The sequence below is a fragment of the Natrarchaeobius halalkaliphilus genome, from assembly GCF_003841485.1.
Classification (GTDB): domain Archaea; phylum Halobacteriota; class Halobacteria; order Halobacteriales; family Natrialbaceae; genus Natrarchaeobius; species Natrarchaeobius halalkaliphilus.
The window spans coordinates 1-56,598 of the sequence record NZ_REFY01000006.1 but is presented as its reverse complement, the minus strand read 5'-3'; the positions used below and the strand labels follow the sequence as shown (position 1 = coordinate 56,598).

53 protein-coding genes, 1 tRNA gene and 1 pseudogene (1 of these 55 only partly in view) are annotated in these 56,598 nt (G+C 62.9%); 25 read left to right on the top strand and 30 right to left on the bottom strand.

The genetic code is table 11. The features are described 5' to 3' along the window. The 6 genes from EA462_RS14730 to EA462_RS14705 all read right to left on the bottom strand — a co-directional run. Positions 1–940 carry the 5' portion of an ABC transporter ATP-binding protein gene (locus EA462_RS14730; RefSeq protein WP_124179349.1) on the bottom strand. It extends 68 nt beyond the left edge of the window, so 940 of the gene's 1,008 nt are visible here — the first part of the coding sequence; the start codon lies at positions 938–940; its stop codon lies beyond the left edge, outside the window. Next, positions 937–1,587 (bottom strand): ABC transporter permease, encoded by a 651-nt coding sequence (locus EA462_RS14725; protein WP_124179348.1) that lies wholly within the window; start codon positions 1,585–1,587, stop codon positions 937–939. Before EA462_RS14725 ends, EA462_RS14730 begins: the two co-directional genes overlap by 4 nt. 2 nt (positions 1,588–1,589) lie before the next feature. Next, positions 1,590–2,513, bottom strand: coding sequence for an ABC transporter substrate-binding protein (locus EA462_RS14720; protein WP_124179347.1), 924 nt, complete (start codon positions 2,511–2,513; stop codon positions 1,590–1,592). A 172-nt stretch (positions 2,514–2,685) separates the two neighbouring features. Continuing rightward, complete coding sequence (locus tag EA462_RS14715) at positions 2,686–4,182, bottom strand: HAL/PAL/TAL family ammonia-lyase (RefSeq protein ID WP_124179346.1); 1,497 nt, start codon at positions 4,180–4,182, stop codon at positions 2,686–2,688. A gap of 331 nt (positions 4,183–4,513) precedes the next feature. Then, positions 4,514–5,242, bottom strand: a complete 729-nt coding sequence (locus tag EA462_RS14710) for a helix-turn-helix domain-containing protein (protein ID WP_124179345.1) — start codon at positions 5,240–5,242, stop codon at positions 4,514–4,516. 241 nt (positions 5,243–5,483) lie between these two features. Continuing rightward, entirely contained in the window at positions 5,484–6,200 is a 717-nt protein-coding gene (locus EA462_RS14705) for a metal-dependent hydrolase (protein WP_124179344.1), read from the bottom strand. Positions 6,201–6,323: 123 nt separating this feature from the next. Here EA462_RS14705 and EA462_RS14700 point away from each other — a divergent pair, with 123 nt between their 5' ends. The 4 genes from EA462_RS14700 (at position 6,324) to EA462_RS14685 (ending at position 11,220) form a co-directional block, all read left to right on the top strand. Continuing rightward, positions 6,324–6,587, top strand: coding sequence for a hypothetical protein (locus EA462_RS14700; protein ID WP_124179343.1), 264 nt, complete (start codon positions 6,324–6,326; stop codon positions 6,585–6,587). Positions 6,588–6,677: 90 nt separating this feature from the next. Further along, the gene (locus tag EA462_RS14695; RefSeq protein WP_124179342.1) at positions 6,678–8,831 is read left to right on the top strand and encodes a DHH family phosphoesterase; all 2,154 of its coding nucleotides are present in this window, start codon (positions 6,678–6,680) and stop codon (positions 8,829–8,831) included. Between the two features lie 147 nt (positions 8,832–8,978). Next, positions 8,979–9,485, top strand: a complete 507-nt coding sequence (locus EA462_RS14690; RefSeq protein ID WP_124179341.1) for an SHOCT domain-containing protein — start codon at positions 8,979–8,981, stop codon at positions 9,483–9,485. 73 nt (positions 9,486–9,558) lie between these two features. Then, positions 9,559–11,220 (top strand): tRNA uridine(34) 5-carboxymethylaminomethyl modification radical SAM/GNAT enzyme Elp3, encoded by a 1,662-nt coding sequence (locus tag EA462_RS14685; RefSeq protein ID WP_124179340.1) that lies wholly within the window; start codon positions 9,559–9,561, stop codon positions 11,218–11,220. 131 nt (positions 11,221–11,351) lie between these two features. On the opposite strand, the gene EA462_RS14680 is transcribed toward EA462_RS14685, so the two are convergent. Both EA462_RS14680 and EA462_RS14675 read right to left on the bottom strand, forming a co-directional pair. After that, positions 11,352–12,200 carry a ZIP family metal transporter gene (locus EA462_RS14680; RefSeq protein ID WP_124179339.1) on the bottom strand — a complete coding sequence of 283 codons (849 nt, stop codon included), beginning with the start codon at positions 12,198–12,200 and terminating at the stop codon, positions 11,352–11,354. Between the two features lie 255 nt (positions 12,201–12,455). Continuing rightward, positions 12,456–13,106, bottom strand: a complete 651-nt coding sequence (locus tag EA462_RS14675) for a hypothetical protein (RefSeq protein ID WP_124179338.1) — start codon at positions 13,104–13,106, stop codon at positions 12,456–12,458. A gap of 152 nt (positions 13,107–13,258) precedes the next feature. On the opposite strand from EA462_RS14675, the gene rqcH reads away from it, so the two are divergent. Next, on the top strand, positions 13,259–15,445 hold the full coding sequence (gene rqcH, locus EA462_RS14670) for a ribosome rescue protein RqcH (protein WP_124179337.1): 2,187 nt from the start codon (positions 13,259–13,261) through the stop codon (positions 15,443–15,445). A gap of 1 nt (position 15,446) precedes the next feature. Here the strand turns inward: rqcH and EA462_RS14665 are convergent, their stop codons facing one another. The 3 genes from EA462_RS14665 to EA462_RS14655 all read right to left on the bottom strand — a co-directional run bounded on the left by EA462_RS14665 (position 15,447) and on the right by EA462_RS14655 (position 17,869). Then, positions 15,447–16,727 (bottom strand): RNB domain-containing ribonuclease, encoded by a 1,281-nt coding sequence (locus tag EA462_RS14665; protein WP_124179336.1) that lies wholly within the window; start codon positions 16,725–16,727, stop codon positions 15,447–15,449. Positions 16,728–16,806: 79 nt separating this feature from the next. Then, positions 16,807–17,097: a DUF7562 family protein gene (locus EA462_RS14660; protein WP_124179335.1), complete on the bottom strand. Its 291-nt coding sequence runs from the start codon at positions 17,095–17,097 to the stop codon at positions 16,807–16,809. A gap of 142 nt (positions 17,098–17,239) precedes the next feature. Beyond that, positions 17,240–17,869, bottom strand: a complete 630-nt coding sequence (locus EA462_RS14655; RefSeq protein WP_124179334.1) for a TMEM175 family protein — start codon at positions 17,867–17,869, stop codon at positions 17,240–17,242. Positions 17,870–18,010: 141 nt separating this feature from the next. Between EA462_RS14655 and EA462_RS14650 the strand changes: the two genes are divergently transcribed. Together EA462_RS14650 and EA462_RS14645 are read left to right on the top strand one after the other, a co-directional pair. Beyond that, positions 18,011–18,490: an RNA-binding protein gene (locus EA462_RS14650; RefSeq protein WP_124179333.1), complete on the top strand. Its 480-nt coding sequence runs from the start codon at positions 18,011–18,013 to the stop codon at positions 18,488–18,490. Positions 18,491–18,604: 114 nt separating this feature from the next. Next, the gene (locus EA462_RS14645; protein ID WP_124179332.1) at positions 18,605–18,967 is read left to right on the top strand and encodes a cell division protein SepF; all 363 of its coding nucleotides are present in this window, start codon (positions 18,605–18,607) and stop codon (positions 18,965–18,967) included. 236 nt (positions 18,968–19,203) lie between these two features. On the opposite strand, the gene EA462_RS14640 is transcribed toward EA462_RS14645, so the two are convergent. From EA462_RS14640 to EA462_RS14625, 4 genes are all read right to left on the bottom strand, one after another. Continuing rightward, positions 19,204–19,839, bottom strand: a complete 636-nt coding sequence (locus EA462_RS14640; RefSeq protein ID WP_124179331.1) for an RPA family protein — start codon at positions 19,837–19,839, stop codon at positions 19,204–19,206. A 1-nt stretch (position 19,840) separates the two neighbouring features. Continuing rightward, positions 19,841–20,770, bottom strand: a complete 930-nt coding sequence (locus EA462_RS14635) for a replication factor A (RefSeq protein ID WP_124179330.1) — start codon at positions 20,768–20,770, stop codon at positions 19,841–19,843. A gap of 135 nt (positions 20,771–20,905) precedes the next feature. Further along, positions 20,906–21,526: a hypothetical protein gene (locus tag EA462_RS14630; protein WP_124179329.1), complete on the bottom strand. Its 621-nt coding sequence runs from the start codon at positions 21,524–21,526 to the stop codon at positions 20,906–20,908. Between the two features lie 90 nt (positions 21,527–21,616). Further along, positions 21,617–22,204, bottom strand: coding sequence for a MogA/MoaB family molybdenum cofactor biosynthesis protein (locus tag EA462_RS14625; protein WP_124179328.1), 588 nt, complete (start codon positions 22,202–22,204; stop codon positions 21,617–21,619). Positions 22,205–22,308: 104 nt separating this feature from the next. Here EA462_RS14625 and EA462_RS17770 point away from each other — a divergent pair, with 104 nt between their 5' ends. Beyond that, positions 22,309–22,761, top strand: a complete 453-nt coding sequence (locus tag EA462_RS17770) for a DUF6498-containing protein (RefSeq protein ID WP_279387017.1) — start codon at positions 22,309–22,311, stop codon at positions 22,759–22,761. Next, complete coding sequence (locus tag EA462_RS17765; RefSeq protein ID WP_341538907.1) at positions 22,665–23,012, top strand: DUF6498-containing protein; 348 nt, start codon at positions 22,665–22,667, stop codon at positions 23,010–23,012. Before EA462_RS17770 ends, EA462_RS17765 begins: the two co-directional genes overlap by 97 nt. Before the next feature lie 189 nt (positions 23,013–23,201). Here EA462_RS17765 and EA462_RS14615 read toward each other — a convergent pair whose 3' ends face one another. The 3 genes from EA462_RS14615 to EA462_RS14605 form a co-directional block, all read right to left on the bottom strand. Beyond that, a complete protein-coding gene (locus EA462_RS14615) occupies positions 23,202–24,488 on the bottom strand; it encodes a CobW family GTP-binding protein (RefSeq protein WP_124179327.1) in 1,287 nt (428 codons plus the stop codon). An 8-nt stretch (positions 24,489–24,496) separates the two neighbouring features. Continuing rightward, positions 24,497–25,702 carry a GTP-binding protein gene (locus tag EA462_RS14610; protein WP_124179326.1) on the bottom strand — a complete coding sequence of 402 codons (1,206 nt, stop codon included), beginning with the start codon at positions 25,700–25,702 and terminating at the stop codon, positions 24,497–24,499. A gap of 148 nt (positions 25,703–25,850) precedes the next feature. Then, positions 25,851–25,923: transfer RNA gene (locus tag EA462_RS14605), tRNA-Asn, on the bottom strand. Between the two features lie 95 nt (positions 25,924–26,018). Here EA462_RS14605 and cca point away from each other — a divergent pair. Continuing rightward, the gene (cca, locus tag EA462_RS14600) at positions 26,019–27,434 is read left to right on the top strand and encodes a CCA tRNA nucleotidyltransferase (protein WP_124179325.1); all 1,416 of its coding nucleotides are present in this window, start codon (positions 26,019–26,021) and stop codon (positions 27,432–27,434) included. A 59-nt stretch (positions 27,435–27,493) separates the two neighbouring features. On the opposite strand, the gene EA462_RS14595 is transcribed toward cca, so the two are convergent. From EA462_RS14595 to EA462_RS14565, 7 genes are all read right to left on the bottom strand, one after another. After that, positions 27,494–28,525: a histone deacetylase family protein gene (locus tag EA462_RS14595; RefSeq protein ID WP_124179324.1), complete on the bottom strand. Its 1,032-nt coding sequence runs from the start codon at positions 28,523–28,525 to the stop codon at positions 27,494–27,496. 1 nt (position 28,526) lies between these two features. After that, the gene (locus EA462_RS14590; RefSeq protein ID WP_124179323.1) at positions 28,527–28,958 is read right to left on the bottom strand and encodes a histone family protein; all 432 of its coding nucleotides are present in this window, start codon (positions 28,956–28,958) and stop codon (positions 28,527–28,529) included. 66 nt (positions 28,959–29,024) lie between these two features. Beyond that, on the bottom strand, positions 29,025–30,509 hold the full coding sequence (locus EA462_RS14585) for a single-stranded DNA binding protein (RefSeq protein WP_124179322.1): 1,485 nt from the start codon (positions 30,507–30,509) through the stop codon (positions 29,025–29,027). 284 nt (positions 30,510–30,793) lie between these two features. Beyond that, on the bottom strand, positions 30,794–31,150 hold the full coding sequence (locus tag EA462_RS14580; protein ID WP_124179321.1) for a hypothetical protein: 357 nt from the start codon (positions 31,148–31,150) through the stop codon (positions 30,794–30,796). Positions 31,151–31,168: 18 nt separating this feature from the next. After that, positions 31,169–32,056 carry a homoserine kinase gene (locus tag EA462_RS14575; protein WP_124179320.1) on the bottom strand — a complete coding sequence of 296 codons (888 nt, stop codon included), beginning with the start codon at positions 32,054–32,056 and terminating at the stop codon, positions 31,169–31,171. 114 nt (positions 32,057–32,170) lie between these two features. Beyond that, the gene (locus tag EA462_RS14570) at positions 32,171–34,678 is read right to left on the bottom strand and encodes a methyl-accepting chemotaxis protein (protein WP_243641436.1); all 2,508 of its coding nucleotides are present in this window, start codon (positions 34,676–34,678) and stop codon (positions 32,171–32,173) included. 315 nt (positions 34,679–34,993) lie between these two features. Further along, positions 34,994–35,593 (bottom strand): DUF6149 family protein, encoded by a 600-nt coding sequence (locus EA462_RS14565; protein WP_124179318.1) that lies wholly within the window; start codon positions 35,591–35,593, stop codon positions 34,994–34,996. Between the two features lie 255 nt (positions 35,594–35,848). Here EA462_RS14565 and EA462_RS14560 point away from each other — a divergent pair, with 255 nt between their 5' ends. Continuing rightward, positions 35,849–37,081, top strand: coding sequence for an NAD(P)/FAD-dependent oxidoreductase (locus EA462_RS14560; protein ID WP_124179317.1), 1,233 nt, complete (start codon positions 35,849–35,851; stop codon positions 37,079–37,081). A 263-nt stretch (positions 37,082–37,344) separates the two neighbouring features. Next, positions 37,345–38,682: an NrfD/PsrC family molybdoenzyme membrane anchor subunit gene (gene nrfD, locus EA462_RS14555; RefSeq protein ID WP_124179316.1), complete on the top strand. Its 1,338-nt coding sequence runs from the start codon at positions 37,345–37,347 to the stop codon at positions 38,680–38,682. Positions 38,683–38,730: 48 nt separating this feature from the next. Here the strand turns inward: nrfD and EA462_RS17380 are convergent, their stop codons facing one another. Continuing rightward, on the bottom strand, positions 38,731–38,880 hold the full coding sequence (locus tag EA462_RS17380) for a DUF7557 family protein (protein ID WP_165872099.1): 150 nt from the start codon (positions 38,878–38,880) through the stop codon (positions 38,731–38,733). Positions 38,881–39,068: 188 nt separating this feature from the next. On the opposite strand from EA462_RS17380, the gene EA462_RS14550 reads away from it, so the two are divergent. Together EA462_RS14550 and EA462_RS14545 are read left to right on the top strand one after the other, a co-directional pair. Continuing rightward, on the top strand, positions 39,069–40,265 hold the full coding sequence (locus tag EA462_RS14550; RefSeq protein WP_124179315.1) for a chemotaxis protein CheC: 1,197 nt from the start codon (positions 39,069–39,071) through the stop codon (positions 40,263–40,265). 64 nt (positions 40,266–40,329) lie between these two features. After that, positions 40,330–41,448: an aminotransferase class V-fold PLP-dependent enzyme gene (locus EA462_RS14545; RefSeq protein WP_124179314.1), complete on the top strand. Its 1,119-nt coding sequence runs from the start codon at positions 40,330–40,332 to the stop codon at positions 41,446–41,448. 137 nt (positions 41,449–41,585) lie between these two features. Here the strand turns inward: EA462_RS14545 and EA462_RS14540 are convergent, their stop codons facing one another. Further along, complete coding sequence (locus tag EA462_RS14540; RefSeq protein ID WP_124179313.1) at positions 41,586–42,092, bottom strand: hypothetical protein; 507 nt, start codon at positions 42,090–42,092, stop codon at positions 41,586–41,588. Between the two features lie 317 nt (positions 42,093–42,409). Here EA462_RS14540 and uvrA point away from each other — a divergent pair, with 317 nt between their 5' ends. From uvrA to EA462_RS14525, 3 genes are all read left to right on the top strand, one after another. Further along, positions 42,410–45,373, top strand: a complete 2,964-nt coding sequence (gene uvrA / locus EA462_RS14535) for an excinuclease ABC subunit UvrA (RefSeq protein WP_124179312.1) — start codon at positions 42,410–42,412, stop codon at positions 45,371–45,373. Positions 45,374–45,376: 3 nt separating this feature from the next. Then, positions 45,377–45,790, top strand: a complete 414-nt coding sequence (locus EA462_RS14530) for a hypothetical protein (RefSeq protein ID WP_124179311.1) — start codon at positions 45,377–45,379, stop codon at positions 45,788–45,790. 350 nt (positions 45,791–46,140) lie between these two features. After that, a complete protein-coding gene (locus EA462_RS14525; protein WP_124179310.1) occupies positions 46,141–47,148 on the top strand; it encodes a WD40/YVTN/BNR-like repeat-containing protein in 1,008 nt (335 codons plus the stop codon). A 94-nt stretch (positions 47,149–47,242) separates the two neighbouring features. On the opposite strand, the gene EA462_RS14520 is transcribed toward EA462_RS14525, so the two are convergent. Continuing rightward, entirely contained in the window at positions 47,243–48,010 is a 768-nt protein-coding gene (locus EA462_RS14520) for a TrmB family transcriptional regulator sugar-binding domain-containing protein (protein WP_124179309.1), read from the bottom strand. Positions 48,011–48,312: 302 nt separating this feature from the next. Between EA462_RS14520 and EA462_RS14515 the strand changes: the two genes are divergently transcribed. From EA462_RS14515 to EA462_RS14495, 5 genes are all read left to right on the top strand, one after another. Then, complete coding sequence (locus EA462_RS14515; protein WP_124179308.1) at positions 48,313–49,845, top strand: hybrid sensor histidine kinase/response regulator; 1,533 nt, start codon at positions 48,313–48,315, stop codon at positions 49,843–49,845. 122 nt (positions 49,846–49,967) lie between these two features. Then, a complete protein-coding gene (locus tag EA462_RS14510) occupies positions 49,968–50,285 on the top strand; it encodes a 30S ribosomal protein S24e (protein WP_124179307.1) in 318 nt (105 codons plus the stop codon). After that, on the top strand, positions 50,286–50,420 hold the full coding sequence (locus tag EA462_RS14505) for a 30S ribosomal protein S27ae (protein ID WP_124179306.1): 135 nt from the start codon (positions 50,286–50,288) through the stop codon (positions 50,418–50,420). An 18-nt stretch (positions 50,421–50,438) separates the two neighbouring features. Beyond that, positions 50,439–52,130: a bifunctional N(6)-L-threonylcarbamoyladenine synthase/serine/threonine protein kinase gene (locus EA462_RS14500; RefSeq protein WP_124179305.1), complete on the top strand. Its 1,692-nt coding sequence runs from the start codon at positions 50,439–50,441 to the stop codon at positions 52,128–52,130. 79 nt (positions 52,131–52,209) lie between these two features. Then, positions 52,210–52,494, top strand: a complete 285-nt coding sequence (locus tag EA462_RS14495; RefSeq protein WP_124179304.1) for a DUF5808 domain-containing protein — start codon at positions 52,210–52,212, stop codon at positions 52,492–52,494. A gap of 52 nt (positions 52,495–52,546) precedes the next feature. Here EA462_RS14495 and EA462_RS14490 read toward each other — a convergent pair whose 3' ends face one another. After that, a complete protein-coding gene (locus EA462_RS14490; protein WP_124179303.1) occupies positions 52,547–54,214 on the bottom strand; it encodes an NADH-quinone oxidoreductase subunit D in 1,668 nt (555 codons plus the stop codon). 85 nt (positions 54,215–54,299) lie between these two features. Between EA462_RS14490 and EA462_RS14485 the strand changes: the two genes are divergently transcribed. Genes EA462_RS14485 through rdgB form a run of 3 tightly spaced genes read left to right on the top strand, consistent with a single transcriptional unit; the run spans position 54,300 to position 56,461 of the window. Continuing rightward, on the top strand, positions 54,300–54,992 hold the full coding sequence (locus tag EA462_RS14485; RefSeq protein WP_124179302.1) for a helix-turn-helix domain-containing protein: 693 nt from the start codon (positions 54,300–54,302) through the stop codon (positions 54,990–54,992). 45 nt (positions 54,993–55,037) lie between these two features. Further along, complete coding sequence (locus EA462_RS14480) at positions 55,038–55,874, top strand: hypothetical protein (RefSeq protein ID WP_124179301.1); 837 nt, start codon at positions 55,038–55,040, stop codon at positions 55,872–55,874. Positions 55,875–55,912: 38 nt separating this feature from the next. Continuing rightward, positions 55,913–56,461, top strand: coding sequence for an RdgB/HAM1 family non-canonical purine NTP pyrophosphatase (rdgB, locus tag EA462_RS14475; RefSeq protein ID WP_124179300.1), 549 nt, complete (start codon positions 55,913–55,915; stop codon positions 56,459–56,461). Between the two features lie 38 nt (positions 56,462–56,499). Here rdgB and EA462_RS14470 read toward each other — a convergent pair. Next, positions 56,500–56,598: pseudogene (locus tag EA462_RS14470) on the bottom strand (IS1595 family transposase); the annotation flags it as partial.

The following is a 56,598-nucleotide window of genomic DNA, read 5'->3' as shown; positions in this document are numbered from 1 at the left end:
TCGATCCGACGACGGCATCCGATTCGACGACCGGAACCGCGTCGGTGTCGCTACGAAGCCACGCCTGAACCGCCAGTCGGAGCGTATCGTCCGGCGAGAGCGTCGGGACGTGATCGGCGGTCGGTGCCTCGTCTGCAGGACCCATGACGTCCCGGACGAAGACGGTCTGTAGCTGTGCCAACTGTCTGTCTTCTCCGAGGAACGACTCGACGAAGGCGTCGTTCGGGTTCCGGAGCAGTTCCGCAGGTGGATCGTACTGGATCAGTTCGCCGTCTCGCATCACAGCGACCCTATCGCCCATCTTCAGTGCCTCATCGATATCGTGAGTGACGAAGACGATGGTCACGTCGAGTCCCTCCTGAATGCGACGGAACTCGTCCTGGAGCTGTTCGCGCGTGATCGGATCCAACGCACCGAACGGTTCGTCCATCAGCATCACGTCGGGTTCCGCGGCCAGTGCCCGCGCGACGCCAACTCGCTGTTGCTGGCCGCCCGACAGTTCCGGTGGGTATTTCGTCCGAACCTCGTCCCCCAGGCGCACGAGCTCGAGCAACTCGGTGACGCGGGTTTCGATGCGGTCGTCGTCCCAGCCGATGATGTCGGGGACGATACCGACGTTCTCCTCGATCGTCATGTGTTTGAACAGTCCGATATCCTGGATGACGTAGCCGACTTTCCGACGGAGCTCGATCGGATCGTACTCGGTAAGTGACGTCCCGGCGACGGAGACCTCCCCCGACGTCGGCTCGACGAGCGCGTTGACCATCTTCATCGTGGTCGTTTTTCCACAGCCGGATGGACCGACGAGCGTGGCGGTCTCCCCGTTCGGGACGGAAAACGAGACGTCGGATACCGCCTCCGTTCCGTCGTTGTATATTTTCGTTACGCCGTCGAAGGTAATCGAGTTGGACGTGGTCGGGTTCGGTGTGTCGTGGCTCATGTGTCGATAACCTCGCTATTGGGAAGGAGCTTGACCGTGGCCGCAAGACCGTAGTCGAGAACGATCGCTAGCGCGGAGAGGACGATCGTCGCACCGATGATCTGATCGGCATTGGCAAGCCTGATGCCCGCAAAGATAGAGCGGCCAAGGCCGCCAGCGCCGAAGTAGGCGGCCACCGTCGTAATGGCGATCAACAGAACGGTTGCCTGTCGGATACCGGCCATAATGACTGGGTACGCCATCGGCAGCTGTACCCGAACGAGCAGTTGGCGATCGGTTAGCCCGAGCCCGCGGCCAGCCTCGCGGATGGCGTCGTCGATTCCCGCGATTCCGACGACGGTGTTTCGCATGATCGGCAGCGCAGAGTACAACACCAGCGCGACGATCGCCGGCGCCTCGCCGATCCCGAAGAACGGAATAAGAAGCGGTAACAGCGCGAGGCTCGGGATCGTCAGAACGATGCCCGATGCGCCGAGGAGCACCTGCGAAACGCGCTCGTTGTTTCGGATGAGGATTCCGATCGGCACCCACAGGACGATCCCGATAACGAGCGCAGTCAGCGCGATCGACAGATGCTCGATCGATTGACGAATCAGAACGTCGCTGTTGGAGCTCATCCAGTCGATCGTTTCGACGAGAGTAACCATCGTCAGATGTGACCGTTCGTCTCGAGGAAATCGTGAGCAACGTTCCCTGGGTCATCTCCGTCGATCGAAACGCGACCGTTGAGCTCTCGAATCGTTTCCGCGTCGAGTTCGGGTGTGACCGAGTTGAACGACTCCCTGATGTCTTCGGTGAGGACGTCCTGACGAACGTTCGGTGCGGGATTGTAGATGACGAAGTGGTTTCGCGTATCGTCGATCACCTCGAGATCGTAGCGCTCGATCTCGGCGTCGGTTTCGAATGCGAACGCGACGTCGACCTCTCCTTCGTCGACTGCCTGTACCGCGAGACCGAGATCCATGTTGACCGTCTCGATGTCGTCCGCACTCTCTTCGAACTCGTAGGTGTCGGGAAGACCAGCCCAGCCGTCCTCGCGATCCTCGATCTCCGGGTTCATTCCGACGCTAAAGTCCGTATTGCCCGCCTGAGCGTGCTCCGAAAGCTCCTCTAGATCGGAGACGCCCGTCTCATCGACCCAGTCGTCGTTCGAAACGATGACGTACGTATTGTTGAACGGCGCCGGCTCGAGCCACTCGATTCCGAAATCGTCCTCGTACTCCGCTGCGACCTGCTGGTAGAGCTCCTCGGAGTCGTCGATCGGTTCCTCGTGTTCGAGGATGTTCAGCCAGGCCGTCCCCGTATACTCCCAGTACAGGCCGACCTCCTCGTTTCGCAGAGCCTCGAAGTTCGCCATCGTCCCACCGAGTCCGGTGCTGTCTTCGGTCTCGTGGCCGTCCGCCTCGAGAAGCTCCTGACTGATGTTCGCCAGGATGAACTGTTCGGAAAACTCCTTCGAGGAGACGCCGATCGAATCGTCGTCGAGCATCCCGAGACACCCTGAAAGGCTCGTCCCGATCGCACCGGCACCAGCTCCCGCGAGTACTCCCCTCCGCGTGATACTATCTCGCATATGCTATCTCATGCCAGTTGTCCACAGTAACCGTTGTCCCCTACATGGAGGGCAGTTAAAGTGATGGGGAGTGTTCCGGAAGCAATCACAGCCATAGAAACGGGGAATTAGACAGTGTACGAAAAGATATTAGACGTAAATATGTACGTTTGGTCGCCGGATGTCGAGGATATCAGTCGATGTCGACTCCGGTCGATTCGACCACGTCGACGATCGTACCCGAGAGCACCGCCTCCGTCAGTGAAGCGATGTGATCGAAAGCGGGTTCGTCCTCGATCGGGTCCTGGACGATCGCGTTCACGTACTCGAGTAGTTCCTCGAGCGCGGTAGTCGTCGAAATATCTCCCACGAGATTGTGATATCGATTCGCACACAGCAATTCGATTGCCAGGATTCGACCCACCGTCTCGACGGTGTCGGCCAGCGCTCGAACGCTGATCGTCCCCATCGAATGGATGTCTTCCTGCCCGCCGGAAACGGTAACAGAAGAGGTACTTACACCGTCCGTTGCGAGTGTTTCCGCCAGTAATCCGCTCGAAGTGTACTGGGTCATCATCAGTCCAGACTCGACGCCGGGATCGGCGGCGAGGAACGGATAATCCGTCTGTCTGTTCTGCAGGAGTCGTTCGTTCCGACTCTCGCTGATCGAGCCGAGTTTAATAACGACCGACCGGAGCGAATCGGCCGCACTCGAGATCGGCTGTCCGTTGAACGTACCACAGGAGTAGAGCTTGCCGTCCGGGAAGACGAGCGGGTTGTCCGAAGCGCTCCGAAGTTCGGTGTCGACGGTCTCTCGAGCGAACGAGAGGTGCGAGCGGACCGTCCCGTGAACCTGTGGGATGACCCGCAGCGAGAGCGGGTCCTGGACCATCTTCGGCGACGAGCCGTCGACGTTCCCGTCCAGAAGCGTCCGGACGTTGGTCGCGGTCGTGGCGTGACCGTCGTGTGGACGGACGTCGCTAACCCGGCTGGCGAACGTCTCCGGTGCGTCACCGATGAGTTCGAATGTGAGCGCACTGACGATGTCAGCAGTTCGAACGAGCCGATCGACATCGCGAACGCAAAGCGAAAGCATCCCCGTCATGACGGACGTGCCACTGACTATCGACATCGCTTCTTTGGGCGCTAGCTGTACGGGATCGATATCCGCTCGCTCGAGCGCTTCACCTCCCGAAACTACCTCTCCGTCGAGTTCGGCTGTTCCCTTCCCGAGGAGGACCAATCCGACGTGTGCGATCGCCGTGAGATCGTCGGTCGAACCGCCGAGATAGAGACGAGGATGGACGCCCTCGTTCAACATCGCACAGAGCTTCTGGACGAGTTCGGGTCTCGCCCCCGATCGTCCCGTTGCGAACGTATTCGCTTTCGTCGCCATCGCGGCACGAGTGATCTCCGTCGACGCGAGAGGTTCGACGCCGGTAATCGAACTCTCGATTATGTTCTCTTGCATCTCGAGAATCCGATCTCGTGAGATGGATTTCTCGTGGAGATCGCCAACGCCCGCATTGACGCCGTAGACGTGATAGTCGTCCCGTCGAACGACGTCATCGACGATCGCTCGCGTCCGTTCCATTCGCTCGACCGCTTCGGTCGGGAGTGAAACGGCGGCGTTCCCGCGAGCGATAGCGACGATATCCTGCGTCGAAAGCGTACCAGTTAGTTCGATCATGGGTTGAACGGGGTCGGGATCGGTCTGCTCGAGTCGACTCGAGAGTTACCGGCTGGCGAGGTACATTCGGTCGCGCCGGCGGCGGCAGTCGCAACTCGTGGGCGACAGGTCCGTTCGTCGTTCGGACACCCCTCGATCGACCGCCGTGATCTGCGTTTCGGAGTGGAGCACATCACGTCTCGAAGACATCGTAGACGGGGGCTGGCAACTCAGTCATCGACGGTTGCGCCGCGAGTGCCAACAACTCGCAGTGTGTGATCGGCGTACGACACCATTCGTGAGTACGAGTCCGCGCTGATCGAGTAAAGATTCTGCCCGATATATAGGGGTCTTAATCCGCCTTTCCGTAGGTCGCTGGATAATAGTTCTCGGTAATGAACGTCGCCAGCGTCTGCGTGGCTCGATTGAGGTGTTCTCCGACGGTCGATTTGTGCAGATCCAACTCGGTACCGAGTTCCTCGAGTGAAACCCGACTTGGCTGGTCATAGTACCCCCGCTCCAGTGCCAACGACAGCACTTCCATCTGGCGGTCGGTGAGTTCCGAAAGCAGTGTCGACCACGTCAATGGGTTCGGAAGCGTCGAAAACTCGGCCCCGGAGATGAGTTGTTCGATGGAGACCGTACAGATTTCGTCTAACCGGTCGATGAGAAAGGAAAGCTGGTCCCGATTCCAGATGAGCGTATCGATGTAGAACCACCCGTTTCGAAAGAACGACGGCTCGAAAAGGAGATATTCGTTTTCGGTGAGAATGCGAAAAGGGGTCATCCGATCGAACACGGCGGTGACGAACAAGACTGCGTATTCGTGTGTCGTGTCCAGTGACTGCTCGATAACGTCGACTCTCGTGTGGTAGGGCGCTTTCTCGATAATCTCGATACCCCTGGAAACGTCCTCGCCGTAAAGGCGAACCAGTGCCTTGTAGTGAGTGTCGAGCAAACTGGCTGTGAAAATATCACCCTGGATGTCGTACTGGCCGATTCGTTCCGTCCAGTCGTCGGTCATCCGAATTCGCAACCGAACAGATGCAATCCGGTCCTCGTTTAACTCGCTCGAATCCATTATCCAGCACGGTTCCTCTTTAGCGTAATAGGTATTTCCCCGATCGGAGCGTCGATTTCGACGCGCGCTGTGATCGACCGTTCCTGATCAGGAGGCGAACGTAATCGCAATACGTGACAGTCAACGGAAGTGTAACCGCTACTGTGTGTGGTAGTTCCCTCGCGTTCACGCGGGCAAGGTGGGCAATCGAGACGTCCGCAGACGGAACCGTGACACAGACCGAAAGTCCGCAGAGAATTACCTAGAGGTCGAACGGTTCGTCGGCCTCGAGAACGTGTACCTCGGCGTCGCTTCCGGTCGCCCCCACTTCGCTCACGAAGTCCTCCGGATCCTGCTCGATCGGTGGAAAGGTGTCGTAGTGCTGGGCGAACGCGTGGTCGACCTCGAGCCAGTCGACGGCGATCGCGGCCTGCTGAGGTCCCATGGTGAAGTGGTCACCGATCGGAACGATCGCCGCATCGGGCTCTAGGTACTGGCCGACGACGTCGCGCATCTCGCTCATCAGCGAGGTGTCGCCCGCATTATAGACCGTCGTTCCATCGTCGTCGGCCGTCGGATGGGTATCGGAGATGACGAAGCCGGCGGGCATACCGCCGCTAGTGTCGTTTTCGGTCATGATTCCGTTCGTGTGGTCAGCGCGGGTCATGGTGACGAAGGCGTCGCCACATTCGACGGTGCCGCCGAGATTCATCCCCATTCCGCCGACGGCGTCCTCGAAGCCGAACTCCTCCTGGCAGTAAGAGACGATTTCGGGCGTTGCCACGAGCGTCGCATCCGAGAACGCGCCTGCGTGAGCGATGTGATCGGCGTGGCCGTGTGTCAACAGCACGTAGTCGGGCTCGCCGACGTCCGACGGCTCGAGGTCCGTCTGTGGGTTATCGAAGAACGGATCGATCAACAGGTTCGTTTCGCCAACGGTAACGTACCACGTCGAGTGGCCGTGCCAGGTGAGCTCCATAGCACCCGAACAGTTACCGTGAACGGAACTTAAAACTGGGTGAGAGCGAAGAGACGTTCCGGGTTCGAGGAATCGTCGCGAGGATGTCAGTGTCGTTTTTTAGCCGGGGGTCCTACGGGAGGTATGCTCGCACTCACGCTCGAGGAGTTTATGGTCGAGTTAAACGAGGGATCGATCAAAAACGTCGGCCCGACGAACAAGTCCGCGACGGTCAAGCTATTCGACGTCGACTCGGCGTCGGCCCGCGAGTTCGGGGACAAGCGGGTCAAACTCGTCTTCGAGGACGACGAGGACAACGAGATTCAGGTTTCATTGTTCCCGGAAGAGGTTCGGTCGCTTGCCGACGATATCGACGAACTCGAGGAGGAATCCGCCGTCTTCGAGTGAGACGGCGGCGATCGGCCTGGATGCCGATCGAAATTTCCGCCGAGCGAATTTCGACAACCGTTTTAGGGCGAAACTGCTTGAACCGAATAGATGGGTAACTGCATCATCTGTGGCAAACCAGTTGACGGAGAAATCTGTGAGAGCCACGAGGAGGACGCTGTCTTCGAATTTCGAGGCACCGCTTCCTCACAGCTCACCCCCGGTCGGTACTACCGGGGTACCGTCGATGGCTATGCCGACTTCGGCGTCTTCATCGACATCGGAGACCACGTCACTGGCCTGTTGCATAGAAGCGAACTCGACCAACGACTCGAAAGTCTCGACTGGGAGCCGGGCGACGAAATGTTCGTCCAGGTTCTCGACGTCAGGGACAACGGCAACATCGACCTCGGCTGGTCGATCCGACAGCGCGAACGCGAGTTTCGCGGTCACCTGATCGAGACGGCTGACGACGAATACCGTCCCGAGGAGGCCGACGATTCGACGGACGCGTCGGAGACGGACTCCGACGAGGAGCCAACGGAGACGGGCATGAGCTCCTCGAACGACGGGTCTGCAGATTCCGATACCGACCGTCCGGCTCCGGAGTCACCGACCGGAACGGAACCCGTTGCGGCCACGGAGGGAACCGTCGCCACCGAGAGCGCCGCGGCCGTTTCACCGGGGACCGATGCCGACGACGCCGACGACGAAGAACCGGAGCCCGCGCTCAACCGAACGACGATCGACGCCATCGACAATCAGATCGGCAGCGTCGTCCGACTCGAGGGCGAGATCACGGGCGTTCGCCAGACCAGCGGCCCGACGGTCTTCGAACTGCGCGATGAGAGCGCGACCGTCGAGTGTGCCGCCTTCGAAGAGGCGGGCGTCCGGGCCTACCCCGACGTCGACATCGACGACATCGTCGCACTCGAAGGCGAGGTCGAACGTCACAACGGTGACCTCCAGATCGAGACGGAAACCCTCGAGATCCTCGAAAACGAAGAGCGCCAGACGATCGTCGACCGCCTCGAGAGCGCAATCGAGCGCGAGGCCCGTCCGGCGGAGATCGTCACGCTTGCAGCGCACGAACCAGTCGCGGCCGTCGAGGACGAGCTGGGTGACGCGACGACGACGATTCGGCGTGCCATCATAGAGGCCCGGCCGATCGTCGTACGCCACCGCGCAACCGCCGACGGCTACGTCGCAGGTGCGGCCATCGAACGCGCCGTGTTGCCGCTTGTTCGTGAGAAACACACCCGCGACGACGCCGAGTATCATTACTTCGAGCGCCGGCCACTCGACGACCGCGTCTACGGTATGGACGCCGCAACCGACGACGTCACCGCGATGCTCGAGGCGCGCGATCGTCACGGCGAGCAGCTTCCGCTCGTCGTTCTGGTCGATGCCGGTTCGACCGTCGAATCCGTCGACGGCTACGACTTGCTCTCGCTCTATGACGTCGACTCGGTCGTCATCGACGACAGCCGCGCGGACGAGGAAATCGCCGATGCCGTCTCGACGGCGGTAACGCCGTCGCTCGCCGGCGTCGACGTTTCCGGGCTGACGGCGACGGCTCTCGCCGCGAACGTCGCGGCCCACGTCAACGAAGACGTCAGAGAGGACGTCGAGCACCTTCCGGCCGTCAGCTACTGGGAGGACACGCCCGAGGCGTACCTCGAGCTCGCAACCGACGCTGGCTACGACGAGACGACGATCTCCGAGCGACGCGAAGCAGTCGCACTCGAGGCGTACTACCAGTCCTACAAGGACAAGCGGGAACTCGTCGCAGATCTCCTGTTCGATGACGGAGAGGAGCCCGGAACCGGGCGAGACGGCGACCTCGCGGCTCACGTCTCAGAACAGTTCCGTGCAAAACTCGAGACGGAACTCGAAACCGCACGCCAGAACCTCGAACTCGAAGACGTCGACGGACTCTCCGTCGCCGTTCTCGACACGGGAGCGTTCACCCACCGTTACAACTTCCCGACGACGACGCTCCTGCTCGACGCGTTACACCGCCGCCAGCGCGACGACGCCGACGGCGATCGGTTCGTCACGCTCGGAATCGGTGACGACGAACTCCACGTCCGCGCGACCGAGTCGCTCGACGTTCGCGAACTCGGTGACGCGATCGCACAGACGGTTCCGGACGGCGGCGTCCGGGTCGTCGGCGGTCAGGACGGCCACGTCGAGTACCTCCCCGGCGAGCGGGGCGCCGTTCGCGCGGCCGCACTCGACGCACTCCCGAAAACGCTCGAATAACTCGAACCGAACGCCGACGTCGCGCGACGACGGACGCGTCAGTCCTGTTCCTCGGGACGCTCGCTCCTCGAGTGACGACACCGACCGATCGCTCGGCTGCTCGTGTACGTGGAAACAATTTTCGGGAAGGACTGTGAATGGTTCGACATGAACGACGATCCCGCGACGCGCTTCCGTGAGAACATCACGGAGATCACGGCGATGATCGTCACCGGCCTCTGGCTCGTTGGTCTGTTTACTAACCAGTGGTGGTGGCTTCCCCTCTTACTCGTCGGCTACATCGTCGTCGTTCCGCTAGTCGCCCTGTTGTTTGGCGACGAGTCCGACCGCGAGGAGTGGTGGGACTGGTGGGACGACGACTCCGAGGACGAGTCGTGGGAGTCGGAAACGGACTCGGGCGAGGACGACGAGAGCGTCGACGCGAGTTCATCGACGAACCGAGTCGACAGCAACGCGGATGCCCTCGAGACGCTTCGAGACCGATACGCTGCGGGCGAACTGACCGACGCACAGTTCGAACAAAAGCTCGAGCGGTTGCTCGAAACCGAAACGCTCGAGGACGCCGACCGTTGGCGACGGGACGCACGCGAAGATCGAACTCATCGCCAGTTTCGCGATTCGAACGAGGACTCGAACCTCGAGTACGAGACGTAATCGTTTCTCCGAGCCGGACAACAGGGGTTCGAGTCCGACACGCTTATTCACGACGCACCCAGAAATCCCAGTAGTGAGTACCGAGACGCCCGATCCGACCGAGACGGAGGCCTTCGAGCAGGTCTGTGCGACGCTCGTCGAGCGGATTCTGGCGGGCGAGATCGAACGCGACGAGGTCGAAAAAGCCAAACTCGAGGCCTGTTCGGAGCACTCGGCTCCGAAGGTGCCGAAGAACTCCGAACTGCTGGATCACGCACCGAACGAACACCGTGAGGTTTTGGAGCCGGTGCTCCGGCGCAAACCCGTCCGGACGGCCTCGGGCGTCTCGCCGGTCGCGATCATGACGTCCCCCGAGCGCTGTCCTCACGGGAAGTGTCTCTACTGTCCGGGCGGTCCCGACTCCGAGTTTTCGTCCTCCCAGAGCTACACGGGCGAAGAACCCGCAGCGGCACGCGGCGTCCAGAACGACTACGATCCGTACGGGCAGGTCACGCTCCGTCTCGAGCAGCTCCGAGAGATCGGCCACCCGGTCGACAAGGTCGAACTCATCCTGATGGGCGGGACGATGACCGCACGGAGCCACGATTACCAGGAGTGGTTCGTCAAGCGCGCCTTAGAGGCGATGAACGACTACGACGTCGACAAGGAGCCCGAACCGGCCGAAGGCGAAAGCTTCGCGCAGGATCCGTCGGAGTACGAGTGGAACTACGTCGAGGACGTTATCGCGGAAAACGAGACCGCGGACGTCCGCAACATCGGAACGACCTTCGAGACCAAACCGGACTGGTGCGATCCCGAACAGATCGACCGGATGCTCGACCTCGGCGGGACGAAAGTCGAAGTCGGCGTCCAGACGACCTACGAGCGCATCAACAGGGACATGCACCGCGGCCACGGTACCGCGGATTCGATCGACGCCAACCGCCGGCTCCGAGATTCGGCGTTCAAAGTCGGCTTTCACATGATGCCCGGCCAGCCGGGGATGAGCACGGAGATGTGTCTCGAGGACTTCCGTCGGATCTTCGAAGGCGAACAGTGGAAACCCGACTACCTGAAGATCTACCCGACGTTGATCGTCCGGGGAACCGCCACCTACGACTGGTGGCACAACGGCGAGTACGATCCCCTCGACAACGACGAGGCCGCCGAACTGGTCGCAGAGATCAAGTCGATGATCCCCAGGTACACTCGTCTCCAGCGCGTCCAGCGGGACATCCCGGCGGACTTCATCGACGCCGGCGTCTGGAAGTCGAACCTCCGGCAGCTGGCCCGACAGCGCATGGACGACCACGGCTGGACGTGCGAGTGCATCCGCTGTCGCGAGGTCGGGATGAACGACGAGGAGCCCGAGTCCATCGAACTCGACGTCATGAGCTATGAGGCCTGTGGCGGCACCGAACGGTTCATCTCCTTCGAGGACTTCGAAAAGGATCTACTGATTGCGTTCTGTCGATTGCGCTTTCCGAACGAACCGGTTAGACCGGAACTCGAGAACGCCGCGCTGATCCGCGAACTTCACGTCTACGGCTCGGAAGTGGCAGTCGGGAACGACAGCGAGACGGACCAACACCAGCACCAGGGGTACGGCCGTCGCCTCATGGAACGAGCCGAAGAACTCGCGGCCGACGCGGGCTACGACAAACTCAGCGTGATCTCGGGTATCGGCGCTCGAGAGTACTATCGGAACAAACTCGGCTACCATCAGGACGGGCCGTACGTGAGCAAGCGACTGTGAGAGCGGCCGAGAGTTCGTTTGGTTCGCGCGTCGTGGTTCCTCCACCGTCACGAGTCATCGTCTTACATCGTAGCTGATCATCACCCCTTCACCGTAGCGGTTCACGATTCGTGCGTCGTGACGATCCAGGTTCACACTGCGAGTACCGTATCGACGAGCAACATCAACGCGAAGCCGAGGATGAACGTCGCCGTCGCCGTGTCGGCGTAGCCGTGTCCGTGGCTCGAGGGAACGAGCTCCCGAAAGACGACGGCGATCATCGCACCCGCGGCGAAGCCGGCGGCGATCGGGAAGAGACCGGAGACCACAATGACCAGCGAAAACCCGATTGCGGCGGCGATCGGCTCCGGAACGCCGCCCGAGAGGGTCGTATAGAGGACCGTTTTCGATCGTGAGACTCCGGCTCGAGCGGCGGGGACGGCCATCGCGAAGCCGTCTGGAACGTTCTGGACGGCGATGGCGGTCGCGATGGCGAACCCCAGCGCCGTTTCGCCGCTGGCGAATGCGATCCCGACCGCAAGTCCCTCCGGAACGTTGTGAATCGTGACGGTGCTGCCGACGAGCGCCGCTCGTCGCAGGTCCTCGGCGCTCGAGTGGTCGTCGACGGTCGGTTCGTCGCGTTCGCGCTCGCTCGTGCCGGGTCCGCCGTCATCCTGAAGCGGATCGTCGACGACGGCGGTTCCTTCGATTCGATCTCGTCGAAAGCGAAGGTGCATGTGCGGTAAGATGGCGTTGACCGAGAGCAAGAACGTCCCGCCCAGCAAAAGGCCGGCGACGACCTCGGACGGCGATCCGAGCTCGAGGCCGGGAACGATTAGGGCGAAGACGGCCGCACCGACCATGATTCCCGCGGCGAGTCCGAGCGCACCGTCGTAGACGCGATGGCTCACCCGATCGGTGACGAGAACCGGGAGCGCTCCGAGGCCGGTTACACAGCCCGCGATCGCGGCGACGACGACGACCTCCCCGAGCGACGTCATGTGTCTTGCTCACCGTGGCGACGGATATCGTTGACGCACCGTCACAGTAGTTGCTGTGTCACCTTCTCCGCCCTGAAGGGAGGCTCTCGTCGGTGGACTCCCGTTCTGGCCTGAATTAGGCAGACGAATACTCGCCGTTCACGTTCGGCGTCCCCGAGTTCAGGGCGAGGTGACGTGTCGCCCCTCCGTGTGGGGACTTTTGCCCCGCGCGGAGAATTACCTCGAGGCAGGGGAGCTGTAAGCGATCAAGCTCGATCAATCGATCGTGATCTCGAGTTCGAGCACGCCCAGGTAGGACGGTGCGTTTCCGCCGCTGGTTCGGAACTCGGTCGGCGTGGAGTCGACGTACTGGTAGAACTCAGACTGTGTCGAAGGGAGCATGGTCGAGCCGTCCTCGCGCTGCAAGAACGCGGGTGCGTTCGTCCGCTGAATTCGATCGATCTGTTCGTTCCAGTCCTCGCCGCTGTGGAGGAAGATCCCGAACGAAAACCGACCCGCCGACACCGCCTCGCGTGTGCTTTCGAAGTGATCGGACTCCTCAACCCGGTACTCCTCGTCGCTCAACCAGGCGATCGCGGCGAGTCCCTCCGTGCGAAGGAGATAGGCGTTCCAGGTGAGCGTATCGTCGAAGATCTCCCAGGCGTTTCGCGGACCGACGGTGTCGACCTGGACGCTGAACGCGGGTCGTCCCCGCGAACCGGTCGGTTCGTGGACGAACGTCGCGTCGTAGCCAGGCACCCGGATCCCCCGATCGTGGTAGACGATGCCGTCGGCGTCGATGTCGAGGTCGTGTTGTTCGTCGAGTTGCGCGACGAACTCGCGGACCGGAATCCCGCCGGAGTCCTCGAGCCGGTCGAAAAACGCCGGGAGTTCGTTGACCTCGGACCACCCCTGCGGAGAGCTCATGCTCGAGTCAAGTGTCCCGGTCCGGATTAGCTTTTCCGACCGACGTCGTCGACGGATCCGCGTTTCGATCGACCGCGTCTCGAGCCACGGCGGATCGACGGGTGTCGGTTCGGAGCGACACGTCTTTTTGACAGCGCCGGCCAGATACGGGTATGGATCCAAAGCGGGAGCTCACGAGCGTCGACCTCGCCGCCCTCGTCGGGGAACTCGGGACCTACGAGGGAGCGAAAGTCGACAAGGCCTACCTCTACGGCGACGATCTCGTCCGGCTGAAGATGCGCGACTTCGATCGCGGCCGGGTCGAATTGTTGCTCGAGGTCGGAGAGACCAAACGAGCGCACACGGTCGCTCCGGAGCGCGTTCCGGACGCACCGGGTCGCCCGCCACAGTTCGCGATGATGCTTCGCAACCGACTGTCGGGTGCGGACTTCGCTGGCGTCTCGCAGTACGAGTTCGACCGCATCCTCGAGTTCGTCTTCGAGCGCGAAGACGGGACCACCCGGATCATCGTCGAGCTGTTCGGCCAGGGGAACGTCGCCGTCACCGACGGCGAGTACGAGGTGATCGACTGTCTGGAGACCGTCCGCCTGAAGTCCCGAACGGTCGTCCCCGGCTCGCGATACGAGTTTCCCGACACTCGAACGAACCCGCTCACCGTCTCGCGCGAGGCGTTCGAACACGAGATGGAACACTCCGATACGGACGTCGTGCGAACGCTTGCGACCCAGCTGAACTTCGGCGGTCTCTACGGTGAGGAAATCTGTACCCGCGCGGGCGTCGAAAAGGAGATGGATATCGACGAGGCCGACGAAGACGTCTACGAGCGACTGTACAGCGCCATCGAACGGCTCGCACTCGACGTTCGCAACCGGAACTTCGACGCGCGGCTCTATCTCGAGCGCGCGGACGACGACGGCGGTGCGGACGAGGGTGACGGGACGTCCGGCGAGGATCCACAGCCGACGACCGACTCGAGTGCCGACCGCGTTCTCGACGCCACGCCGTTCCCGCTCGAAGAACACGGCGAGCTGGCCGCCGAGCCATACGACAACTTCCTGACGGCGCTCGACGATTACTTCTTCCGACTCGAGCGAGCGGACGAGCAAGCGCCGGATCCGACGGATCAACGCCCGGATTTCGAAGAAGAGATCGCGAAGTACGAGCGGATCATCGAACAACAACAGGGTGCGATCGACGGCTTCGAGCTGGAAGCGGAGGCCATGCGGGAGAACGCGGAGTTGCTGTACGCCGAGTACGGTCTGATCGACGAGATCCTGTCGACGGTCCAGAACGCTCGCGAGCAAGACCGCTCGTGGGACGAGATCGAAGAACGGTTCGAAGAGGGAAGGGATCGCGGAATCGAGGCCGCCGAAGCCGTCGTCGACATCGACGCCAGCGAGGGGCTCGTGACGGTCGAACTCGAGGGATCGCGAATCGACATCGACGCCAGCGAGGGGCTCGAGCAGAACGCAGACCGCCTCTACACCGAAGCGAAACGCATCGGGGAGAAAAAGGAGGGTGCGCTCGCGGCGATCGAAGACACGCGAGAGGATCTCGCTGCGGCCAAACGACGTCGTGAGGAGTGGGAGGCCGACGACGGCGACGGTGACGACGCCGGACGGAACGAAGACGACGACGTAGATCGGGACTGGCTCGCATCGCCCTCGATCCCGATCCGGGAAAACGAACCGTGGTTCGATCGGTTCCGCTGGTTTCATACCAGCGACGGCTACCTCGTGATCGGCGGCCGAAACGCAGACCAGAACGAGGAGCTGGTCAAAAAGTATCTCGAGCCGGGCGACACCGTGTTGCACACTCAGGCCCACGGCGGCCCCGTCACCGTCCTGAAGGCGACCGATCCGAGCGAGGCGTCCTCGTCCGATATCGATCTCCCGGACTCGAGCATCGAGGAGGCCGCACAGTTCGCGGTCACCTACTCGTCGGTCTGGAAGGACGGGCGCTACGCGGGTGACGTCTACGCCGTCGATTCGGGCCAGGTGACGAAGACGCCCGAAAGCGGCGAGTACCTCGAGAAAGGCGGATTCGCGATCCGAGGCGACCGGACGTACTACCGGGATACGCCGGTGGGGACGGCGGTCGGCATCCAGTGTGAGCCCTACACCCGCGTGATCGGCGGACCACCGTCAGCGATCGACGGCCAGGCGGCGACGACGATCGATCTCGAGCCCGGACGATACGCTCAGGCCGACGCGGCGAAGCGACTGTACCGACGGTTCCGCGAGCGATTCGAAGACGAGTCGTTCGTCCGAAAGATCGCGAGCCCGGACCGGATTCAACACTTCATGCCGCCCGGCGGAAGTCGGATCGCAGAGGAGTGAGTCAGTCTGAGTCGACGACTTCGATCCCGCGGTTGTTGACCGCCATCGGATCGAGGTCGACCTCCTGAAGGAACGACTTGTACTCTCGCTCGCACTGCTCTGCGTCTTTTTGTTTGTCGCTCGCGCGGTCACAGAGTGCAACGAGGTTTTCGGGGACATCGTTCTGGTAGACGATCCAGTGATTGATCAGGTCCGAAAGCCGGCGGATCGGACTGGTGAAGTGGCCGTAGATCTCGAAGTTGAGCGCGTGGTGACCGCCGAACGGATCGTTCATGTAGCGCGCACGGGGCATCACTTTCATGACGGCCCACTGGATCTTATCGAGTTGGCGGCTGGGGGCCTCCTCGAGCGTTGCGTTGACGGCTTTTCGCGGATCTTCCCACGTGTCTCCGGGGATCGAGACGCCGTCCAGGTCCTGGATCTCCTGCAGCGCCTTTGACCACTCGTCGGGGCTGGGCTGGGGGTGGACGCGGTACATCGCCTCTACGCCGCGATTCCACATGAGTTCGTGCGTCACGGCCTTGTTGGCTTTGAGCATGCACTCTTCGATGATCGTGTGCGCACGGTCTCGGGAGGGGTTCAACACGAGCGAGCCGTCCTCCTTACGCTGTTCGTGCATCTGATCTGCGAGATCGTGAACGAGGACGTTCTCCTCGTGTAGCGGAGCGTCCGGATCGTCGAGGCGGTTTTCCGCCTGCGAGTAAGTGAGTCGCTCGTCGGATTCGATGACCGATTTGTAGATGTCGATCGTCTCGTAGGAGAGCGTCTCCCTGTCGAGGTGCATCTCGACGGTGTGGGCGAATCGCTCCTCGTTGGGAACGAGCGAGCAGACGGATTCAGCGAGTACTGGCGGGAGCATGTGAACGGTGTATCCCGGAAGATAGACCGTGTTCCCCCGCTCGACCGCTTCCGTCCACATCGACGACTCGGGGTGGACGTAGTGGGCCACATCAGCGATGTGGACCCAGAGGACGTACTCGTCGTCGCGCTCTTCGACCGAGATCGCATCGTCGAAGTCCTGGGCGTCGATCGGATCCGTCGTCCACGTCGTCAGATCGCGAAGATCACGCCTCTCGTCGATTTCGTCCGTGATCTCCGACTGGACGTTCTCCGTCCGGGCCTCGGCCTCGTCGAGTACCTCGGCGGGAAACCCATCACGTATCTCGAACTTCTCGAAGAGTTCCTCGCGTTTGTTCTCGAGATGACGCGAGAGCTCTTCGGAGATTTCGACGGGGCCCTGTCCTTCGGCCGTACCGGCTTCGGCCTGTGCATCGTCGCTCATGAGGGGGCCTACGGACGTGGGTGTGAAAGTCGTGTCGGGACGGCCGTCGCGACAACAGCGCTCGCACCGTGACGGGCGATCAACGCTCCTCGAGCGACCCGTATCGCTCTTCGACGGCGCGGAAATAGGCTGTGAGAAATCTACTCGTCCCGTCCGTTCCCGCCTCGAGTTCGACGAGGAGCTCCTCGAGTTCGTCCCGTGGATGACGACACAGTTCGTCATCACAGCGTTTACAGAGATGCTCGAACGTCTTGTCCGCGCGGTTCCAGCGGTCACCGTGCTTGTCGTACTCGCGCGCTCGCGACCGGGACACCTCGTCCCCGCAGGCGAGACACGTCACCGCCTCAGTGCGGTTCCGGGCGGACCACATGGTGGGGCGTACGTCGCGTTATCACTTAGCAATTGTCACCGTATTCGGTCGCGTATACAGTTCCGTCGTCCGATCAGTCAGGTTCGAACGAAGGTGCCAGATCTCGAGGACGTTCGCTGGGGCGGGGCACACGTCCCTCCTCCTATCCCATCTCGTCCGCGTCCGTTGCTCCCGTCTCTCGCTGGTAGTACCGAGCCCACACAAGCTGGGACGGGACGATCAACACCGGAACGAAAAAGGCAATCGAGAGTGAGACGGCGGCGACACCGATCGAGAGTACGAAGACGGCGGGCGAGATCATTCCCCTGATCGTCACCAGCCAGGCCGTTCGATCGTCGATTCGATCGTCGGTAAAGCCCGCTCGAGTAGCGTACGACCAGACGGCGGTGAGGAAAACGCCCACGAGCGCGAAGTTGGTCGCGTACAACGTCCAGGCGAACTGCGTGCCGTACATTCCGAGTAATTCCGTCGGATAGGGCAGAAACGATATCGAGAGCAAAAACAGGAGGTTCATCCATAGCAGCAATCGATCGTGGCGAGTAATGTACCGAAAGAGATTGTGGTGGATGATCCAGTAGAGGCCGACGACGAGAAAGCTCAACAGGTAGCTGACCAACAGCGTTTCCTGATCTGCGATCGCAGTCGGAAGCTCCGACGCAGAGACCTCTGGAACGTCGAACTGCAACACCAACAGCGTGAGCACGATCGCGAACAGGCCGTCGCTCAGTGCCTCCATTCGATCCGTCCCGTCCCCGGAAAGCGTCCTGACCATGTCTGGATAACCACACGAAGCGAGGAATACGCTCGCCCGATTCGCCCGCTGTGCGATCGGATCCGACGAGGAAGCGACTCTATCCGCTTAGACGGGGAAACGAATCTAACAGCTTAAATGCAAACGGGCGCAAGCGCGTGTATGCAGGTAAAGTCTCGACATCACCTCCGGAGTGACGCCGTTTCGGAACTCGAGGACACGCTTTCGGATCAACTCGGCGTCACACCGGACGGCGACACCTACGAGCGCGTCGAGTTCGAAGACACCGACTGGGAAGTGATCCTGATCGACGGCGAACCCCAGGTGTCGTACTTCGACGAGCAGCCGTTTCTGACGGTTCGCGGAGCCAACGCGTACGAACCCAGCCAGCGGGTTGTGACGGTCGATTCGGGTGCGATTTCGTTCGTCAGCGACGGTGCCGACGTGATGCGTCCCGGGATCACCGAGGCGACCGACGACATCGCGTCTGACGATCTGGTGCTCATCGCGGAGGAGTCTCACGGAAAAGTGCTGGCGATCGGCCGCGCTCGTGTCGACGGCGCCGACATGGTCGGTGACGAGGGAAAAGTCGTCGACTCGCTTCATCACGTCGGTGACGATCTCTACGAGTTCGCCGGTTGAACCGATCTTTTGATTTCGATCGCAAAACCACGCCGAAATCCGAAACTGAAATTACCAGTTCCGAAACGGTGTCTGACGTAAGAACTATACTCGCGGCGACAGTGGATAACGGCAATGGGACTCATGAGTAGAATCATCGGCGGGAACCAGTCTCGAACCGCCGAGGATTACGTCGAACTGGATCTCGACGACGTCTCGACGGAATCGGCGGACGCGAGTATGCAGGTACACATCGCAGAAGTCAGCGGACAGGCCGACGCGATCGACATCAAAGAAGCCGTCTACGACGGCGACATCGTCATCGCAGACGTCACTCGGCTACGAACGAACGATAGCACCGTCGAACACGTCGTCGACGAACTCCGGCAGGTGGCCCAGGAGGTCAACGGCGATATCGTCAGAAAGGGCGACGACCAGATGATTATTACGCCAACGGGCGTTCGAATCGGACGCGAAAAACTCGGCCAGTCGTTTTGAGAGGGTCCGTTGTCAGTTAGTACCGGTGCGACATAGACGGGTCGCGATAGCACCCGTCAACCGGTACAGCCGTCCGTATAACGACTGTACTGACCGTTCTGGAGTTCGAACCGCCACTCTCGAGAGCCGCCACCTCGATGAACCGAGTGCGGTGTTCGTTGTCTCTACGGCGAACCGACCTGGGTTACGACGGCGAACGGGTTTGGCTGTGTAGCACCACGAGATCCCAGCCTGACTCAAACCGTCGCTTCGGGATCGCTCGTCTCTTCGAGCCCCTCGAGGGCCTGAATAACGTCGTTTCGATAGTTCACGACGGGTGAATCGTAGCGCTCGCGAGCCATCTGGGCGTACTCGTTCGTGGGCGCGGTTGAGGCGCTCTCGGGGGCCTCCTGTTCGGCCTCCCACTCCTCGAACGCCTCGATACGATCGAGCGTCCGTTCGGCGGTTTCGACGACCCACCGGTCGCGGGTCGCATCGTCGACGATGGAGATAGATTCGGGTCGAAGGGAGACGTTCACCGTTCCGTCTTCGGTTTCGTACGTTCGGGGTTTCCCGACCACAGCGGCGTACGCCGGTGGTTCGGTATCCCGGAGCACCGAGGCCGCTTCGGGCTGATACTGGCCGGCGTAGACGAAGAACGTGCCCGTCGGATCGACGACGCGTCCGCGCCAGTACTCGCTGTCTTCACCGACGTCTTCGGTTTCGGTTAGGGTTCCAACGACGAGGACGCGGTTGGCCCGGTCCCCGGTCGGAAGCAGCGCGTAGTTCGGCGCGCGCTCGTCGTCGCTTTCTTTGAAGGCGTACGTCGAATCGTTGAATTCGGATGCGAAGACGCGGCGCGCGACTTCGCGGGTGAGTTCTGACTGGCTCATATCACATCGACCTCGCTCTGATTAGCAGCGATTCAGCATCCGTCGGTCCGCCGAGTTCCTCGACATCGTCCGCGAGGACGTACCGGCCGAACGTCGGTCCCTCGATCCGGTAGTAGGTGCCGACGATGTCGTCTGCGATTTCGTCGGCCACGACGGTGGTATCGAGTGCGTCCATCGCCATGTCTTTCGCTTCCTCGAGGCTCAGACCGGTTAGCTCCTCGGTGGCGTCCTTATCGAAGATGACCTCGTGGGCGTCGATTCCGTCGTCGACGACGGCCTTGATCCGGAGATCGAACTCGCCTTCGACTTCGCCGTGTTCGTTACAGCGGCCGTTCTGGAGAACGCGGGTACAGTCCTCCTTTGGACAGCGCTTGATGAGGCCGCTGCCGCTTTGCATGTCGACGAGTGCGCCTTCGATCTCGCTCGTGTCGTCACCGACTTCGATCTCCTCGTCGAGTTCCTCGATGACCGTCGTGCTGTTCAGTTTGACCGAGTATCGGCCCTGATACTCGTCGGTGACGACGTTCCCGAGTTCGTAGACGCCGCCCTCCTCGAGCGAGGGGAGATCCGATTTGGCCCACTTCGTGAACTTGATCGTTCCCGTCGGATCGCCAAGCAGACCGACCTGGGCGACGGCATCGCTCCGGGGGTCCCAGAGTTCGATGACTTTCGCCGTGAGGTCGACCCACTGTTCGGGTTCCTCGACGTCCTCGACGGAGACGCGCTGGCTCGAGCCACTCGAGATGTCCTCGTGCTCTAGACCCGCCTCCTCGAGGTAGTGGTTCGTGACGCTCCGTCGTGCCTCGTCCGTCGGCACTTTATATTCGTCGACGAGCGTGTGCAGACGCTCTTCGATCTCTTCGACGGTGACGTCGATGTGGTCGGAAAACTGCTCGTGTATGTCCGCTGCGTGCTGTCGTACGTCGCTCATTGTGTCACGCCTCCTCTTGGGTTTCAGTGGGAGACATACCGGTGTTCGCGCCCGATACTATTTAAACTGCCGCCACCGGAGCGAAAGTGAACGCGATCGACGCCCGACGTGCTGTTCGGGAAACGGGCGTGGGGATCAGTGGTCTTCGTCGGCAGCGTCCGGAAGACCGTCACCGTCGGCGGTTTCGACCGCGATCCGGATCTGATCGCCGTCGTGAAGCTCCTCCGAGAGATCGGCTGGTTCGTCGTTTATCGTGATCTCGACGTTCGTATCCGGAGCGTCGTCGTCGAAGGCTTCGCCGTGGATCGTGATCGCGCCCTCGGAGATCGGCATCTCGATGTCCGCCATCGCGTGTTCGAGGTCGACGCGATCGGGGTGCATATGCCAGGTGTTCCCGTCGTCCGGGTGGAAGTGGAACGTTCCACCCAGTTCCTCCTGGTAGTACCGTTGCTGTTCGAAGTCGATCACCTCGTCGTCGACTTCGACGGTCAGTTGCCCGTGCTCGTGGACGTAGCCCTCGTCGGCCATTCCCGACGTCACGACGTATCCCACCGCACCGATCACGATCAGACCGAACGCGAGCGCGAGACCGTAGAGAACGATCGGACTGCTGCCACCGTCGCCCTCGAGCGAGCCTCGTCGTTCGACGCGTCGTCGGTCGATCCGTCCGAGATCTGCGGCGTGCTCGCTCGCCAGGTGATCCAGATACGCCTCCTCGTCGGTAAACGACGCGTCACAGTAGTCGCAGTCGGGCATCGATCGGGGTTGGAACCGCACGCACTCAGGCGTGTCGTTCTCGTCGCTCGACTCCGTGCGTTACCCGCCGGATCGGGTTCGGTTATCCGTTCACTCCCCGTCGCCGTAGGCCGACAGCGACTGGTCCGTCGTGCCCGCGCGGTGGCGCGTCGCGAGGCCGGCGAGATGGGAGGCCTCGGGGACGATCAGCTGCTCGCAGGCGGTCTGACACGCGCCCGTACTGCCCGGGATGCAAAACACCGGCGTGTCGACGGCGATTCCGGCGGTCGCGCGCGAGGCGATCGCTCGTGTACCGATCTCCTCCCACGAGAGCGCACGAAAGCGCTCGCCAAAGCCGGGCAGGTCGCGTTCGAACAGCGACGACGTGGCTTCGGGCGAGACATCGTCGGCCGTGACGCCCGTTCCGCCGGTCGTGACCACGACGTCGATATCTCGACGGGCGACGAGTCCCCGGACGGCCGTGCGGATCGAAGAGTAGTCGTCGCGGACGAGCGCCCGCTCGCGGACCTCGTGGTCCTCGGCCTCGAAACACTCCTGGATCGTGTCCCCGCCGGGGTCGTCGGGGCTCGTTTCGTCCGCACGGGAACTCGAGACCGTCACGATCCCGACGTAGAGCGGGTCGATGATATCGTGGCCGTGGTGGTCGGTGCCGCGTCGCTCGTCTCGATCGGTAACCATGTGATCACGTGTGCGCTCGAGTGTGATAAGATAGTGTGGGACGGCTTCGAGACGACCGTCGTTCAGTACCCTTATCGTGTCCGATTCCAGTAGTGTCGACGACGATGGTCCCGTCACGCATTCGTGCTCGAGCACCGTCGACCGCGGCGTTCGCGCCGATCCTCTTCGCCAATCTGGTGCCGCTCGTCGGCGTTCTCGCGTACGGCTGGGAACCGTCGACGCTGGTCGTGATCTACGCGCTCGAGGTGTTGCTCGCATTCCCGCTCGCCGCAACGAAGGCGCTGTTCGCGGGCCGACCGCCGCGAGTCGAGGATCTGGAGAAGGACAGCGGAAACTTGGGCGTGCTCAGCGTCGGGAACACCGACCTCGTGCGAAAGCGCGGGAGCATCACACTGGTATCGTGGCTGCCGCCGGTCTACCCGCGGAACCTGCCGTTCGTCGGTGCGGTTATCTTCGGAGCGTGTGGACCGCGCTCTTCGTCGTGGCCGCCCTGGCGGAGGTCGCCGTCGACGAGGCGCTCACGCGGCCGGAAGTCTGGCTCGGCGTCGCAGCGTTAGTCGTGGGGCAGGGCGCCGAGACCTGGCACGACTACCGACGGGGCGGTCGCTACGAGACGACCTCGCCGTACGCGGTCGTCGAGACGCCGGCGCGACAGGCGTTCTTCCTGATTTTCGTCTTGCTCGTCGCCGCGGAGAGGGGCGGGGCGGCCGTCCTCGTCGCGTTCGTCGCCGTCAAACTGCTCGTCGACTGGTCGGCGGCGTGCTCGTCGTCGCCGTCGGGTTCGCACTCGGTCCGTGGCCCCTGCTAGGCGCGATACCGTACGTCGTGTTCGGGCTGCCGTTCGTCGCGCTCGTCTTCTCCGGGCTCTGGAAACGAGCGTATCCGGATCCCGAGGAGGGAGAACGATAGCGGTCACACACAGACGCACGTCGAATCCACACCAGTGCGAGCCGGACGAACCTCGTGCATTGTACATCGTGTATCGTTTCCGCTCGAGCTAGCTCGGTCCGCGTTCGTCGGCGACGACGGTTGACTCACCCATCGCCGTCGGGGTCCGATTCTCGAACGTCGACCAGTCGGCGGCCATCTCCTCGTCGGTGAGCAGACAATCGTCGAAGCGGTCGGTAAGGGCGTCGAGGTCGAGGTCGCGGCCGATGAGCGCCAGCCGGATTTCGCGGTCGCCCCACTCGTCGTCCCACTCGCGGTCGGGCTGTCCCCGTCGGTAGCGTTCCCGGCGCCGTTCGGGGAGGCTGGCGATCCATCGACCGGTCACCTCGAGGGCCGTCTCGTCTCCTGCCTGGCTCATCGTGATGGCCTGATCCTCGCGGCCGGCGATCCAGCACAGTCCCTTCGCGCGCACGAGCTCCGGGGGCAAGTCGGCCAGAAGCGCGACGATCCGTTCGGGATGGAACGGCCGTCGACGGTGGTAGCTGTCCACGGAGATCCCGTAGCGCTCGGGTGGGTGCGCGTGATGGTGATCGCGACCGCGGTCGTGGCTCGTCTCCTCGCCGTGGCTGTGTGTGTGATCATCGTGACCACCGTGATCGTGGTCTCGCTCGCGGTTCGCATCATCTTCGAGCGCACGCTTCCAGCCCGCGGCATCCGTTGCGGCCTCGAGGTCGAATCGGTGGGCGTCGAGGAGGCTGTCGGCCTCGAGTGTGGCGTACTCCGTCGCAACGATTTCGGCGCGAGGCTGGATGGTCTCGAGCAACGCGACGACGCTGTCTCGCTCTCTCTCGTTCACCAGATCGCACTTATTGACGACGAGTACGTCGCAGAATTCGACCTGCTCGAGAACGAGGTCGGCTAGCGGGCGCGTCCCGCCACCGTCCGCACCCTCGATCGCGGGCGGTTCACCGTCGGAGTCGGCATCGACGAACCGGTCGTGGAACCGCCGCGCGTCGACGACGGTGACGATCGCGTTCGGATCGTAGCTGCCGGCTGCGGGACCGCGAACGAACTGTCTGGCGATCGGTTCGGGCTCACTGACGCCGGAAGCCTCCACGACGAGATGGTCGAACTCGTGTTCGCGCTGGAGTTCGATCACCGAGCGCGACAGCTCGTTCCCGAGGCTACAGCAGATGCAGCCGTTCTCGAGGGCGACGACCTCCTCCCCCGTCGAAAGATCGGTACGCGCCTCGACGAGATCGGCGTCGACGTTAACCGCGCCGACGTCGTTTACCAGAACTGCGATCTCGAGGTCGGTCGACTCGAGAAGCCGGGAGAGAAGCGTCGTCTTCCCCGCGCCGAGTTCGCCACAGAGGAGGGTAACCGGAGTGGACATCGTGTTCGTTAGTCGTCTGCGAGCGTGAGTTCACGTCGTTCTTCCGGTTCGAACGGATCGGGATACCGGTCCCAGTTTTCGGTCATCTCCTCGTCGGTGAGCAGACAGTCCTCGAGGCGGTCGATGAGCGGTTTTTTGTCGAACTCGCGACCGATGAACACGAGGCGGGTCATCCGATCACCCCACTCGTCGTCCCAGTCATCCTCGAGTCCCGGACGGGCGGCGAAGTACCGCCTGCGCTCGCGCTCGGGAAGCGTTGCGAGCCACTGTCCAGACGGACCAGCACGAACCGAGCTTCCGGCTTTGTCGATGCCCATCGCGACGTCTTCTCGACCGGCGCTCCAGAAGAACCCTTTCGCACGGATCAGCTCGTCCGGGAGCTCCGAGAGGAGCGCAGCGACTCGTTCCGGATGGAACGGTCGATCGCGCTGGTAGACGAACGAGGTGACGCCGTGTTCCTCGCGTGGGTCGTGGGCGTGTTCGTGCTGGAGTTCGTGTTTCCAGCCGGCGGAGTTCTGAGCCGCCTGGAAGTCGAACCGTCCCGTTCCGAGGATACCATCGGGTTCGACGTCACCGAACTCGGTGCGAACGATTCGTGCGCGTGGCTGAAGCGTCCCGAGTATGGACTCGATCTCGTCGAGCGCGTCGTCGGGGACCAGGTCGCACTTGTTGAGCACGAGAACGTCGCAGAACTCGATCTGATCGAGCAGTATCTCCTCGGGAACGCGTCCGGAGTCGTCCTCGAGCTCGTCCTCGACGAGCGCCGTCCCGGAATCGAACGACTCGAAGAAGCTGTGGGTGTTAACGACCGTGACCATCGTATCGAGCGCGTAGGTATCGGTCGGATCGAACGACGCGTCCTCGAAGCCCATCGCGAACGTCTGTGCGACCGGGATCGGCTCCGAGATACCCGAGGATTCGACCAGTAGATAATCGAACTCCCGGCGGTCGGCAAGCCGGCCGACTTCCTCCAACATGTCTCCCCGCAGCCGACAACAGATACAGCCGTTCGATAGCTCGATGATTTCGTCGTCGTCGCTCAGATCGGATCGTTGAGCGACGTGTTCGGCGTCGACGTTCACTTCGCCCATGTCGTTGACGACGACGGCGACCTCGAGTCCGTGGTCGGCTGTGAGTACGTGGTTGAGTACGGTCGTTTTGCCGGCACCGAGACTTCCGCTCAACACTGTGACGGGAATTCGCTGAGTAGTCATGTATTGCTATATTCTAACCCTGAATTATTAAAGCTAGCCATGAGTTCGGTTTTGGTTGTGTACCCGGTCCGAGCTAGTCGCTATGGCTCCGTGTTCGATCAGTTCACTCGGTGTATTCACTCAGTGTCTGTGGGTGTGAAAGGAAAAGCGCCGAAGCCAGGACTCGAACCTGGGACAACCTCGTTAACAGCGAGGTGCTCTACCATCTGAGCTACTTCGGCCCATCTACTGATGGGCGGGTTGATTTGATAGGGCTTTCGTTTTCGCTTCCGTCGGTTCGACACGCTTTCACCTCCCCCTCGAGTATGCGCTCACAATGAACGGGGAGAACGCCGACGACGAGCGCGATCTCGACGGGGCCGATCCGTCAGGAGACGAACTCGACGAGAGAGACGCGGTCGTCGCCGCGGTTCGCGAGCGCGTCGACCCAGACGAAGCGGAACGCGAACGTCTCCGTGGCGTGGCCGGTCGACTGACGAAGCGCGCCGAGTCGAAAGCGACCGAACTGTGTCCCGATGCCGACGTGTTGCGGGCGGGCTCGAGCGCGCGAAACACCTGGACGAGCGGCGACCGCGATATCGATATCTTCGTTCGCTTTCCGCCGACGCTCGACCGCGAGACGCTAGAGTCCTACGGGCTGGCGGTCGGTCACGCGACCCTTCCGACGGGACACGAAGAGTACGCCGAGCACCCCTACGTCAAAGGCGACGTCGACGGGTTCGACATCGACGTCGTTCCCTGCTTTCGTCTCGAGTCGGCGACGGAGATCCGTTCGGCAGTCGACCGAACGCCGTTTCACACGGCGTACCTCGTCGATCGTCTCGACGACGAACTCGCCGCCGATGTCCGGGTGACCAAGCAGTTTCTGAAAGGGATCGGCGTCTACGGTAGCGATCTTCGGACACGAGGGTTCAGTGGCTACCTGACCGAACTACTCGTCTGCGAGTACGGCGGTTTTCGACCGTTGCTCGAGGCCGCACGCGAGTGGCAGCCGCCGGTCCACCTCGATCCCGAAGACCACGGGCGAACCAGCTTCGACGATCCGCTCGTCGTTATCGATCCCACGGACCCCGATCGAAACGTCGCGGCGGTCTGTGCCGCGGTCAACGTTGCCCGCCTGCAACACTACGCCCGCGAATTCCTCGAAAATCCCGATCTCGAGTACTTCGAGCCCGACGATCCCGCTCCACTCTCCGCCGACGAACTCCGCGATCACGTAGAGCGGCGAGGAACGACCCCGGTGGCCGTCCGATTCGAGGCACCGAATCTCGTCGAAGATCAGCTCTATCCACAGCTCCGAAAATCACTCGAAGGGATTACCAACGGGCTCGACGAGCGGGGGTTCGACGTGTTTCGTGCGACGACGATGGCCAACGAGAGCGCGGTCGTGTTCGTCGAACTCGCGGTCAGCGAACGACCGCTGGTCGAGCGCCACGGTGGCCCGCCGGTCCACGTTCGAACCCACGCGAAAACGTTCTACGAGGCGTACGCCGAGACGGCCGACGTCTACGGTCCGTTTCTCGACGGCGATCGATACGTCACCGAGCGCAATCGCGAGTTCACGACCGCCCGCGACTTTCTCGAGAGCGACGAAATCTTTAGCGTCGGACTCGGTGTACACGTCGAGAGCGCACTCGAGTCTGAGTACGACGTACTGATCGACACGGACATCGAGACGCTGCTCGAGGAGTTCGGATCCGAACTCAGAGCCTACTTCGAGCCGATCCCCTGATCCGAACGGTCGAGAGCAATCAGAAACGGGCAAGATCACTCACAAGCGCCCACGGTCGCTCAGAAACAGTCGAGGTCGAGATCCAGCCCGTGCGCCTCGAGAACGTCCTCGAGCGCAGATTCCGCCTGATCGGAGAGTTCGCCGCCCGGCTCGATCGGCTCTCGACCGTCGAACGTCTCGTGGACGAGGGCAACGCTGTCGGCGAGGACGTCCAGTCCGTAGCCCCCCTCAAGGACGAACGCCAGTTCGGCGTCGGTATCGTTCGCGAGCGCCCGGAGCCGGTCAGTCATCAGGGCGTAGGCCTCCGTCGATAGACGAATGCGTGAGATCGGATCGTGTCGATGCGCATCGAACCCCGCGCTGACGATCACCACGTCGGGGTCGTATCCCTCGAGTGCCGCGGTCACCGGCCCCCCGATGGCGGCGAGATACTCGAGGTCGTCCGTTCCGGCCGGCATCGGAAGATTCATCGTCATTCCGTCGCCGTCACCCTCACCGGTTTCGTCGACATCGCCGGTTCCCGGGTACAGTCCCTGCTCGTGGACCGAAACGAAGAAGACGTCGTCTCGATCGTAGAAGATGTCCTGTCCGCCGTTGCCGTGATGGACGTCCCAGTCGACGATCGCGACTCGGTCGACGTCGTAGTTGTCGTGATCGAGCGCGTACTGAGCGGCGACCGCAGCATTGTTGACGAAACAGAACCCCATCGCGTCGTCGCCAACGGCGTGGTGGCCCGGTGGACGACCGAGCGAAAACGGCGTTTTTCGACCATCAGCGCCCTCGAGTGCCGATTCGACGGCCCAGCACGCCAGTCCCGCACTGCGACGAACCGCATCCCAGGTCGCTTCGACGGCGGTGGTATCCGGATCCCACTCTCCGCCGCCGTCGGCACAGAACTCCTCAAGCGACTCGATGTACTCTCGGTCGTGGACGGCAGTGATCGCCTCGACGTCACAGGGATCCGCCTCGACGTACTCGACGCCGTGTTTTCTCTTCAATCGCTCCCGGATCGCTCGCAATCGATCCGGCGTCTCCGGATGACGTGAACCCGGGTCGTGTGCGAGACAGACCTCGCTGTAGCCGAATTGCATCTCACTCGAACAACGAGAAGTACGTCTCGATGTCGTCGTCGATGATCGTTCGCCGGTCGGCGTGGTGTGCGAGAATCGCCGCCGCCCGGGCAACGTTATCCGCGTAGTCCTCGAGGATATCCGCGAGTGCGATCCGCGCATCCATGGCGACGCGGTATCGATCGTCGATCTCCAGTCTGGCGATCCGATCGACCGGAGCAACTGGCAACTCGAGATCGTCCTTGTCGATCACCGTTTCGACCTCGAAATCAGCCGCCATCAGCGTCTTTCGTCCGTCAGCAGTCGCGCGTTCGGCGGCGTCGATGGCGAGTTCGCTGCCGTGTTCTTGAATCCGCGTTGCGAGTTCCCTCGACGCGTCGGCGCTCACCCGTAAATCACCCGCGTTCCGCCGGATTATCGTATCCACCGGGGCGAACGGGAGTTCGACGTTCATACCATGATAGGCGAAGGTGACTCCCTTAACGCTTTTCCTAGGCGTCCGATACGGATGTTCGACCGTTCAGAAGACGTCGCTCGCCTCGAGACGACCGTCGTGAACGACACCGCGAACGGTGATCTCCTCACCGAGTCCGACGTCGGCGTCGGTATCGACGCTCATCGTCGTCTCGCCGTCGTCGAGTACGACCGGATCTCCGGCCTGAACGACGACGCCGGTAAACTCGAGTTCCTCCCCCGTCGTCGGATCGGTCGCACCACCGGACTCCTGGGTCTCACCTCCGGCATCCTGGGTCTCACTCGAGGCGACGGCGTCACCGCTGTCCGTCTCCGCCGTGGTTTCAGTAGCCGAGTCGGCCGGGTCGTCATCACCGCCTCCGGAGAACGCCGACAGTCCCGTGTTCTCGTCGGAGTCATCGCTCTCAGTCCCGTCGGCGCTCGCAGCTTCGGATTCGAGGATCGTGATCGTCGACTGCCAGCCTGCAGAGGCCTCGAAGTCGTCCTGCCAGCCGTCCTGAATTTCGACGTCACCCAGCGCGACTTCGTCGCCCGGTCCGAGGTCGATATCGGCTTTCTCCCCCCAGAGCGCAACGCGGATGTCGTCGGTCGCGTCCTGGATACGAACGTTTCTAACCTGTCCTTCGGAGCCGTCGTCTCGGTCGAACGTTCGTTTCGGATCCGCGGAGCGAACGACGCCGGCGAGGTCGACCGTCTGCCCGATTTCGACGTCTTCGATCGGCGTGCTCTCGGGAACGTACTCGACGTCTTCGTCGACTTCCTCGAGTGTACCGCGGTTGCCGACGTGGAGTTCGAGGTTGCCGTCCCGTTCTTTGACGTATCCGTCGACCACTTCGACGGTCGTGTCCGGATCGAACTCGGTCGCGAGATCCGCCTGGTCGTCCCACAGCGTTACGCGAATTCGACCGGTCGAGTCACCGAGGACGAGGTTTGCCACTCTCCCCTCGGAGCCGTCGTCGCGGTCGAACGTCCGTACCGTCCCGGTGTCGAGAACGAGTCCGACGAGATTGACGTTCGAGAGACCGAGCGAGAGACTCTCGACGGTGTAGGTGTCCGAAATCTGGACCTCGATCTCCGTCTCCGCATCGGGTTCGACGTCGTCGACGCTGACCTCGACGCCACTGAATCCCTCCTTGGGCCGGCCCTTGATCCGGAGGACGTCCCCCTCCTCGAGTTCTTCGACGGCGGCGCGAGCGTGATCGTCCCAGAAGGCCGCCCGAACCGACCCGGTCTCATCAGCGACCTCGACGTTGGCGACGCGTCCGTCCTCGTCTTCGCCGTCGCGTTCGAACGTCCGGATCTCACCGATACTCACCACCTTGGCGACGAACTTCGCCTCTTCCATCCCGGGTTCGATGTCAGCGATGCCGCCGACTTCGCTCTCGCCGACTTCGTGAGCGACGAGCATCGCCGCCGTCTCCTCGTCCGCGAGTCCACCCATCTGCTCTACTTTCGCCTCGACGGCCTCGCGAAACTCCTCGAGAGAGACGTCGGCCTCGAGGTCCTCGTAGACGCCCTCGATGTCGCTCATTCTAGGCTCGTGCATGCATAGCCTGCGCATAAGCGTTGTCCATTCGGTCCGTTCGAGCCGATCGCCGGTCGCACGGAAACGTCGCTCGACCGGGGTGTACGACGGTCGTGGAGGCTCCACACCGGTGGCGGTTCGCCCGTCTTCGCATACCGGTGTTGGTCTCCCCTCAGTATATGAACGTTCGTCCTCGAACGAGTTGATCGCGTCGGTTTCGGCCGTCTACGACAAGTTCTCTTCCCGCGTCGAGTCACTCGGGTGTCTCTCGCCGCGCACGAACCATCTCGTCACCGACGCTCGTCGTCAGTCGTCTTCCTCGAGTCAGAGAGCCGGACGACGGCCAGATAGGCGAGATAGGTCACCAGCGCACCGACCACGGCCGAAAGCGAACTCGTCGGTGCGAGTGTCGTGCCCGCGATGACGGCGCCGATCGCGAGAACGACCGCGACGAACTGGACGGTCGGCGTGTCCCACCACCGTCGAATTCGCTCTCGATCTCGAGCGGCGACGATCTCGAACGCGACCGTCGCGAAGCCGCCGAAAACGAACAGCGAGGTCGAAAGCGAGGCGTCGACGACGACGAATGCGACGGCTGCGACCGCGAGAACGAACAGCGAGAGTATCGCGTCGGTTCGAGAACCCATTCGAGATCCGCCGGAGGACTATCGATCCTCGGTGAAGAGCGTGGCACCGCCACCGACAGAGGTCTGGTAGGCACGACTCTCGATTCCGATCGAGTCGAACGCCCCGAGCATGGTCGATGCGACCGCTCGCTGATCGCGGGCGTGACAGACCGAGAGAATGCCCGGCCCGGCACCGCTTACCGTGACGCCGGTGGCACCCGCCTCGAGCGCGGCGTCGCGGACCCGGTCGTAGCCGCGGATGAGCGCGGCGCGTTCGGGCGTGACGATCCCGTCGTTCATGCCGTTACCGACGAGTTCGGGATCGTTCTTCGCCATTCCAAGCGACAGCGTGGCGGCGTTGCCGACGGTGTCGACGACGTCGTTCATGTGGGCGCGATCGGGAACCACGCCGCGTGCGTCACGCGTCGAAACGGTCGTTTCCGGGAGGCAAGCGACGACTGGGATCGACGCGTCGACCCGGTTTACGCCGTGGTCGGTCACGATCGTAAATCCGCCGAGTAACGAGGGTGCGACGTTGTCCGCGTGGGCCTCTCCGGAGACGAGCGCCTCCCCCTCGGCGGCGATGGGAACGAGTTCCTCGCGCGTATAGCCGCGATCGTAGAGTTCGTTGAGCGCAACCGCGGCACCGGCAGCGCTCGCAGCCGAGGAGCCGAGCCCGGACGACGGGCGAACGCCCTTGTCGATCCGGATGTGCGCCGGTGCCTCGAGTGCCTCTGCGACCGCACCGACGGTGTTCTTCTTCGGGTCTTCGGGGATGTACTGACTGCCTGCCCCGGTAACGGAAATCGACGTTTCCGGTGCGCGTTCGACCCGGATTACGTCGGCGGGCGCTCCGAGAGCGACGCCGAAGACGTCGAACCCGCTCCCGAGGTTCGCGCTCGTCGCTGGTGCCCGCACGGTGAGCATGCCGATTTCTTGCCAGAGTGCAGGCAAAAAGGTAGCGAACGACGACGGCCTCCGGTTCGAGACGACGAACACCCGAGAGACGGCCTAGATCCCCCCCGAGAGACGATCGACGCGTTACTGGTCTTCGACCGGGTTATCGAACGTAAACCCCTCGTCGGCGGGGTCGGAATCGGACTCGCCTTCATCCTCCAGTTCGCCATCCGATCCGCTCGCGTCCTCGAGTTCGGAATCGAGGTCGTCGGTGTCGCTGTCGATCTGCGTCTCGTCCGCGTGGTCATCATCGCTGTCGGTCCCCGTTTCGCCCTCGAGTTCCTCGGTCGGACTATCGGCCCGGTCCCCGTTCCCGTTTTCAGTTTCGACGTCTCCATCGTCGTGGGGTGAACCGAGTGGATCGGTTCCGGTGGTCCGGTCGGCCCCGACGTCCGGTGAAAGCGGATCAGTTCCGGCTGGTTGTGTGCCCTCATCAGGTGACGTGTCCCTGTCAGGTGTGTCCTCACCGGTTTCGGTACCGTCGTCAGCCGATCGGGTCTCCCCAGTTGCTGGCGCGAGCGGATCGAAGCCGCTCGACCGGTCAGTTTCGACGTCCGGTGACCGATCGGCGTCAGTGGCTGTCGACGTGTCAGCCGATGGTCCCGCCTGCGCCGGGTCCTCGTCCGGCGACTCATCGCCCTCATCGACCGGTGTCTCGAAACGCGAACCGGGTTCCGTGGACGGCTCAGCGGTGCGTTCGCTCGAACTCGTGTCGAGATCGAGTGGGTCGTCGGAGTCCGACCCGGGTGTATCGTCGGAGTCCGACGACGAAGGGCCGAACGACACGCCATCGTCGTCGAACTCGAGAACTTGCTCGTCGTCTTTTCCATCGGCCGGAGCCGGCTGGCCCTCGGGTGGCGTGGAGTCCGCGTCGGACGATCCGGTTGCGGAGGGGACCGGATCGAAGGTGATCCCGTCGTCCAGGCCATCGTCGTCGATTTCATCGCCGTCCGGATCATCGCCAGCCTGTCCACCGAGGCCAGTCTCACCACCGACTAGGTCGTCGTCCAACCCACCGACGTCGTATCGGTCATCCACCTCCTCGAGGGCCTCGGTTTCCGGCCGTTCGTCGGAAGCGAAGGGTGGCTCCGGATCAGTCGCTTCGAGGTCGACGTCGGTATCGAAGCGGTCCAGTCCGGCCGATAGCTGCGTCGACTGTGCTGCGAGCCTCGAAGCCGACTGAGAGACCTCCGAAAGCGCACTCGTTTGCTCCTGGGCCGCGCCGACGACGAACTCCGATTCGGTGCTCGTCCGTTCTGCGATCGTCGTCGCGTCGTCGACCATCTCTCTGACGTCTTCGGTAGACGCCGCCTGCTCCTGGGTCGCCGCCGAGATCTCCTGAACGCCGACGTTGGTCTCCTGGGCGAGCGCTGTGATCTCCTCGAGCGCCTCGACGGCCGCGTACACCTGATCGCCGGCGTTCTCGATGTCCGTACTCGTTCCTTCGACCTCAGCAGCGGAGCGTTCGGTTCGTTCACGGATAGCCTCGAGTCGCCCTTCGGCTTCGTTGGCCGCAGTTGCGACGTCTTCGGAGAGCTCCTTGACTTCGCGAGCAACGGCGGAGAACCCGTCGCCGTCTTCTCCGGAGACCGATCGTGAGGCTTCGATGTTCGCGTTCAGCGCCAGCATGTTGGTCTGTCGTGCGATCTCGGAGATCGTGACGATCAGTTCGTCGATCTGTTCGACCTCCCGCTCGAGCCGATGTATCTCAGCGACCGCGTCCTCGGCCTCGGATTCGATCTCGTCCATCGCAGCGATCGCGTTTCTGGCGGCCGTGCGACCGGTCTGGCCGGTCTCGACCGTCCGCTCTGCGACCTCAGCGACATCGTTCGACGAGACGGCGATCTCATCGGTGGCGCTCGAGAGGGAACTCATCTCTCGATCGACCGACTGGAGGGAGTCGTACTGGCGATCGGCACCGACGGAAATCTCCTGAATGGAGTCGGTTACCTGCTCGGATGCCGATCGGACCTCCTCGCTCGAGGCCGTCACCTGTTCGGAGGCGGTCGCGACGTCGGCCGCGAACCCGTTCAGTTCGGCCACGGTTCGTTCGATCTGGGCGAGCATCTCGTTGAAGTCCGCCGCGATGGAGTCCATGGCCTCGTTTTCGCCGTCGGCGTCCATGCGGACGGTCAGATCGCCGGCGGCGGCCGCCGCCATCACGCCGCTGTACTCGTCGGCACGGTGCTCGAGTCGTTCGTTGATCTCCTGAATCCGTTCGCGCTCGCGCTCGGCTTCTTCTCGTGTCGATTCTACGTCCTCGATCTGTTCGACCAGCGTCTCCCGCATGGAATCGAGACCGGCAGCGAGCTGACCGACGCTGTCGATCCGATCCGTCTCGAAGTCGACGTCGAGGTTTCCGTCGTCGATCTGCTCGACGTTCTCAGTCAGGCGGTCGATCGACGACGTCGTGTTTCGGCCGAGTGCGAACCCGAACAGACCGATCAACAGGACGGCGGCGCCGATCGCAGCGTAGCTCCACTCCTCGTCGATCGTCGACACCTCGTCGATCAGGATCTCGATTTCGTGGATCAAGCCAACGGCCGCAACGAACCCGAGAATCCCGACGGAGAGGCCAAAAAGAAGCGACACGATCGTGAATTTGATCGTGTACCTACGCCGGATCGCTGTCGGTACCAGTCGTCGAACGAAGCTCATGCGTATATCGAACGCGTGACACCGTCGGTACATAAATTGTCATCCGCGGTTATCGGAGATGATAATCGGAATCGAGACGTCTCGAGATCGAACGGAGGACACCCCCGTTCGGTGAACCACCGGTTCGTCGAGTGTAGAAGCGACTGCGCTCACTGGACGGCGTACGATGAGTGCGTCCGACCGTACGATGGATGTGTCACTCCGTGAAGCTGTTCACGCCGATAACAGTTCCGATCGATGGATCGGGCGTTATTCGTCGGTTCCCGCCGTGTCGGCGTCGACGCCGACGGCTTTCGAGACGTCGACGGCGTCCGGGTCGTCCTGACCGCCGACGACGAGCTCACCGTCCTCGTTCTCGACGTAGACGTCGTCCGCGAATCCGCCCTCCGCATGTGGGTGGTCCGGGTCCTCGAGTTTCCCGGGCGTGGACGGTGCGTTCGGAACGCCGCTCGGCGGCGTAAACTGGCCGAGCGGATCGTCGATCGTGATGTCCCATCGCCCGAAGAACTCGGCGTACCGGTCGTAATGGGTCTCGAGTTCGTCGGCAGGAAACTCCATCATTTCGGTCCAGCCGTGGTTGTAGAAGTCGAAGTTCGCCTGGATGTGCGTGATCTCCCGTGCCTCGGCCTCGGAGTAGCCGTCCTGCAGCGCTCGGAGGTACGCATCGACCGTCGCCTCGAACAGGCCGTCGAGGTGGTCCTCGCGTTCGTCGGCGTGGGCCGGATCGGCCTTTTTCAGAAACACCTTCGTGTGGAGACGGACCAGACCCGACGTGGCGACCGATCGGACGACCGGCGTCTCGAGTGCCTTCCGCGAGGCGAAGTGGCGAACGTTCTGACGGAGCTTCATGTCCGGGTGTAGGAAAGCGTCCCTAAAGAGGGATTCGGACGGTGATCTGTGTTGGCACGCGCCCCACAAACGGGTTGTCCGGTGAACCGCCACACCACGTTAAATTCTCGAGAACGCCACCGGAAATAGCAGTCAGTAGTGGATGTTCTTCGCCAATCGACCAAAATGCTGTACGTTCGTCACAGAAGGCGAGTTCGACGGGCAAAATAAACGAGATAGCAACCCACTTTAACCCGCATTACGAACGGTCCGATTATGACCCAGTACGTGATCATCGGTGACGGGATCTCGGGCAGTTCGGCTGCCGAGACCCTCCGGGAAGAAGACCCGGATTCGGAGATTACCGTCATCACCGATGAAGGGGAGCCACTGTACAATCGAATCCTTATCAAAGAGCACGCGAAAGGAAAACTCCCCGAAGCGCCCATCTCGATCCACGACGAGACGTGGTACGACGAGCGGGAGATAGAGCTCTCGCTCAACACGCACGTCACGTCGATCGATCCGGACGCGAAGATCGTTCACACCCACGAGGGGGACGACCTGTCCTACGACAAGCTTCTGGTGGCGACCGGCGGAACGCCGACGCAGCTTCCGGTCGAAAACAGCGACGCCGACGGAATCCATCACTTCTGGACGTTTCAGGACGCACGGGCGATTCGAGAGAGCGCAGAATCGGCCCAGGACGCCGTCATCGTCGGGGCCGGACTCCTCGGAATCGACTTCGCTGCCGTCTGTGGATCCCAGGGCGTCGAGGGCAAGTACCTCATGCGCGGCGATCGGTGGTGGCGCTATGCGCTCTCGGCCGGCGGGGCAGAGATCATGCACGACGGCATGCGCGAAAGGGGAGTCGAACCGATCTTCGACAGCGGCGTCGATCACTTCGAAACCGACGACGGCCGCGTGACGGCAGCCGTCGATCCCAACGGCGATCGGTTCGAATGCGACTTCGCTGGCGTCGCGATCGGCCTGACGTTCAACACCGAATACCTTCGCGGCGCTGGCCTCGAGGAGAACAACGGTATCGTCGTCGACGAGTACATGCAGACGAACGTCGACGACATCTACGCGGCCGGCGACATCACGCGGTTTCACGACGTGTTACTCGGAGAGCAAGCCCAGAACGGGTCCTGGGGCTCCGCGAAAGAACAGGGTCGAGTCGCTGCGATCAATATGGCCGCAGACGACGAGTCGGAAGTCTTCGAGTGGGTCTCGTCCTATTCCATCACGCACTTTGACTTTCCGTTCCTCTCGTTCGGCCATCCGACCCTCGGTGACGAGTACGCCGAACGTCGCTACAGCGACACCGAGTGGCGTCGCGTCGCGTTCAAAGACGGCAAGATCGTCGGCGGCGTCCTCATCGGGGACCTCTCGCCACAGCGGACGTTCAAACAGCTGATGCGAGAACAACGTCCCGTCTCGGATCAGGCCGAGGTCCTGTTAGAGCAGTCCGTCGACCTCGACGAACTCGCGCCCGCACAGAGTTGAGACAGAAGCCAGAACGATCCGCCCGTCGCTCGAGCCGATTATCCCCGTTCGCTCAGGTCGGCTATTCCCGTCCGCGTGGCCCAGCAAATCGTCCGGTTCGTTTTTCGTTTCGGTTTCCTGTCCAATGCGTTCGTTCTTTCCCGTCCAGAGCGTTCGTTCCGTGATTCAACTCGACCGACTCGAGCGGCAGTCATCGCGACCTTGCACGTGCAACGTACGAAACGAAATGCGTCGTTGGAATACGTTCGTGGGACTCGGACACAATGAGCACCAAAACGCCGAGCGAGGCCGACATTCTCCGACCGATCCAGGAGACCTCGACGAAGTATTACGCGCTGGTAGGCGTCGCTGGACTCGCATTCGCGCTCTTTCTCGTGGGCTGGGCGTACCAGCTCTGGGAAGGGCTGGCCGTGACGGGCCTCTCCGACTGGGGTACCGGCGGCGGCGTGACGTGGGGGGTTTACATCGGAGCGTTCATCTGGTGGGTCGGGATCGCCCACGGAGGGATCATCCTGTCGGCCGCGGTTCGCCTGCTGGGGATGGACCGGTACATGCCGGTCGCTCGACTCGCGGAACTGCTGACGATCGCCGGCCTGTCGGCGGCCGGGTTTTACATCCTCGTTCACATGGGTCGTCCGGACCGGATGGTCACGAGCGTGCTGGGCCACTATCACATCACGGTGAACAACTCGCCGTTGGTGTGGGACGTGACCGTCATCACGGCGTACTTCGTGCTGACGGCGACCTATCTCGGTCTCACGCTTCGATACGACGTGAGCCGATTGCGCGACGACCTCCCGGACCACTTCGATCCGATTTACACGGCGTTGACGGTCGGCTACAGCGAGAAAGAAGACGAGGTCGTCCAGCGGATGGTCTGGTGGCTCGCGCTGGCCATCATCATCATGGCTCCGCTGTTGCTCCACGGTGGCGTGATTCCGTGGCTGTTCGCCGTCTTACCGACCTATCCTCGCTGGTTCGGCGGCGTCCAGGGACCGCAGTTCCTGACGATCGCGCTCACCTCCGCGATCAGCGGCGTGCTCTTGCTCTCGTACGGCTTCCGGTGGGCCTACGACTGGGACCACATCATCACCGACGACGTCTTCCGGGGGCTGACGCTGTGGCTCGGATTCTTTAGCCTGCTGTTCCTCTGGTTGCAACTCCAGCAGGTTACGACGGGAACGTTCTTCCCGCCCGTCGACCTCGACGCCGCGTGGACCGCGACGCTCACACATCCGATCTATCTCGTTTCGATGACGCTCGTCGCCGCCGTTCTCGCCTATATTTTCGCACAGGCGATTCGGCCGACGCTGTTCACCAAGAGTCGTGCGGTCGTCTGTGGCGTCGCGATTCTGCTCGCGACGCTTCTCGAGAAGGTCCTGTTCGTCGTCGAGGGATTTTTCCACCCCACGATGGAGATCTACTACGCGACGCCGGGAACGTACTTCCCGAGTTTCATCGAGATCGCGTCGATCACCGGTACGATCGGAATGGTGACGCTGTTTTTCCTGCTGGTCGCGAAGGTGGTTCCGGTCGTCGAACTCCACGCGATCGAACATCTCCGAGACGATCACGAACGCGACGACGTTCGTCGGGACTGATGGTTCGAGGTCGGTCGGAAAACTCGAGGCAGCCGGTCGACTCGCCGCTCACTCGGAGTAGCCTTCCTGCAGGAAGGTCCCGTCCGTCTCGTAGATCGACACCAGCTCATCGATGAGTTCGGCGTACGTTTCGTCTTCCTCGAGATGCGTGTCGAGTCGGTTCTTGAGTTCCTCGCTGATCTCTATCTGTGGGCACATGGTCGAATCGGACGGCCGGCCGTCCGCTAGCGTATCTCGACGCCACCGATCAAATAGGTCGGGGGCGATCGGATCCGGTCGGTCGTAGACCCGCTGGACGACGACAGCGCGTCCGAAAGATAAAATATCGGACGGGTCAATGAAGGGACTGTGTCACGACCAGGTACGGCAATCGACGGGAGTAACCGATGAAAATCGACATTCACTCCCTCGAGACCTACAACGAGCTGGCACGGGACGGGGCCGAATCAGCGGCGGACGCCCTTTCGGAACTGGCGGACGTTCCGGCTCGCGTCGAGATGACCGACGTCTCGTTGATGTCGTCGTCTGACCTCCGGTACGAGTTCGACGGCCGGACGTTCGCGGGGGTTAGCGTCTCGCTCGGCTCGCCGCTGTCCGGCGAGACCGTTCTTGTCTTCGATGAGGACGGCCGCGAGGCGATTACGAGCAATCTCGTTCCCGCCGCGGGGCCGGAGCGCCTCGAAAGCGCCGTCGTCGAAGTCGGAAACATCATGGCGAACGGCTTCGTCAGCGGCTGGGCCGACCACCTGGATACGAAGATCGACGTTTCGCCGCCGTCGCCCGTCGAAGGGGACGGCGCTTCCGTCCTTCCCGACCCGACGACCGCAGACGACGAGTACGTCTTCGTCTTCCGGAGCCGGGTCAGGTCCGCCGACAGCGACGTCGACTTCCGAATCCTCCTGTTTCCCGCGATCGACGCGCTCGAGGAGCTACTCGAGGACCGGACGGGCGAGGGTATCTCCCTCGAAAAGCTCGAGGTGTTCACCGAGATGACCAAACAGGGTGCTGTCAGGGCGACGGACAACCTGACGGCGATGACCGGCCTCGAGACGACCGTGGAGGTGAACCGGCTGAACTTCGTTTCGATCCCCGACATTCCCGCACAGGTCGGTACCGAACAGCGCGTGGGTACTGCCGTCAAGTACACCGGCTCACCGAGTGGCTATCTCGCGATACTCTTTCAGCCGGCCTCCGCCAGACGAAACGTCGACGCACTGCTGTCGAACGAACACGACGGCGACTGGAGCGAACGAGAGCGGAGTGCACTCGAGGAGCTGTGTAACGTCACCGCAAGCGGATTCATCGACGGCTGGGCGAACGTTTTGGAGACGTCGATCCGGCACTCGCCGCCGACGTTCATCTCGGATATGGGGTCGTCGATCGTGAGCCCGCTCATCGCGGATCTCGGACGGACGGACAACTACGCGTTCGTCCTCGACTCGACGATCGAAACCGAAGACGCGGACTCGCTGCAGTGTCAGTTGCTCGCACTTCCCCGTCGCGACGAACTCGAGGAGGCCCTCGAGGCGCTGCTGGTCGAGCGCGTAACCGAAACGAGAGCCGATCCGGACGATCACTTTTGAGCGCCGTCGTCCGCGGTGACCGCGATCGCCAGAACGAACACGCCAGGTCGCGAACTGGCGGGTAATGAAACCGATCGATCTCCGCGAAACGATCCCCGCCATAGAGTCCGGAATCTACTGCAACTGGGGTGCCGGCGGGCCGAGTCCCCGTCGCGTCGTCGAGGCCGCCGAGTCTGTCCTCGAACGCCACGAGTACGAGGCGGCCTTCGAAGGCGGGCAGTATCGAGCGGCGTTCGACGCCTACGAGGAGTCACGAGCGGCGATCGCCGGTCTACTCGGCGCGTCGCCGGACGAGATCGCGCTAACCGAGAGCACGGCAGACGGGATCAACCGGATCGCGAGCGGACTCGAGTGGACGGCCGACGACGTCGTCGTGCGAACGGACCTCGAACACTCCGCCGGAATTCTGCCGTGGAAGCGCCTCGAGCGAGAACGGGGAATCGACGTTCGGGTTCTAGAGACTGACGGTGGTCGCGTCGATCTCGAGGCCGTGGCCGACGCAGCGGCGGATGCGACGCTGTTCTGTGTGAGTTCGGTGACCTGGACGCACGGAACCCGCCTGCCGGTGGCAGAGATCGTCGAGATCGCCCACGAGGCGGGTGCACTGGTGCTCGTCGATGCGGTCCAGTCGCCCGGCCAAACCCCCGTCGACGTTCGCGAGTGGGGTGCCGACTTCGTCGTCGGCGCGGGACACAAATGGCTGGTTGGCCCCTTCGGTTCGGGCTTCTGTTACGTCCGCGAGGGGAGAGAGCGGACGCTCACTCCAGCCGCGATCGGCTACCGGAGCGTCGCGGAGCCGAACGCGGACGATTACCGCTACGAAGCCGGCGCGCGTAGACTCGAGGTCGGGAGCGCAACGCCGGCGGCGCACGCCGGACTCGTCGACGCGATAGACTGCTTCGGAGAGATGGGACTCGAGACGGTCGAACGCCGAATCGAACGGCTGACGGACCGGCTCAAAGCGGGCGTCGACGAGGACCGCCTGATCAGTCCCGATCGGTTCGAGTCGGGGCTCGTAACCATCGCAACGGACGATCCGGAGGCGACCGTCCAACGGCTCGCAGAGGAGGATATCGTCGTCAGGTCGCTTCCGTCCTCGGCCGCCTACCCGAGGGCGGTTCGCGTGTCCGTCCACGCGTTCAACGCGCGCGAAGAGGTCGACGCGGTTCTCGAGGCGCTCTGAGCTACACGAGGCGACACGACCGGGCTGGGGGGGACGCTTTGCGCTCCTCGAGGAACGCGTAGCAGTGCTCGAGGGGCCCTGATGCGATCTGCCGTAACTGTCTACCGGCGCACCTGGAAACCCGGTCTCCGGATCGGCTACTGTTCGGTATCGTTTTCGACCGCGTTCGCCTGCTCGGCGGCGGCCTCACACAGCGTCCGCCGATCGTCGAAGTACGCCGGTGCGTCGTTGTCGACCTCGAAGCGAACGATCTCCTCGAGTGCCGCTGCGGCGTCGTCGGCCGAGCCGACCTCCTCCGCGAGTTCGGTGTAAGCCGCCGCGAGTTCCTGGAACGCCTGCATTCTGGCACCTTTGGCCTCGGCCAGTCGCTGCTTGTGCTCGAGGTCGTCCTGAAGCTCCTCGAGCGCGTCCACGTCGACGTCGCCGGGTCCGCCAGCCGACGACGGCGTCGCGGTCCCGGCCACGTCACCGCCTCGTTCCTCGAGTCGGGCGCGAAGCGTCGCGACGTCCTCGTCGATCTCGTCGAGGAGATCAGTCGCCTCCGTCGCGATCGTTTCGACCCGTCCGGAGAGGAGTCCGGCCTGTATCTGACAGTAGTCGACGAACTCGTCGACCGACGGTGGGGCGTCCGTATCGTCGTTCATACGCGACCGTTGGGACTCCCCGTCGAAGTCACTTTGGGCGTCGATCCGGAGTCAGCGACACTCAGTTGTGGGCCGGGCGAGGCGATCGTCTACCACCGGTCGACGGAGCGAGATCGTGCTAGCACGGGTCGCGCATTCGTCTTTCAATCTCGTTAAGTTCCTCCGGCCACTGACGCAATCACAATGAACCAGGCCTCGTATCGGACAACTATTCATACGGATCGCTGGACCGGGTTCCCGGTGCAATCGCAGACGGGTCGCGATAGCCCCGCGACTGACGTACAGCGGACCGCATCAGTCATCACCCGAACCGACTCATGAGTAAGGAGTTCATCGAGGTGCGGGGTGCAGAAGAGCACAACCTCAAGGACCTCGACGTAACGATCCCGCGCGAGGCGTTCACCGTCGTCACCGGCCTCTCCGGCTCGGGAAAATCCTCTCTCGCGTTCGAGACGGTCTACGCCGAGGGACAGCGCCGGTACATCGAGAGCCTCTCGGCCTACGCTCGGAACTTCCTGGGTCAGATGGACAAACCCCAGGTCGAAACGGTCGAAGGACTCTCGCCGGCGATCTCGATCGACCAAAAAAACGCCGCGAACAATCCTCGCTCGACGGTCGGGACCGTCACCGAACTCCACGACTACCTTCGCCTCCTCTACGCCCGCGTCGGCACGCCCCACTGTCCCGACTGCGGGCGAGAAGTCGGAGAGCAGTCCGCACAGAACATGGTCGAGCGAATCCTCGAGCTTCCCGAGGGGACCAGAGCCAAGATCGCCGCACCGGTCGTCCGCGACCAGAAAGGTGCCTTCGAGGACCTCTTCGACGAACTCGTCTCGGAGGGCTACGCCCGCGCCGAGGTCGACGGCGAGGAACACGATCTCACGACCGACAGGCCCGACCTGGACGAGAACTTCGATCACACGATCGACGTGATCGTCGACCGCGTGAAAGTCTCGGCCGAAGCCCGGCCGCGGATCGTCGACAGCGTCGAGACGGCACTCGAGGAAGCCGACGGCGTTCTCAAGCTCGTTCTGCCGGATCCGCCCGAGGGAGTCACAGAGGACCTCGGTGAAGCGGCCCGACGGACGGGCGCACTCGGCGACGAAATCGACGTTGACGATCGCTACGTCGTCGAGTTCTCGAAGGACCTCGCGTGTACGCACTGCGGGATCGACGTTCCCGAGATCGAGACGCGATCGTTTTCGTTCAACTCACCGCACGGTGCCTGTCCCGAATGCGAAGGGCTCGGGGAGACGAAAGAGATCGACGAGGATCTCGTCTTACAGGACGAGTCCAAGCCGCTCAAACACGTCTTCGAACCCTGGAGCTACAACCGCTCGTACTATCAGACTCGCCTCGACGCTGTTTCCGATCACGTCGACGTCTCGCTGTCGACGCCGTTCGAGGACGTCGACGAGGAGGTCCAACGGGCGTTTCTCTACGGCACCAGCGATCAGGTGCTGTTCAAACGCCGGACGAAAAACGGCACTCGGCGCAAACGAAAGCGCTTCGAGGGCGTTATTCCGAACCTCGAGCGACGGTATCTCGAGACGGACTCCGATTCGACTCGCGAACACATCGAAGAGTACATGTCGGTGACGGAGTGTCCGGCCTGTGAGGGGACACGACTCAAATCCGCGAGTCGCGCCGTGCTGGTCGACGACACCTCGATCACCGCGATCAACGGAATGAGCATCGGTGACGCACTCGAGCATTTCGAGTCGATGGAAGCGGACCTCACCGAGCGCGAGAAGGTGATCGCCGAGGAAATCTTAAAAGAGATCCGCGCCCGACTCGGGTTCATGGTCGAGGTCGGCCTCGAGTACCTCACGCTGGATCGGGAGGCGTCGACGCTTTCGGGCGGCGAGAGTCAGCGCATTCGGCTGGCGACCCAGATCGGCTCCGGCCTGGTCGGCGTGTTGTACGTCCTCGATGAGCCCTCGATCGGGCTTCACCAGCGTGATAACGATCGGCTGCTCGACACGCTCTGTGAGCTTCGCGATCTGGGCAACACCCTGCTCGTCGTCGAACACGACGAGGAGACGATGCGACGGGCGGACAACGTCATCGACATGGGTCCGGGCCCCGGAAAGCGCGGCGGCGAAGTGGTCGTCAACGGCCCCGTCGAGGAGGTCGAAGCCTGCGAGAAGTCGATCACCGGCGAGTATCTCTCCGGTCGCACGGCGATCCCCGTTCCCGAGGAGCGCCGAGAGCCAGAGGGGGCGCTAACGATCCTCGGAGCCCGCCAGCACAACCTCGAGGATCTCGACGTCGACATTCCGCTCGGCTGTTTCACCGCGATCACCGGCGTCTCGGGCTCCGGAAAGTCCACCCTCATGCACGAGGTGCTCTACAAGGGGCTGGCCCGCCAGATGAACGACAACACGAGCGTAATCCCCGGCGACCACGACGGTCTCGAGGGACTCGAGGAGATCGAAACCGTCCGGCTCATCGATCAGTCGCCGATCGGACGCACGCCCCGTTCGAACCCGGCGACGTACACCAACGTCTTCGATTACATCCGGGAGCTGTTCGCCCAGACCAAACTCTCGAAACAGCGCGGCTACGAGAAAGGACGCTTCTCGTTCAACGTCAAAGGCGGTCGCTGTGAGGAGTGTGGCGGCCAGGGAACCGTCAAGATCGAGATGAACTTCCTCTCCGACGTCTACGTTCCCTGTGAGGAGTGCGAGGGCGCACGCTACAACGACGCCACGCTCGACGTCACCTACAAGGGGAAAACGATCGCTGACGTCCTCGAGATGTCCGTCGAGGAGGCGTCCGAGTTCTTCGAGTCCTCGAGTCAGATCAGCCGTCGGCTGAACCTGCTCTCGGACGTCGGACTCGACTACATGAAACTCGGCCAGCCGTCGACGACGCTGTCGGGCGGCGAGGCCCAGCGGATCAAACTCGCTGAGGAGCTGGGGAAAAAGGACTCGGGCGAGACGCTCTACCTGCTCGACGAGCCGACCACGGGACTCCACTCGGCTGACGAACGCAAGCTGATCGACGTCCTCCACCGGCTGACCGACAACGGCAACACCGTCGTCGTCATCGAACACGAACTCGACCTGGTGAAAAACGCAGACCACGTTATCGACCTCGGTCCCGAAGGCGGCGAGCACGGCGGACGGGTCGTCGCGACCGGCACGCCCGAAGCGGTCTCCCGCCTCGAGGACTCGCACACGGGTCGGTACCTCCGTGATCTCTTGCCCGACGTGGACCTCGAGGGACCGCGGGAGGACCGTTCCGAGCCGGTGACCGCACCGACGGACGACGACTGAGCCATGAGCGAGCGCAAGGAGACCGTTCGGCACGGGTTCGCCGTCGCCGGAGTCGTCACGGGGCTCCTCGCGGGTGGACTCGTGGTTCTCTCCGGCGGTCTCGAAACGACCGGCGAACGCGCGATGATTCTCTGGCTCGCCGTCGCCGGCGGGGCGCTGTTCGTCGCCGGCGTCCGCGAACGGTTCCCGCTCGGCGTCGTCACCGTCGGGTGGCCACGCGTCGCGGCGTTCGGACTGGCGCTACTCGCGCTCGGCTCGAGCGTCATCGGCTTCACTCAGCTGTTTACCGGTCCCTCCGGCCTGGGAATACTCAACGTGGTCGTCGCACTCTTCGTTGCGATGTACGTCGGGGTCGTCGCTCTCGAGTGTTTGCTCGGCGGCGTTCGGATGGACGAAGAGACGTTCGTCGTCGAGTGAGCGTCTCACGCCGTTCGCTTCTTCACAACGCCGGATTCGGGCGGACCACGCCGGCGACCGTGCCCCCTGGCGAGCACCGTCCACCGGGTCCGCAAGGCAGACTCTGCTCGGACTCGTACGCCGAACCAGACGAGCCCACAGCCGATCGAAAGGAGGAAACCTCGAGCAGTAGCGTTCGAAGCGGACCACCACCGAACAGCACGTAGACGCCGCAGCCGACGGTCAGCACGGTTTCCAACGGCGAGAGGAACCGGTTCTGGGCTCTAGCGAGTACGCTCTGCAGTTCGTTCACACCAGTGTCACGTTTTGGCGAGCACGAACCATTTCAGGGTGGGTACCCTACGTCCCGTATGACAACCGCGTACGTTGCGCTCCCCGACCGACTCTGCCGGTACGAACGCGACGAGCGCTCGGGCGACTGGACGTTCCAAACGCAACTCGAGGGGCGACGACTCGAGTGTCTCGCGGCGGATGGGACCGAACCGAACCGGGTGTTCGCCGGGACGTTCGACCACGGACTCTTCGGCAGTCTCGACGGCGGCGAAACGTTCGATCGTCTCGAGACGCCGTTCGACAGCGAGGCGGTAACCGCCCTCGCGATCAGCCCGCACGATCCCGAGACGATCTACGCCGGAACCGAGCCCAGCCGCGTCTATCGTACGACGGACGGCGGCGACTCGTGGGTCCGCCTCGAGGGGATCACTGACTTGCCCTCCGAAGACGAGTGGTACTTTCCGCCGCGACCCCACACCCACCACGTCCGCTGGCTGACGGTGGACCCGTTCGATCCCGACCGGCTGTACGTCGGTATCGAGGCCGGCGCGTTCGTCCGCAGCGAGGACGGCGGCGAGACCTGGGTCGAACGACCCGAAGGATCACGGCGCGACAACCACAGCCTCGCGACGCACCCCGATCGAGAGGGACTGGTCTACAGCGCCGCTGGGGACGGATTTGCGGTCTCGAGCGACGGCGGCGAACACTGGACCCATCCGCAGTCGGGCCTCGAGCATCGGTACTGCTGGAGCGTCGTTGCCGATCCCGGGGATCCGGAGACGGTGCTCGTCTCCGCCGCGAGCGGCGCGTCGACGGCACACTCGGCGGATACGGCCGATTCGCACGTCTACCGACGACACGGTGACGAGGACTGGCAGCGACTCGAGGATCGCGGGCTTCCGACGGGAGGGGGCGTCGTTCGTGCGGTGTTCGAGACGACCGGCGCGGCCGGGGTCGTCTATGCGGTGACGAACGGAGGGCTCTTTCGATCGACGAACTTCGGTGACGCGTGGACGCGGATACCGGTCGAGTGGCCGAACGAGTTCACGGAACTGACTCCCCGCGGACTCGTGGTGCTCGAGTGAGACGGATCGGTGTACCCGTTTGCCGGTGCAACCGCGACCCATCTGTGGTTGCACCGGTACTGACGTACAACAGACCGCCCGAGAGAGAACGATGTCACTCGGCCGGAGTCACATCCCCTTCGTAGAGTTTTACGGCCGATGCGCCGATGTCCTCGACGGTTCCGCTGGGACCGCCGACCGAGACGGTTCCGTGGTTCGACTCGACGAACATGTTGTTCTCGGCAGGAAACGAGTTCGTCATGGGGAACACGATGTTCTGTCGGACGTTGATCACCGGCCCCCCGATCACCTCGCCGTATTCGGGGTGGCCGCCGACAACCGAGACCGTCGCGTACAGATCGTGGCGATCGCGGAGCCGTTTTGCAGCGTCGATGATCGCATAGAAGAAACTGTCGTATGTGTGTGGTAGTGGCAGTGGATCGTCCGCATAGATCTCGTCCCCTCGTCGCCAGAAGTTCACAACGAGGCTCGTCAGCTGCATGTTACCAAAGAACTCGTCGGCGTAGATGAGCGTTCGTCCGACGTCAGCGTCGGAATCGTGGAGCTGTGAGATCGTCACCAGCCCGCTGTGATAGTCGACCATTGCCGACGTGACGTTGACTCCCTGTGGCTCCCAGTACCGAACGATCGTCGCCGGAAATGCCCGCTGTGCGGCCTCCTCGTAGGAGAGATCGTCACTGGCCAGCAACAACAGGACGAGCACCCCGCGATCGACCGCCTCCGTCAACACGTCTTCGATCTGTGGAATGAGTTCGATCGGCGCGGCGAGTGCGACGATCTCCCTGGACTCGTGTATCTGTTCTCGGAGTTCCGACAGCGCCCTCTCTCGAGAATATACGTTCTCGTACGTCTGCGTACCCATACCTGCTACCGTAGCCGTCTCCCGACCGATGGAAAAACGTGTCGAAATAATGCTTGTTATTTGATGGTTTCGCGCTCTCGGACGGACCACCGGCGGTCGTACGGTCTGCTGTAACTGTTACCGGCGCACCCGGCACCCGGTCTCCGGATACGCCGGTACAGACTTACGGCAGACCGCATCGGTCCGGTGGAATCGCAGATCGTTCGTGGCTGCACCGGGACACAGCTACCGCAATTCGTCTCGCTCGAGGCTCGGAGGACGGGTGCCCCATCGGTTAAGAGCGTTCGATCCGAACGCCGACTGTGGAGTCAGTGAAACCGACGCTGTTGATCGTCAGCGATTCACCCGACCGGCCGGAGTTCGAGGAGGCGATCGGCCGAACGGGGCTGACGCTCGAGGTGAGGACAGCGGGGGACATTCCGAGCGCGACGACGATCATCGAATCCGAGCAGGTCGACTGTATCGTCAGCGCGTACGAGATTCCCGACGAGAACGGCCGACTCTACATGGGCGGGCTGCGGTTGCTCGAGTACGTCCGTCGCGAACACGGCGAGCTTCCGTTCATCATCTTCACGTTCGTCGTCAACGAAGACAGCGTCCGCCGCGCGACTACGAACGGGGTAACGGCCTACATCAGGGACATCGAGGGCGAGAACGTCGTCGGTCAGCTGAGCTATCACATCAACTCGGCCATCTCTCGACGGTTGACCGAGCGGCGTGCCGACGAGCAGGCGCGCATCAACGAGATCATCCGCGACGTCAACGACTCGCTCGTGCGCGAACAGGTTCGTGACGAGATGATCCGTCGGATCTCCCTCGAACTGACGACGGACGACGTCTACCGCACGGCGGGATTCGTCTTCCTCGACCGGGAGACCGAGCGGATCGATACCTGGACGAGCGGGGATACGGCGTCGCTCAACGAGGGGGAAAGGACGACGGAGCTCGTCTCCCAGACCCTCGAGTCGGGCTCGGTCACGACGAACTCGACGTCCCCACCCCGTATCGCGATCCCCGTCGTCTACGAGGAGACCCGATACGGCGTTCTCGTCCTCGAGACGAACGCCTCACACGTGTTCTACGAAACCGAGCGAGCCGTGCTCGGGGAGCTCGGGGAGACGATCGGCCACGCGCTCAACGCGATCGACGTTCGTAACTCGCTGGTCGACCGCGAGAGAGAACTCAGCGAGCAAAAAGAACAACTCGAGCAGTTCGCCAGCATCGTCACACACGAGATTCGAAACCCGCTGAACGTCGCGAAGGGGAACCTGGCCGCACTTCAGGAGGAACACGACGATGAGGGCGAGGATCCGGAGTTCGAGTACATCGAGCGATCGCTCGAGCGAATCGACACCATCGTCGACGACATTCTGGCGCTCGTCCGAACCAACGCGTCGCTCGACGTCAGGACGACCGCTCTCGAACGCGTCGTCGAAGAGGCGTGGGACACCGTCGAAACCGACGACGCGATCCTCGAGATAGGCGACGGACGGGCGGTCGAAGCGGATCCGTCCCAGCTCAGGCGACTGTTCGAGAACCTCTTTCGGAACTCAATCGAGCACGCCACCCCGCCGGACGGACGGCTCACCGTCTCGGTGTACGTCGACGGCGACGCGATCGTCGTCCAGGACGACGGCGTCGGTATCGACGAGGCGATCCTCGACGACATCTTCGAGATGGGAATGACGGGAGCGGGCTACGGGACCGGCCTCGGCATGGCGATCGTCAGCGACCTCGCTGAGCGTCACGGCTGGACGGTCACGGCATCGAACTACGAGGACGGCGCGCGCTTTCGAATTCGGGGCCTCGAGACGAAGGGGGTCGATCGAGAGTGACAACTGCACACGGTCTGTGAGATCGCGCTCGACAACCGGCTCATCGGGGGGACGATACGAACCCCCCACTTCGAAATCCTTTTAGGCGCTACACGGGGATAATAGGGTAACTGAGTGATATCATGGACGTCGACATCATCTCCGAATCGGAGAATCCCATGTTGCACAGAACGGACGTAACCTTCGAACTCGCCCACGACGAGGCGACGCCGGAGCGACTGCAGGTCCGAGATAGCCTGGCGGCGAAGCTGAACAAAGACGCCGCGGAGGTCGTCATCCGAAAGCTGGACACCAAGTTCGGAATGCGAAAGACCGTCGGCGAAGCGAAGGTCTACGAGAGCGCCGAGTTCGCTCGCGACGTCGAACAGGACCACATGCTCGAGCGAAACAAGATCGTCGCCGACGAGGGCGAAGGCGAAACCGAAGCGGAGGAAGCGTAGATGGGACGTCACGAACTCTACGGCGACGACGGAAGTCCCGAGAGCGAACAGTGTCCCCGGTGTGGTGATACCTTCCTCGCGGATCACGGGGACCGACAGCACTGCGGGAAGTGCGGCTACACCGAGTGGGAGTAGCCACCGGGTGACCGGGCCGTGAGCAGCGCCACTCGAGTACTCGGGATCGAAGGCACCGCCTGGGCGGCCAGCGCGGCGGTGTACGATTCCGGACGCGACGGGGTCGACTCCGTTTTCATCGAAACCGACGCCTACGAACCCGACAGCGGCGGCATTCATCCGCGCGAAGCCGCCGAGCACATGCACGACGCGATCCCTCGCGTCGTCGAACGAGCGCTCGAGCACGCACGAGAGACGTTCGACGGACCGATCGACGAGCCGCCAGTCGACGCCGTCGCCTTCTCGCGCGGCCCCGGCCTGGGTCCGTGTCTACGTATCGTCGCCACCGCGGCGCGGGCGCTGAGCCAGGCCCTCGACGTGTCGCTGGTCGGCGTCAATCACATGGTCGCCCACCTCGAGATCGGCCGTCATACCTCCGGCTTCGACTCGCCCGTCTGTCTGAACGCGAGCGGCGCGAACGCCCACCTGCTCGCCTACCGCAACGGCCGCTACCGCGTCCTCGGGGAGACGATGGACACCGGCGTCGGCAACGCCATCGACAAGTTCACCCGTCACGTCGGCTGGTCCCACCCCGGCGGGCCGAAAGTCGAGGCCGCCGCCGAGGACGGCGGGTACGTCGACCTTCCGTACGTCGTCAAGGGGATGGACTTCTCGTTCTCGGGGATCATGAGCGCCGCCAAGCAGCGATACGACAATGGAGTTCCGGTCGAGGACGTCTGTTACTCCCTCCAGGAGAACGTCTTCGCTATGCTGACGGAGGTCTCAGAGCGCGCGCTCTCGCTGACCGGCAGCGACGAACTCGTTCTCGGGGGCGGCGTCGGACGGAACGCCCGCCTGCGGGATATGCTGGCGGTCATGTGCGACCAGCGCGGCGCGTCGTTTCACGCTCCCGACGCGCGGTTCCTGGGCGACAACGCGGGGATGATCGCCGTGTTAGGTGCGAAGATGTACGGGGCGGGCGACACCCTCGCGCTTGCGGACTCGCGCGTCGATCCGAACTTTCGGCCGGATCAGGTTCCGGTTAGCTGGCGGGACGGCGAACCGGAACTCGCCGTCACCGACAGTGAGGAGGAGCGAATCAGAGGTGCCGAAGCTGTCGTCGACCTCGAACCGGGCGCGAATCGGGTGACGAAACGCCGCCGACCGAAACGCTACCGCCACCCCGAGCTGGACGAACGTCTGCGACGCGAGCGGACGACGCTCGAGGCTCGTCTGACCAGCCTCGCCCGCCGCGAAGGGGTCCCGACGCCCGTTCTCGGCGACGTCGACCCGCTCGAGGCGCGACTCGAGTTCGAGTACGTAGGCGAGTGCGACTTGCGGGATGCGCTGACGCCCGCAAGCATCGGAGATGTGGGGCGACACCTGGCACGAATCCACCTGGCGGGATTCGTCCACGGCGATCCGACGACCCGAAACGTGCGGGTAGGGCGATATCACGCGCCGTCGAACGATCGAACGGACGACGCCCGCGCCCAGAACCGAGAGCGGACGTACCTCATCGACTTCGGACTGGGCTATCACGCCGACCACGTCGAAGACTACGCGATGGACCTGCACGTCTTCGATCAGAGCCTCGTCGGAACTGCAGACGAGCCCGACCCCCTGCGAGAGGCCGTCCGCGAGGGATACCGCGAGGTGGGCGACGAACGGGTACTCGAGCGACTCGAGGACGTCGAAGGGCGTGGTCGGTACGTCGGCGGCAACTCGTAGTCCCTTTCGACCGCGACGCCGCGTTCGTCGCACGAGCGAGCACCCAATACTCATATCAGGTGAGGACGTACGTTGGCCCATGGCAGATAAACCGACCTCCGGAGAGATCCTCGGAGTACCGTACAACTTCGATCGACCGAGCTTGAGCCGCATGATCTCGTCGTACTGGAAACCCGGCGAGGGGATGCTCGTCGAGAAACCGTTCGGCGTCGGCTACACGCTCAACCTCGCCAACTGGCGGTCGTGGGTCGTCGTCCTCGTCGCGGGTGCGTTGCTCTGGCAGCAAGAACAGAGCACCTCGGAGGCGTCCGAGGAGAGCGAGGACGAGCCCGTCGAAGTGATCGTCGACGACGGCGACGACTGAACGACGGTCGTCGATCGGTTCAGCCGTTTTCCTGCGGTCGAGTACGATCGTTCTACCGGTCGACCTCCCCCATAATGCAGTCGAGGCTCCCGATCGCCGCGATGAGATCAGCGACGTACTCGCCGCGAGCGATCTCGGGCAGCGCCGAAAGGTTCGAAAACGAGGGACTGCGGATCTTGAACCGGGCCGGCGTCTCGGTGCCGTCCGACCGGACGTAGATGCCGAGTTCGCCTTTCGCCCCCTCGACCGCGCGGTAGAGTTCCGCGTCCTGATCCGGTTTGATGGTTCGAGGGACGTTCGACTGGGTTTCGCGGTCGTCCTCGGGCCAGCCCTCGAGCAGGTCGAGACACTGCTCGACGATCTTCGCGGACTCCTCGACCTCCCCCATGCGGACGAGCAGCCGCGAGTAGTTGTCGCCGGCCGATTCGGTGACGACGTCCCACTCGAGGTTCGGGTAGTAGCCGTAGGGATCGTCCCGGCGGAGATCGTAGTCGACGCCCGAACCGCGTGCGACGGGACCGGTACAGCCGTAGGCCTTCGCGACCTCGGGCTCGAGAACGCCCGTATCGACGCATCGGAGCTGGAAGATTTCGTTCGTGACGAGCAGATCGTGATACTCGTCGATCTTGGCCGGGAGATTCGCGAGAAACTCGCGAACGAGAGAAACGAACCCCTCGCGGGGCTCGGGCAGATCCCAGGCGACGCCGCCGAGGCGGAGGTAGTTAAACATCATCCGCTGGCCGGTCAGCTCCTCGAGGACGTCGAGGACGAGTTCGCGGTCGCGCATCGCGTACTGGAAGGTCGCCGTGAACTCCCCGAAGACGTCGAGCGCGTACGTGCCGAGGGCGATAAAATGTGCGGCCATCCGCGAGAGCTCTGCACCCATCGTCCGGATCACCTGCGCGTACTCGGGCACCTCGAGGCCAGCCAGTTCCTCGGCGGTCCGGGCGTAGGCCCACTCGTTGAGCAGCCCCGAGGACACCCAGTCCCACCGATCCGGATAGGGCATGATCTGGTGGCGGTAGGTCCCCTGCTGGCACAGCTGTTCCTCGCAGCGGTGCATGTAGCCGACGTCGGGTTCGACGTCGACGACGGTCTCCCCGTCGAGGACGACCTTGACGTGCATGACGCCGTGGGTCGCGGGGTGGTGCGGACCGACGTTCAGAAACAGCGTCTCCCCCTCGGGATCTCGCTCGCTGCCCGCGATCGGGTTGGCGTGATCGGAGAGCGTGACGATCTGGGGTTTTTGTCGATCGTACTCGAGCGACAGCGGGTGTCCCTGCCACGTCTCGGGCAGGAGGATGCGCCGAAGATCGGGGTGACCCTCGTACTCGATTCCGACGAGGTCGTAGGCCTCGCGTTCGTGCCAGTTCGCCGTCTCGAAGATCGGGGCGGCGGACTCGCTCCGTGGATCGTCGACGGAGGTCGGCACGACGACGCTTACCTCCCGGCTGGCGTCCGCGTACGATCGAAGGTGATAGATCGTCTCGAACCGGTCGGCGTACTGCTGTGCGGTGACACACGCACAGTGATCCAGTCCAACCTCGTCGCGAAGCACCGTGAGAACGGACTGGACCTCGTCCGGCCGGATTACGACCGCCGGCGCGTTGAGGTGGTCGTCGCGATCGAGCGCGTACTCCTCGAGTACCGTCTCGAGGACGCTATCGTCCGACGTCGGCTCGGACGGAACGGGAGATTCGAAGGTCAACTCCGGAAGCATCCTACGCGGTACTCGGCGCGTTCGTCGGGAGTCAATTCTGGGTCACTCACTAGGTCATTTATATTCCCCGCGCGAACACCGACCCATGAAATCCGTTCGGCTGACGCTCCAGCACGGGCCCGAAAACGTTCACCCGATGCACCGATTCGTGGCGGACCACGACGCGTTCAGTCGCTACCGGATGGTTACCTGGAACCACGCACACGACGGCTACAACGTCTTTCTCTTTCACGTCGTCGGCGATCGCGAGGTCTACCAAAAGCGCCTCAGGAAACTCGAGAGTCCGATCACGATCGACGTGACGGACGGAAAAACCGCCGCGACGAACCGGGACGGGGAACGCGGATCGGCCGACGGCGGTTCGTTCTACGTCTACGTCCGCGAGGAACCCGGACAGCTCGACGAGCAACTGGTTTCGGCGTTCGCACACGGGAGCCTGATCCCGATCCCACCCCTCGAATACCGAATGGACTGGTCGGTTCGGTTCGGCCTCGTGGGTGAATCCGAGGACATTCAGTCGGCACTCGAGGCGGTTCCCGACGGAATCGAGACGACCGTCGAGCGCGTCGGAGAATACCGTGGCGGCGACCGGGCACTCGAGACGGTCACCGAGAGACAACGCGAGGCGCTTCGGATCGCCCGCGAGCTGGGCTACTTCGCCGTGCCGCGGGAAGCGAGCGTCGAGGAGGTCGCCGCCGAACTCGACTGTGCGCCGGGAACTGCCGCCGAACACCTCCGCAAGGCCCAACAGCGCGTGATGGGGCGACTCGAGTTCTAAAGCGAACCAAGAGTTATTGGTTCGAGAATACGTTTGGTCGGACGAATGCCCGCACCGCTCGTCTCTCCCTCCGATCGAAGCGCCACGCTCCGGACCGCCGCCCTCGGCAGCGTCAGCCTTCCGGCGATCGCATCGATCTACTTCGTCGCGACCGGATACGGACTCGAGGGGGTGGTCCCACCCGCACTCCTGGGCGTCCTGCTCGTTGGTCTCGGCGCGATACTGGGTGGCGCGTTCGCCGCGGGCTACCCCGCTTCAGTCGGACTCTCTCTCGTCGCCCTCGTCGTTCTCGGGCCGCTGTGGTTCGTTCCCATCGAACGGCCGCTCTCAGCGCCGTCAGCGGACGTGGCGACGGGACCGGTTCTGGCGGTGACGATCCTCGCAGTATACCTGCTCGCCGCTGAGTACGGCGTTCGAAACCGAAAGCGAGTGTTCGAGTGGTTCACGACTCGGACGCTCGGCGTCGGGCTGATCGGTGGTGGTATTCACGCTGTCGCCACCATCTGGATGAGCGCGTTCGTTCGCCAGGAGTCGATCGAACTCGGAGCAGTGACCCTCGTCTCGGCGGTCACAGTACTGTACGGCGCGGGTGGTCTCGTCGCCCTCGGTGCCGTGGCCAGTATCGCCCTCTATCGACTTCGACTCGTGACGCCGGTCGTCACGCTCGCGGCGCTCTTTTCCTGGACCTTCTACTCGACCTGGGAGTCGCTCGAGACCGTCCGCGAAACGGGTGCGGATCCCGGGATTTCGCCGCGGGCCGATACGATCTACGTCGTCCTCTGGATGGTGACGCTCGTGGCTATTCTCGTCGTCGGCGCGCTCGAGTACTCCCTTCGCTCGGTCGTCGACGAGCGTGGGGACTCCGACAGAGAGAGAGCGTAACCGACGGCTATTTTTCTCCGGAGCGCGCCGGCTCGCACATGACCGTTCGGTTCGTCACCGGCAACGAGGGCAAGGTCCGCGAGGCTCGAGCGTACCTCGAGGGGATCGCGACCGTCGAGCAGATCGAGTACGACTACACCGAGGTTCAGAGCGATTCGCTCTCCGAGATCGCCAGACGCGGCGCGCGCGAGGGCTACGAAGCCACGGGAAACGACGAACCCGTCCTCGTGGGCGATACGGGACTGTTCGTCGACGCGCTCGAGGGATTTCCCGGACCGTACTCGGCGTACGTAGAGGACACCGTCGGGATCGAACGGCTCTGGCGGCTGGTGAGCGGGGAAGAGAACAGGCGGGCGCGGTTTCGGACCGTCCTCGCGTTCGCGGACGGAGATCGAACGGAGACGTTCGAAGGCGAGCTCGCGGGAACGATCGTCGCGCCCCGGGGAGACGAGGGCTTCGGGTACGATCCTCTCTTCGAGTACAACGGCCGGACGCTGGCCGAGATGAGCCTCGAGGAGAAGAACGCGATCTCACACCGCGGGCGGGCGCTCGCGGCGTTCGCCGAGTGGTACGCTAACTACGAATAATATATCGGCTTCGCTCTTGTGAAGCACGTTGTTGATTTTCAGAGCGCAGCATCGATAGCATGTTTGAGAGCTTCATCGCCTGGTTTTCTATAGAGTTCACGTCGAAGCTGAAACGCTCTGAGATACGGTGTTAGCTT

What these genes read in the sequence shown, in the direction of transcription:
- EA462_RS14625 (WP_124179328.1), bottom strand. Translation starts at nt 22,204, where the DNA reads ATGGTTACCGATCGAGACGAGCGACGCGGCACCGACCACCACGGCCAC.
- EA462_RS14560 (WP_124179317.1), top strand. Translation starts at nt 35,849, where the DNA reads ATGACCCAGTACGTGATCATCGGTGACGGGATCTCGGGCAGTTCGGCT.
- EA462_RS14585 (WP_124179322.1), bottom strand. Translation starts at nt 30,509, where the DNA reads ATGAGCGACATCGAGGGCGTCTACGAGGACCTCGAGGCCGACGTCTCT.
- EA462_RS14715 (WP_124179346.1), bottom strand. Translation starts at nt 4,182, where the DNA reads ATGATCGAACTAACTGGTACGCTTTCGACGCAGGATATCGTCGCTATC.
- EA462_RS14680 (WP_124179339.1), bottom strand. Translation starts at nt 12,200, where the DNA reads ATGACGTCGCTCGGGGAGGTCGTCGTCGTCGCCGCGATCGCGGGCTGT.
- nrfD (WP_124179316.1), top strand. Translation starts at nt 37,345, where the DNA reads ATGAGCACCAAAACGCCGAGCGAGGCCGACATTCTCCGACCGATCCAG.
- EA462_RS14710 (WP_124179345.1), bottom strand. Translation starts at nt 5,242, where the DNA reads ATGGATTCGAGCGAGTTAAACGAGGACCGGATTGCATCTGTTCGGTTG.
- cca (WP_124179325.1), top strand. Translation starts at nt 26,019, where the DNA reads ATGAACGGGGAGAACGCCGACGACGAGCGCGATCTCGACGGGGCCGAT.
- EA462_RS14580 (WP_124179321.1), bottom strand. Translation starts at nt 31,150, where the DNA reads ATGGGTTCTCGAACCGACGCGATACTCTCGCTGTTCGTTCTCGCGGTC.
- EA462_RS14545 (WP_124179314.1), top strand. Translation starts at nt 40,330, where the DNA reads ATGAAACCGATCGATCTCCGCGAAACGATCCCCGCCATAGAGTCCGGA.
- uvrA (WP_124179312.1), top strand. Translation starts at nt 42,410, where the DNA reads ATGAGTAAGGAGTTCATCGAGGTGCGGGGTGCAGAAGAGCACAACCTC.
- EA462_RS14695 (WP_124179342.1), top strand. Translation starts at nt 6,678, where the DNA reads ATGGGTAACTGCATCATCTGTGGCAAACCAGTTGACGGAGAAATCTGT.
- EA462_RS14610 (WP_124179326.1), bottom strand. Translation starts at nt 25,702, where the DNA reads ATGACTACTCAGCGAATTCCCGTCACAGTGTTGAGCGGAAGTCTCGGT.
- EA462_RS14665 (WP_124179336.1), bottom strand. Translation starts at nt 16,727, where the DNA reads ATGAGCGACGATGCACAGGCCGAAGCCGGTACGGCCGAAGGACAGGGC.
- EA462_RS14540 (WP_124179313.1), bottom strand. Translation starts at nt 42,092, where the DNA reads ATGAACGACGATACGGACGCCCCACCGTCGGTCGACGAGTTCGTCGAC.
- EA462_RS14690 (WP_124179341.1), top strand. Translation starts at nt 8,979, where the DNA reads ATGAACGACGATCCCGCGACGCGCTTCCGTGAGAACATCACGGAGATC.
- EA462_RS14550 (WP_124179315.1), top strand. Translation starts at nt 39,069, where the DNA reads ATGAAAATCGACATTCACTCCCTCGAGACCTACAACGAGCTGGCACGG.
- EA462_RS14485 (WP_124179302.1), top strand. Translation starts at nt 54,300, where the DNA reads ATGAAATCCGTTCGGCTGACGCTCCAGCACGGGCCCGAAAACGTTCAC.
- EA462_RS14495 (WP_124179304.1), top strand. Translation starts at nt 52,210, where the DNA reads ATGGCAGATAAACCGACCTCCGGAGAGATCCTCGGAGTACCGTACAAC.
- EA462_RS14655 (WP_124179334.1), bottom strand. Translation starts at nt 17,869, where the DNA reads ATGGTCAGGACGCTTTCCGGGGACGGGACGGATCGAATGGAGGCACTG.
- EA462_RS14520 (WP_124179309.1), bottom strand. Translation starts at nt 48,010, where the DNA reads ATGGGTACGCAGACGTACGAGAACGTATATTCTCGAGAGAGGGCGCTG.
- EA462_RS14660 (WP_124179335.1), bottom strand. Translation starts at nt 17,097, where the DNA reads ATGTGGTCCGCCCGGAACCGCACTGAGGCGGTGACGTGTCTCGCCTGC.
- EA462_RS14590 (WP_124179323.1), bottom strand. Translation starts at nt 28,958, where the DNA reads ATGAACGTCGAACTCCCGTTCGCCCCGGTGGATACGATAATCCGGCGG.
- EA462_RS14725 (WP_124179348.1), bottom strand. Translation starts at nt 1,587, where the DNA reads ATGGTTACTCTCGTCGAAACGATCGACTGGATGAGCTCCAACAGCGAC.
- EA462_RS14640 (WP_124179331.1), bottom strand. Translation starts at nt 19,839, where the DNA reads ATGAGCCAGTCAGAACTCACCCGCGAAGTCGCGCGCCGCGTCTTCGCA.
- EA462_RS14705 (WP_124179344.1), bottom strand. Translation starts at nt 6,200, where the DNA reads ATGGAGCTCACCTGGCACGGCCACTCGACGTGGTACGTTACCGTTGGC.
- rqcH (WP_124179337.1), top strand. Translation starts at nt 13,259, where the DNA reads ATGGATCCAAAGCGGGAGCTCACGAGCGTCGACCTCGCCGCCCTCGTC.
- EA462_RS14720 (WP_124179347.1), bottom strand. Translation starts at nt 2,513, where the DNA reads ATGCGAGATAGTATCACGCGGAGGGGAGTACTCGCGGGAGCTGGTGCC.
- EA462_RS14490 (WP_124179303.1), bottom strand. Translation starts at nt 54,214, where the DNA reads ATGCTTCCGGAGTTGACCTTCGAATCTCCCGTTCCGTCCGAGCCGACG.
- EA462_RS14615 (WP_124179327.1), bottom strand. Translation starts at nt 24,488, where the DNA reads ATGTCCACTCCGGTTACCCTCCTCTGTGGCGAACTCGGCGCGGGGAAG.
- EA462_RS14575 (WP_124179320.1), bottom strand. Translation starts at nt 32,056, where the DNA reads ATGCTCACCGTGCGGGCACCAGCGACGAGCGCGAACCTCGGGAGCGGG.
- EA462_RS14525 (WP_124179310.1), top strand. Translation starts at nt 46,141, where the DNA reads ATGACAACCGCGTACGTTGCGCTCCCCGACCGACTCTGCCGGTACGAA.
- EA462_RS14505 (WP_124179306.1), top strand. Translation starts at nt 50,286, where the DNA reads ATGGGACGTCACGAACTCTACGGCGACGACGGAAGTCCCGAGAGCGAA.
- EA462_RS14700 (WP_124179343.1), top strand. Translation starts at nt 6,324, where the DNA reads ATGCTCGCACTCACGCTCGAGGAGTTTATGGTCGAGTTAAACGAGGGA.
- EA462_RS14480 (WP_124179301.1), top strand. Translation starts at nt 55,038, where the DNA reads ATGCCCGCACCGCTCGTCTCTCCCTCCGATCGAAGCGCCACGCTCCGG.
- EA462_RS14530 (WP_124179311.1), top strand. Translation starts at nt 45,377, where the DNA reads ATGAGCGAGCGCAAGGAGACCGTTCGGCACGGGTTCGCCGTCGCCGGA.
- EA462_RS17380 (WP_165872099.1), bottom strand. Translation starts at nt 38,880, where the DNA reads ATGTGCCCACAGATAGAGATCAGCGAGGAACTCAAGAACCGACTCGAC.
- EA462_RS14645 (WP_124179332.1), top strand. Translation starts at nt 18,605, where the DNA reads ATGGGACTCATGAGTAGAATCATCGGCGGGAACCAGTCTCGAACCGCC.
- EA462_RS14630 (WP_124179329.1), bottom strand. Translation starts at nt 21,526, where the DNA reads ATGCCCGACTGCGACTACTGTGACGCGTCGTTTACCGACGAGGAGGCG.
- EA462_RS17770 (WP_279387017.1), top strand. Translation starts at nt 22,309, where the DNA reads ATGGTCCCGTCACGCATTCGTGCTCGAGCACCGTCGACCGCGGCGTTC.
- EA462_RS14650 (WP_124179333.1), top strand. Translation starts at nt 18,011, where the DNA reads ATGCAGGTAAAGTCTCGACATCACCTCCGGAGTGACGCCGTTTCGGAA.
- EA462_RS14675 (WP_124179338.1), bottom strand. Translation starts at nt 13,106, where the DNA reads ATGAGCTCTCCGCAGGGGTGGTCCGAGGTCAACGAACTCCCGGCGTTT.
- rdgB (WP_124179300.1), top strand. Translation starts at nt 55,913, where the DNA reads ATGACCGTTCGGTTCGTCACCGGCAACGAGGGCAAGGTCCGCGAGGCT.
- EA462_RS14510 (WP_124179307.1), top strand. Translation starts at nt 49,968, where the DNA reads ATGGACGTCGACATCATCTCCGAATCGGAGAATCCCATGTTGCACAGA.
- EA462_RS14635 (WP_124179330.1), bottom strand. Translation starts at nt 20,770, where the DNA reads ATGAGCGACGTACGACAGCACGCAGCGGACATACACGAGCAGTTTTCC.
- EA462_RS14565 (WP_124179318.1), bottom strand. Translation starts at nt 35,593, where the DNA reads ATGAAGCTCCGTCAGAACGTTCGCCACTTCGCCTCGCGGAAGGCACTC.
- EA462_RS14595 (WP_124179324.1), bottom strand. Translation starts at nt 28,525, where the DNA reads ATGCAATTCGGCTACAGCGAGGTCTGTCTCGCACACGACCCGGGTTCA.